Below are 57076 nucleotides of genomic sequence, written 5' to 3'. Positions count from 1 at the left end.
AAGGGGTCGTAATTCGTACCGGCATGGCCACGGAAATGGGCAAGATCGCGGATCTCATTCAAAACACGGATGCGATGGAGACGCCGCTGCAGCATCGTCTGGAGCAGCTCGGTAAAATTCTGATCATCGTCGCTCTGGCATTGACGGTGATGGTCGTCGCAGCGGGCATCCTGCACGGGCAGGAACCGTACGGCATGTTTTTGGCCGGCGTCAGCCTGGCGGTTGCAGCGATTCCAGAAGGCCTGCCGGCCATCGTAACGATCGCTCTGGCTCTCGGCGTACAGCGGATGATTCAGCGCAAAGCGATCGTCCGCAAGCTGCCGTCGGTCGAAACGCTGGGCTGCGCATCGGTGATTTGCTCCGATAAAACGGGAACGTTAACCCAGAACAAAATGGCGGTCACCCACTTATGGGTAGGAGGCCACTGGCTGGAGGTCACCGGGGACGGCTACGACCCTCGCGGGGATATTCTGAGGAACGGAGAGCAGGCGGACATTAAAAAAAATCAAATGCTCCGCCGATTGCTTCAGATATCCGTGCTTTGCAACAATGCTTCTCTGCATGAAGAAACAAGTGACAACAAGAAGAAAAAAGCGGATGCCGAACCGTCCCGCGCTTGGCGTATCAAGGGAGACCCGACAGAGGGGGCGCTTGTTGTCCTGGGGGCGAAAGCGGGCATTACGCAGCGTTCTCTGGATGGGCTGTACCGCCGGGTCAACGAGTTGCCTTTCGATTCAGAGAGAAAACGGATGTCTGTTGTCGTGGAGCACCAGGGAGGGCGGATGGTATGTACGAAGGGGGCGCCCGATGTGCTGGTGCAGCAGTGCTCTTATATATTGTGGGATGATAAAATCATCCCGTTTACTCCCACATTAAAGCAGAAGGTACTCTCCGCCAATGAGGACATGGCCAAAAACGCGCTGCGCGTGCTGGGACTCGCTTATCGGGATCTGAAGCCGGCGGATCGGGACCTTCAGGAAACGCAGCTGGAATACCAGCTTGTGTTTGTAGGCTTGACAGGCATGATCGACCCGCCGAGGCGCGAGGTCAGGGAAGCGATCGTCAAATGCCGTCGTGCGGGGATCAAGACCGTCATGATTACGGGCGACCACCAAACCACGGCGGAGGCGATTGCCTTGCAGCTCGGCATTCTTCCGCAGGACGGGCTGGCCATGAATGGCCGCCAGCTTTCGGTGATGACCGACGACGAGCTGGACAAACGGGTGGATGACGTGTATGTGTACGCCCGCGTTTCTCCGGAGCACAAGCTGAGGATCGTCAAGTCGCTTCAGCGCCGGGGCCATACGGTAGCGATGACCGGAGACGGTGTGAACGACGCGCCGGCCATCAAGGCGGCGGATATCGGCATTGCGATGGGCATCAGCGGTACGGATGTATCTAAAGAAGCGTCTGCGCTAGTGCTCAGCGACGATAATTTCGCCACCATCGTATCCGCTATTGAAGAAGGGCGGGGCATTTATGAGAATATCCGCAAATTTATCCGGTACTTGCTTGCTTCCAATGTCGGAGAAATTATGACGATGTTCCTGGCCATGATGTGCGGGCTGCCGCTGCCGCTGGTGCCGATCCAGATTTTATGGGTCAATCTGGTGACCGACGGCCTGCCGGCGATGGCGCTCGGCGTCGATCAGGCGGAGAAGGATCTTATGCAGCAGAAGCCGCGTTCGGCCAAGGAGAACATTTTTGCGCGGCGTCTGGGATGGAAGATTGTCAGCCGCGGAATCCTGATCGGATTGTGTACGCTGGCGGCTTTCTACATCACCTTGAAGCAGGGAGGAGACAGCCCGAATGCGCTGGTCAAAGCACAGACGGTTGCGTTCGTTACGCTCGTTATGGCGCAGCTTATTCATGTGTTCGACTGCCGGAGCTCGCGCTCGATCTTTCACCGCAATCCGCTGCAAAACGTTTGGCTTGTACTGGCGGTCGTTTCTTCGCTGCTGCTGATGCTGCCCGTACTGTACGTGGAGCAGCTTCAGCCGATTTTCAAGACCGTCCCGCTCGGGGGGCTCGATTGGCTGCTCGTCCTCGTATTTGCTGGTATTCCAAGCTTCCTCATGGGCATTGGCAGCGTGCTGAGCGGTTCCTCCAAGCGCAAGCGCATGACATACGGCGGCGGCCCGAAACCGATCGGACCTGCCGCAAGATAATAGAAACGATAAGGACTCCGGCATCTTGAAAGCGGAGTTCTTTTGTTTGCTTTTTTAAACGGATTGGTATAAAATTTTTCGTCAGCGGGTATGCATTCCGGCGAAATTGCGATATAGTATGAGGAAAATGCTCAAACAGGAGTGCAGACGATGGATTTCACGAAAATGCATGGATTGGGAAATGATTTTATCGTGCTGGCCGGACATGACGAACTGCCTCGGGATGCATCTGAGCTGGCGGTTCGTTTATGCGACCGTCATTTCGGCATCGGTGCGGACGGAATGGTCTATTTGCTGCCTTCACAGAAGGCTGACTATAGGATGCGAATCATCAATTCGGACGGCTCGGAGGCGGAGCAGTGCGGCAACGCCATCCGCTGCGCCGCTAAATATATTTATGATCACGGAATGGTGGACAAAGCGGCAACCGGGCTTACCATTGAAACGATCGGTGCAGGGGTGCAGCCCGTGCAGCTTTCGGTTACGGACGGACGAGTGACGGCGGTTCGCGTTGATATGGGCGCGCCTGTTCTGAACGGGCTTGAGGTGCCTACGGTCATCGATGCGGAACGTATCGTCTCATACCCGGTTTCCGTAGACGGACAGGAATTTCGCTTTACCGCCGTGTCGATGGGGAATCCGCACTGCGTGATTTTTACGGAAGACGCGCTCCAGGTTGACCTTTACAAGTGGGGACCCGAACTGGAGAACCATCCGTTATTTCCCCGCCGCATCAACGTTGAGTTCGCTACGGTGCACAGCCGGGATTATGCCGACATGCGCGTGTGGGAACGCGGAGCAGGGCCAACGCTGGCTTGCGGGACAGGAGCATGCGCCACGTTGGTGGCCGGGGTGCTGAACGGACTGATGGACCGCAAGGCGACCGTGTCGTTAAAAGGCGGCGATCTGCTGATCGAGTGGAGTGAGGCGGACAATCATGTCTATATGACCGGACCGGCGGAAACGGTGTTTAAAGGAACGCTTTAACGTATATGATGGGAAGAGGGGGCGCCGCGATGAAAGCGGATTTGAGAGAAGCGCTCCGGCAGCAGCTCATTGTCGGGGACGGGGCTATGGGGACATATTTGTACCAAATGGGCTTTCCTGTCGGCATTTCATATGAGGAATTGAATTTGCTTAAGCCGGACGTCATTATGGATGTCCACCGCAGATATTATGAGGCCGGCGCACGGTTGATCGAGACGAACACCTTCTCGGCTAACCGTGAAAAACTGTCCAAATATGGATTGGAGCAGGAAGTGGAGGCCATCAACCGCGCGGGTGTCGATTTAGCCAGACGGTCGGTCGGCAGCGATGCTTATGTCGTCGGGGCGATCGGTTCGATCCGCGCGGGCAAACGCAAAAATGTGCGTACGGCCAAGGTCAAGGATGATTTGAAGCAGCAAATTGAAGTGCTGGCGGATACGCCGGTGGACGGGCTGTTGCTGGAGTCGTTCTACGATCTGGAGGAGCTGCTGATTGCATTGAAGCTGATCCGAAAGATCAGCAGCCTGCCTGTCATTTGCCAGTTCGCGACAGAAGGTACCGGATCGACCCACGACGGCATTCCGCTGGATGAGGCGTTTCGGCGGCTTCTGGCAGCAGGGGCGGATGTGGTCGGCTTCAACTGCCACAGCGGTCCGAACGGGCTGATGCGCTCGCTGGAACGCATCGCCGGAATGGAGGCCGCCCCGCCGTTTTCCATATTCCCGAATGCGGGGATAGCCGACTATGTAGACGGACGCTATACGTTTGCGGCGACGCCGTCTTATTTCGGTGAAACGGCGCGGAAGTTTGTCGATCTCGGCGCACGGATTATCGGCGGATGCTGCGGAACGACCCCCGAGCACATCGCTGCGATAGCCTCGTCGCTAAGAGGGTACGTTCCGGATCCGGCTGCGATTCGCAAGCTTACTGAAAACGTCAGGGAGCCTCGACCGGAAAGGATTGCGGAGCCGGTTCAGGTGTCCGATAGGCCGCCGGCCGCACCGCCTGTACAGTCGGAGCCTACGATCGTCGACCTGGTGAAGGAGCGGCCTACGGTAATCGTAGAGCTGGATCCTCCGCGGGATTTGGACATCGAGAAGTTTATGCAGGGGGCGTCCGCGCTTAAGAAAGCCGGAGCTGATGCGCTCACGATGGCGGACAATTCGCTTGCCGTAACGCGAATGAGCAATCTGGCGCTCGGTAGTCTCGTGCAGGAGCGTATAGGCATTCGGCCGCTCATTCATATCGCCTGCCGCGACAGGAACATGATCGGAACGCAGTCGCACATGATGGGACTGCATGCACTGGGCATCGACCACGTGCTTGCGGTAACGGGCGATCCGGCGAAATTCGGAGACCTGCCCGGATCGAGCTCCGTATACGATTTGACTTCGTTCGAAATCATCCGCATGATCAAGCAGCTGAATGAAGGGGTTTCTTTCTCGGGCAAGCCGCTGAAGAAAAAAGCGAACTTCATTGTCGGAGCTGCGTTTAATCCGAACGTCAAATATTTGGATAAAGCGGTGCGGCGGTTGGAACGCAAGATCGAGTCCGGTGCCGATTACATCATGACCCAGCCGGTTTACAATGCCGAGCTGATCGAAAAAATCAGCGAGGCGACCAGGCACCTCAACGTGCCGATCTTCCTGGGCATTATGCCGCTGGCCAGCGGAGGCAATGCGGAATATTTACACAATGAGGTGCCGGGGATTCAACTGTCCGACGAAGTGCGTCAGCGCATGAGCGGTCTCAAAGGCGAGGAAGGACGAGCTATGGGCGTGCAAATCGCCAAGGAACTGCTGGATGTGGCTTTGAGCCATTTTAAAGGCATTTACTTGATGACGCCGTTCCTTGCATATGAGATGACTGTTGAATTGACCAAATACGTGTGGCAGAAAGCGGGAAGACGCGATTTCCACTTGTACCCTCTGGAAAAATGAATTAAAATAGGGTAATGGATGTGAATGCCATGATGACCAGTATGACTGGGTTCGGCCAAGCCGCTCGAAGCCTCGCGGGCTTTCGTTTGCAGATCGACTTGAAATCGGTCAACCATCGTTACTGCGAGGTCGTTGTAAGGATGCCCCGGGAATGGGCCCGTTACGAAGACGCAGTAAAACGTGCGGTGCTTGCACGGGTGAAGCGCGGTCGGGTGGATGCCTTTGTTTCGGTTGAACGGGACGGTAAGGCTCCGCAAACTGTCGAAGTGGACTGGGCATTGGCCATGGGTTACCGGCAAGCGGCCGAGCAGATGCGAGAGAAGCTGTCGCTTTCAGAGGAGCTGTCGCTTCGCGATCTGTTGTCAATACCCGGTATGGTTTCGCTTAAGGACAAGCCGGAGCTGGAGGATGAGGTGCTGGAGCGCGAATTGTTCTCTTGTGCGGATGAGGCTGCCAAGGAACTCGTGACGATGCGCGAGCGTGAAGGCGAGGTACTTCTTGCGGATTTGGAGCAGCGTATTGGGGTCATGGAAAGCTATAGGCTGGAGGCCGTTCAATTAGCTCCGATCATCGTGAAGGAATATGCCGGGAAGCTTAAAAGCCGAATTCAGGAGCTGCTGCAGCATATGCCCTTAGACGAGAACCGGTTGGCGATGGAAGTGGCATTGTTCGCGGACCGTGCTGCGATCGATGAGGAATTGACCCGGCTGAACAGCCATTTCGGCCAGTTCAAGAAGCTGCTCAGGTCCGCCGAACCGGTAGGCCGCAAGCTGGATTTCCTCGTTCAGGAAATAAATCGGGAAGTGAATACGATCGGCTCCAAAGCCAATTATGCGCCGCTTTCCTCCATTGTGGTGGAGATGAAGGCGGAGCTGGAAAAGATGCGGGAGCAGATCCAAAATATCGAATAACATACCTTATTAGTAATATCATTCTTTCTTTTGAAACGGTGTTGGTTGATCAACGACTAAAGAAGAAAACTGTTGCCGTGCGTCGGTTTCCTTCCCGCGAACAACGCCTGATTTCAAAGAAAGAACCAGGGGGAACCTATAGATGGCGATCAAACTTATCAACATCGGTTTCGGGAACATCGTTTCCGCGAATCGAATCATTTCCATTGTAAGTCCTGAATCGGCTCCGATCAAACGGATCATTCAGGAAGCGCGTGACCGCCATATGCTGATTGATGCGACGTATGGCCGCCGTACGCGTGCCGTTATTATTACGGACAGCGACCATGTCATCCTGTCGGCGGTTCAGCCCGAAACGGTAGCGCATCGACTTTCCAATAAGGACGATGATCATGACGAGTAATTTGGGTTACGGCCCTGCAGAAAAAGGAATATTAATCGTGCTTTCAGGACCTTCCGGGGTTGGAAAAGGAACGGTGTGCAAAGAGCTAAGAAGGTGCGCGCCGGACATCGTATACTCCGTGTCGGCAACGACCCGCCCGCCTCGAGCCGGTGAAGTGGACGGAGTGAATTATTTTTTTAAGACGAGGGAACAGTTTCAGCAGCTGATCGACCAAGACCAGATGCTGGAGTGGGCGGAATACGTAGGTAATTATTATGGAACGCCGCGCAAATTTGTGGAAGATACGTTAAACAGCGGCAAAGACATCATTTTGGAAATTGAAGTGCAGGGCGCACTCAAAGTCAAGCAGAAATTTCCGGAGGGCGTCTTTATTTTCCTGCTCCCCCCGTCGCTTAACGAATTGGAGAGCCGCATTGTAGGACGGGGGACGGAATCGGAGGATTCGATCCGCAGCCGATTGTCCGTAGCCTTAGATGAGATTGCTTTGATTGAACATTACGACTATGCGATCATCAATGATCAAGTGGAACTGGCCTGTTCCCGGATTCGCAGTATTCTCACGGCGGAGCACTGCCGTAAAGCGCGCATGGTTTCCAAAATAAAACACTGGATGGCTGAGGTGAAAAAATAAGATGCTGTACCCTTCCATAGATCGGCTTTTGGACAAAGTAGACAGTAAGTACTCTTTGGTGGTCGCCGCCTCCAAACGAGCGCGGATGCTTCGTGACGGAGCGAAGACCGAAGTGCAGAACCAGAAATCGCACAAATACGTAGGTTTGGCTCTTGAGGAAATTTACGAGGGACATATCTCGTATGAGAAGCTGTATAACAAAGAATCCATAAAGTAAAACAACAACCCTCGCGGTTGTTATTTTTTTCGCTATGAAACCAGAAGGGGAGGAAACCGGATGCTGAACGGAAAAACGATCGTGCTCGGCGTAAGCGGCGGGATCGCCGCGTTCAAAGCAGCTGCGCTGTGCAGTAAGCTGACTCAAGCGGGAGCCGAGGTCAGGGTCATCATGACGGAATCCGCGGCCAAATTTGTCGCTCCGCTAACGTTTCAAACATTATCCCGGCATGCCGTTTACATCGATACTTTTGATGAGAAAGATCCGTCGGTCGTGTCCCACATTGATCTTGCCGACCGGGCCGATCTGGTCGTTATCGCTCCAGCGACAGCCAATGTGATCGGCAAGATGGCGTTGGGGCTTGCGGACGACATGCTTTCCACAACGCTGCTTGCGACGACGGCGCCTATTTTTGTTTGCCCTGCAATGAACGTGCATATGCTCGCTCATCCTGCGGTGCAGGCCAACCTGCAAACGCTGGCCGACCGTGGCGTTCGGTTTATCGAACCGGGTACAGGGCAGCTGGCCTGCGGCTATGTCGGCAAAGGCCGCCTGGCCGAGCCGGAAGAGATTCTCGCAGCGATCGAGAGCTTCTTTAACGAGAAAAAGCCGCTCCGCGGCAAGCATGTGCTGGTTACCGCCGGAGCGACCATGGAACGGATTGATCCGGTTCGCTATCTGACGAACGATTCCTCTGGCAAGATGGGCTATGCCATTGCCGAACAGGCTGCAAGAATGGGGGCCGAAGTCACTTTAGTCACGGGTAAGGCAACCGTTGCCGTCCCGAACGGGGTTAAGGTGATTCGCACGGAATCTACAATAGAGATGATGGATGCGGTGCTCTCCGCGATGGATGAGCAGGACGTGATTATCAAAGCCGCGGCGGTATCCGATTACCGTCCGGCAGAGCAAGCGCCGGAGAAGATCAAGAAGACGGAGTCGGAAATGATGCTGAAGCTGGTCAAAAATCCGGATATCCTGCAGGCGGTCGGCGAACGAAAGAAAGCGTCCCAACTGGTTGTCGGCTTTGCGGCGGAAACGCACAACGTAGAAGCTTTTGCTATAGATAAGCTGAAGCGCAAGCGCTGTGACCTGATTGTCGCCAATGACGTCACGGTACCGGGGGCCGGATTCGGCACCGATACGAATGTGGTGAACGTTTATGATGCGAACGGACTCGTGCTGAGGCTGCCGCTGATGGAGAAGAGGGAAGTGGCCGCCCGGCTGCTGGCCTTTATCGCAGACCGTCTGACGAAGGGGGAAATAACCGAAGAATGTACGCCAAAGTAATTGTCGACGTACCGGCCAAACCGACGAACCGCGCTTTCGATTATGTGGTTCCGGAAGCGATGAAGGACCTCGTCACCGTTGGCAGCCGGGTCGGCGTACCGTTTGGCCCGCGCACGGTACAGGGATTCGTTGTGGAACTGCACGAAGGAACCGAGCTGGATCCGGCCAAGCTGAAGCCGATTGCGCAGATCCTCGATTTGATCCCGCCGCTGACGCCGGAATTGGTCAAGCTGGCCCGCTGGATCAGCCGGACGTATTTGTGCCATGAAATCACGGCGCTGCAAGCCATGATCCCAGGCGCATTAAAAGCAAAATACGAACGCCATGTGAAGGTGGACGAACACGGAGGCCGGCGAGGAGGGCATGAGAATGTCCTGATGCTGCCGGTTCCGAAGCAGGAAGAGATCTTAAATTATGTCCGGAAGCAGGAAACGGTCCGGCTGGAAACGCTGTTGGAGAAATTTGCCGGGGACACTTTGCTCGTAAAGCAGCTGCTGGAGGACGGGGTTCTGACGGAGGTTCATATGGTGAAGGACCGGATGTCGGCGAAAAAAGCGCTGACGGTTTTTCCCCCGGAGAACCCGGAACAGCTTGCGGCATGGCAGGAAGAGCTTCCCGCCAGAGCTGCCAAGCAGAAACTGGTGCTGGAGTATCTGCAAAAGCACCCCGAGCCCATCAAGCTGACGGAGCTGCTTTCGAGGCTGCATATTACCGCCGCCGCCGTCAAAGGCTTGGCGGAGCGGGGATGGGTAAGGCTCGAGGAGGTCGAGGTTCAGCGCGATCCGTACGCCTCGCGGACGTTTCGTCCGACCTCGCCGCTGCCGCTTACCCCGGAACAGCAGAAAGTATTTGACTGCATCAAGGACGCGGTTCTTTCCGGCGAGCAGCGGGTGTTTCTGCTGAACGGTGTAACGGGAAGCGGCAAGACGGAAGTGTATCTGCAATCGATTCAAACCTGCCTGGATCAGGGACGGGAGGCGATTGTTCTCGTACCCGAGATTTCGCTTACTCCGCAAATGGTCGAGCGTTTCAAAGGACGCTTCGGCAACCGGGTTGCCGTGCTTCACAGCCGTCTGTCACACGGGGAGCGGTACGATGAGTGGCGCAAAATCGTACGGCGGGAAGTCAGCGTTGTGATCGGGGCCCGTTCGGCCGTATTTGCTCCATTCACGAAAATCGGACTTATTATTATTGATGAAGAACATGAATCGACCTATAAGCAGGAGGAAAGCCCGAAATATCACGCTCGTGACGTCGCCATCGCCAGAGCGTCCGAGCATGGAGCGGCCGTTGTTCTTGGATCCGCTACGCCTTCGTTGGAGAGCATGTACCGGACAGGCCGTGAGGCCGTTCTTTCTGCAACGCCGGACCGTCCGGCGTTCGAACTGCTGACCATGACCTCCCGCGTGGAGGGAAGGCCGCTGCCGCGCGTACATATTGTCGATATGCGGGAAGAGCTGAAAAACGGTAATCGTTCCATGTTCAGCCGCGCCCTGTATAAAGCGATAGAAGAACGGTTACACAAGAAAGAACAAACCGTTTTGCTGCTGAACCGCCGGGGCTACGCGACCTTCGTCATGTGCCGCACCTGCGGCTATGTAGCTAATTGCCCGCACTGCGACATCTCGCTGACGTACCACCAGAGCTCCCGGGCGATCCGATGCCATTATTGCGGCTATGCCGAGCGTGAGCTGACGGCATGTCCGGACTGCGGGAGCGAGCATATCCGTCATTTCGGCACGGGAACGCAGCGTGTGGAGGAGGAGCTTTCCAAGCTGTTCCCGGGGATTCGGGTGATCCGCATGGACGTGGATACAACGACGGAGAAAGGGTCTCATGAAAAATGGCTCACGATATTTAAAAACCGGCAGGCGGATCTGCTGCTCGGTACGCAAATGGTGGCCAAGGGACTCGATTTTCCGCATGTGACGCTTGTTGGCGCGCTGGCTGCCGATTCCGTGCTCAACCTGCCGGACTTTCGGGCGGCGGAACGGACATTTCAGCTGCTGACGCAGGTAGCTGGCAGGGCTGGACGGCATGAGCTTCCTGGCGAAGTGTTCGTGCAAACGTATACTCCGGAGCATTACAGCATTCTCAGTGCAAGCAAACATGACTATCAAGGCTTCATGCTTAAGGAGATGCTGATGCGCAAGCAGCATAATTATCCGCCTTTTCACCGGCTGGTGCTGATTACGCTGTCGCATGAGCAGGTGCAGCTCTTGATTCGCTCGGGTGAAGCGGTTGCCGCCAGGCTGAAGGAACTGGCGAGTCAGATGCAGGCTGAAGGGACGGAGCTGGAGGTGCTTGGACCCGTAGCTTCGCCGATTTCGCGGATCAAGGATAGATATCGGTTCCAATGCATGATAAAATATCGGGGAGAGATGGACATTGCCGGGCTCGTGCAGAAGGCAGTTGCCGTGCTGGACGATGCTGTCAAGCAGAGGAAGCTGACGGTGTCCGTCGACGTCGATCCGCAAATTTTGATGTAAACCGGTCCGGGAAGGCCGGAATATATATAATTACTCAGCGTTTTATTATTAGAAGGATGGTGTTGGTTCGTATGGCTATCAAAATGATCGTGAAAGATCCGGATCCGGTGCTGCGGGAAAAAAGCAAGCCTGTTCCGAAAATTACGCCGAATATCCATAAGCTGCTGAAAGATATGGCCGATACCATGTATGACGCTGAAGGCGTTGGGCTGGCGGCACCGCAAATTGGAATTCTCAAGCGGGTCATTGTGATGGATGTCGGAGATGAGCACGGATTGATCGAACTGATCAACCCTGAGATCATCGAACGGGAAGGCGAGCAGTTCGGACCGGAAGGCTGCCTCAGCATTCCAGGCTTTACGGGCGACGTTAAACGCGCGCAGCGGGTGAAGGTGAAGGGCCTGAACCGGGATGGCGAGGAAATTGTCATTGAAGGGACGGATCTCCTGGCGCGCTGCATTCAGCATGAAGTCGACCATTTGAACGGTGTGCTTTATACCGATTTGGCTGAAAAAGTCTATAAGAACGAGCCGCAGGATCGTGGTGAGGCATGAGAGTGATTTTCATGGGTACGCCGGAGTTTGCCGTACCTTCTTTGCAAACCTTGCTTGAGTATGACGGTGTGGAGGTTGTGGCGGTGGTCACGCAGCCGGATCGTCCGGTCGGTCGCAAGCGCGTACTGACTCCCACCCCGGTCAAGGCGGAAGCGGAGAAGCACGGCATTCCCGTGCTTCAGCCGGAAAGGCTGCGCAGCCCTGAATCGGTCGATGCCCTTTCAGCGCTTCAGCCGGAATTGATCGTGACGGCCGCCTACGGACAAATTTTGCCGAAGTCGGTGCTGGATTTGCCGCGGCTCGGCTGTATCAACATTCATGCCTCGCTGCTTCCCAAATATCGCGGCGGGGCGCCGATTCATTATGCGGTCATGAACGGGGATCCCGTTACGGGCGTTACGATCATGTACATGGCGGAAGGGCTGGATACCGGGGACATGATCAGCCGGATCGAAGTGCCGATCGGAGATCAGGACACTACGGGAACGATGTTCGAAAAATTAAGCATAGCCGGCGCCAAGCTGTTGAAGGAGACGCTGCCGGATCTGCTCTCCGGGCGGGTTCGGGCGGTGCCGCAGAACGATGAAGAAGCGGTGTATTCTCCGAATATCAGCCGGGAGCAGGAGCGGATCGATTGGACCAAGCCGGCCTTGCAGATCTGGAATCTGGTGCGGGCGCTTCATCCGCGGCCGGGTGCGTTCACGCTGTGGAACGGCGATGTGCTCAAAATATGGACATGCGCCAAGCCGGACACCGCAGAATCCGTCCCGGGCAGTACGCTTCCGGGGACCGTACTGGAAGCGGGCGAGCGGGGAATTGCGGTAGCCACCGGACAAGGTGTGCTTCGCATCACGGAGCTGCAGCCCGCAGGTAAAAAAGCAATGGATGCGGCCGCTTTCGCACGCGGCGGGCAGCTGACCCCGGGCACGGTGCTGGGCATATAGGAAACGGGGGCTTAGAATCGAAGTGAGCGAACGAAACAACGACAATACCGGCACCGGCAAGCCGGGCTTGGCCAAAAGTAAAGCGCCGGCGCACCGGCCGTCAAAGCGCCAGCCGGGCAAAGGCGGGCCGCGTGGAGGGGTTAAGGGCTCGGCCCGCGAAGCGGCGCTTGATGTGCTTCTTCGCATCGAACGGGACCGCTCCTACAGCAACCTTCTGCTGAACCGGACATTGCAGCAATATCAACTGGACAGGCCGGATGCGGGGTTGGCCACGGAAATCGTTTATGGCACGATTCAGCGGCAGGGGACGATCGATTATTTCCTTGAAAAGTTCGTAAAAGGCGGACTCGCCAAGCTTCAGCCCTGGGTGAGAAGCCTGCTGCGGCTGAGCTTTTACCAGCTCTATTATTTGGACCGGATTCCGGAGCATGCGGTCGTGAACGAAGCGGTGCAATTGGCGAAGCGGAGAGGACATCAAGGCATCTCCGGCATGGTGAACGGCGTACTGCGTAATGTGCTCCGCCGCAAAGCTGAGCTAGTTCTTCCCGACGGGCTCCCTGACGACCAGCGGATTGCCTTGGCCACCTCGCATCCGGAATGGATGGTGCGCAGATGGATCCGGCAGTTCGGCAAGGAGGCCGCGGAGCGGATCTGCGAGGCGAACAATCGCCCCCCGCGCGTAAGCATCCGCGTGAACCGGCTTCGGCTCGCCCCGGCGGAGCTGGCCGAGCGGCTTCGTCAAGGAGGGCTCGAAGCGGAGCCCTCGGACGTGGCCCCCGCCGGCGTCGTTGTGCGCGGCGGCGGCAACATGGCCTTGACGCGGGAATACGCGGAAGGCCTGTTTACCATCCAGGACGAGAGCTCGATGCTCGTCGCGGAGTGGGTTGACCCGCAGCCGGGCGAGCGGGTGCTGGATTGCTGCGCCGCACCCGGCGGGAAGACGACGCATCTGGCGGAGAAAATGCAGGACCGCGGAGAAATCATTGCCTGCGACGTACATGAGCACAAGGAGCAGCTGATCCGCGAACAGGCGGAGAGGCTCGGGCTCAGGTCCATCCGCACGGTAAGGGCTGATGCGCGAAGACTTGCCGGGCAATTTCCGGCCGGAAGCTTCGACCGCATTCTGCTCGACGCCCCCTGCTCGGGCTTGGGCGTGATCCGCCGCAAGCCGGATATGAAGTGGAGCAGGCAGGAAAGCGAGCTGGAGAGCGTTTGCGAGGTTCAGCAGGAACTGCTGGAATCGATACATTCCTTGCTCAAGCCGGGCGGAGTGTTGGTGTACAGCACCTGTACGGTGGAAAAAGCGGAGAACGAGGACATGGTCCGTGCTTTCCTGGAGCGGCATCCGGAGTTTGAGCCGGACGCACCTCCGTCAGGGCAAACCGGCCGGCTTTCCTTTCCGGCCGGCCAGGCATTCGTGCAAATCATGCCGTATGACTTCGGATCGGACGGGTTTTTTATAGCCAGACTCCGCAAACGAGCATAAAAATGCAAAGTGTGGTAAACTAAATGTGGCTTTTTCGGGCAAATTTGCCCTTAAGGCTTTCACTATAGAATAAACGGGTTGTGATGGATATCGTGAATCTTGAGGAAACCAGGGCTCAGGAAATAAAGCCGTATGTATACGATTATACTCTTGAGGATTGGCAGGAGTGGGTCAAGACGATCGGCGAAGCAGGCTTCAGGGCCGGTCAAATCTTTGACTGGCTGTATGTGAAAAGAGTATCAAGCTTTGAAGAAATGACGAACCTTCCGAAGTCGCTGCGGGAAAAGCTCCGGCAGCAGTTTGATTTTGTCACGCTGACCGAGGTGGCCAATTATAAGTCGCAGGACGGGACCGTCAAATTTTTGTTTGAGCTTACCGACAAGAATGCGATTGAAACCGTGATAATGAAGCATAACTACGGAAACAGCGTATGTGTGACGACACAGGTTGGCTGCCGGATCGGCTGTACGTTTTGCGCTTCGACGCTGGGCGGCTTAAAGCGGAATTTATCCCCCGGTGAAATCATCGCACAGGTGGTCAAGGCGAAGCAGCTGCTTGATGCAACACAAGAGCGGGTCAGCAGCATTGTGATCATGGGGATCGGGGAACCGTTCGAAAACTACGATGCGATGATGAAGTTTCTTAAAGTCATGATTCATCCCAAAGGCCTGAATATCGGCCAGCGGCATATTACGGTATCCACAAGCGGAATTGTGCCCAATATTTACCGGTTTGCTGATGAAGATACGCAAATCAATCTTGCGATCTCTATTCATGCTCCCAATGATGCGCTTCGGTCCAAGCTGATGCCTGTGAACCGCCGTTATCCGTTTGCGGATTTGATAGAGGCGTGCAAGTATTACGTGGCCAAAACCGGCAGGCGCATTACGTTCGAATACGCGCTGATGGGCGGGGTCAATGACCGGCCCGAGCATGCGGAGGAGCTCGCTAAAGTACTGAAGACGTTCCCTATGGCACACGTCAATCTGATCCCGGTCAATTTTGTCTCGGAACGGAATTATGTGCGTACGCCGCGGAATGACATTTTTACATTCCAACGCATTCTGGAGAAAAACAAAATCAATGCCACAATTCGCCGGGAGCAGGGCAGCGACATTGCTGCGGCCTGCGGACAACTGCGTGCGAAGCATATGGAGTCGGGTGCGAGGTGAGACGAACGATGCTGAGATTGGCTTATCAATCCGATATTGGCCGTGTACGGTTGGTAAACGAGGACCGCGCAATTGTGCAAGAGGACTTGAACGGCTGGACTCTTGCCATTGTGGCAGACGGGATGGGCGGCCATCAAGCCGGGGATATCGCAAGCACGATGGCGGTTGAACTGATCCAGGAAGGGCTGCAGTCCGTGGACCCTAACATTTCGGGGGAAGAACGCCAGCGACAGCTGCGCACGGTGATTGAGATTGCCAATGAAAAGATTTTTGAATTCGCTTCTCAAAGGGAGAATTATCACGGGATGGGAACGACGGTTGTCACGGTCTTGGCCAAGGACGACCGCGCGGTTGTAGCACATATCGGCGACAGCCGGGCTTACCGGATTCGCGGAAATCACATCGAACAGCTCACCGAGGATCACTCGCTTGTCAACGAACTGGTCCGCAGCGGCCAAATCAGCCGGGAGGATGCATACCATCATCCGCGCCGCAACGTTCTGACCAGAGCGCTCGGTACGGAGCCGACCATTGAGGTCGATGTACAGGAAATTATGTGGCAGCAGGGCGATCTGCTCCTTCTGTGCAGCGACGGGTTGAGCAGCTTGGTCGAGAAGGATAGGCTGCTGCAAACCGTCACGGGGGAAGGGGAGCTGGAGAGCAAGGTTCAGCAGTTGATACAGGAAGCGCTGGATGCCGGCGGCGACGACAATATCACGGTGGTGTTGCTCGCCAACGTTGCGGATCCGGCAAGCGACAATGTTGGGGAAGCGGGGTGAGGACATCATGATCGGTAGGCAGTTGGGAGGACGTTACGAGATTCTGGGGCGCGTCGGCGGCGGCGGAATGGCCATTGTTTACAAAGGACTAGATATCTTATTGCATCGGCATGTCGCTGTAAAAATACTGCGTCAGCAGTATGTGCACGACGAAGAATTCATCCAGAGATTTCGCCGTGAAGCGCAGGCCGCGGCCTCATTATCACACCCCAACGTGGTCAGCATTTATGACGTAGGCCAAGAGGAAGACGTGCATTACATCGTCATGGAATACATCGAAGGCACGACGCTGAATGAGCTGATCAAAGAAAAAGCCCCCTTGCAGGTAGAGGAAGCCGTTCATATCGCGAGTCAGATTTGTGATGCGCTGGATCATGCGCACCATCATCAAATCATTCACCGCGACATCAAACCTCATAACATTCTGATCGGCAGGAACGGCCGTGTAAAAGTGACCGACTTCGGGATTGCCCGCGCCGTTACCTCCTCCACCATCACACAAACCGGCTCTGTTGTCGGTTCGGTGCATTATTTTTCACCCGAGCATGCCAAAGGCACACCGACAGGGGAGCAGTCCGATCTTTATTCCTTGGGCATCGTCATGTATCAAATGCTGACGGGGCGTCTGCCGTTTCTTGGAGAGAGTCCGATCAGTGTGGCGTTGAAGCACCTGCAGGAGGACGTAGAGGAGCCGCGCAAGGTGAATCCTCTCATTCCGCAAAGCGTGGAGAACATTATTTTACGGGCCATGCGCAAAAGCACTTCGGAACGTTACCGTTCGGCCAAGGATATGATGAATGATTTGGAATCATGCCTGCTTCCGCATCGCCGGGGAGAGCCTAAGGCGAGCTTCCTGGACGAGGATGAGCTGGATGAAGAGCGGACCTTGGTCATTCCGGCCCTGCGCCCCGGTCAATATGAAGCCGTCAGGGATGAAGAAGAGGCCGACGAGGAAGAGGAGCTTACGGTAAAGGAAAAAAAGAAGAAAAGCTGGGGAAAGCCGTTCGCTTGGTTTATCATCCTGACGGCGATGCTCGGCATCATGTGGTATTCGGTAGGCTATGTCAAGGAAATGATCGCGGTTCCCTCCGAGGTGGATGTGCCTGACGTCGTCAATATGACGCTGGATCAGGCGAAGCAGGAGCTTGCGAGCAGACAGCTTGAAGCGCTGGTGGAGTATCTGGAATCGTCGGATGTTCCAAAAGATGTGGTGATCAGGCAGAATCCCTCAGGCATGAAGGTCAGGCCCGGATACAAGGTTACACTGTATGTCAGTGAGGGGCCGGCCAAGCAAAAGATGCCGGAGGTCGTTAAATTGAAGCTGAGCGATGCCAAAGAGCGGCTTACGAAGTGGGGGATTAAACCGGAAAATATCTCTGTCGATCCGCAGTTTATGGACGAGGAGCCGGATACGGTGGTAACCCAGACTCCGGGGCCGGGTGAGGAATTTACCGATCCGTCGGCCGTGATGGTCAAGCTGATCGTAAGCAAAGGCCCGGAGACGTTCAAGATGCCGAATCTGATCGGAAAGACGGAAAACGAAGCGCGGAATATGGTCATGGTCAACAATTTGAAGCTGTCCAACGAAAACGTCAGCTATGAGGCGAGCTATAAGCAAACCAAAGGCCGGGTCATCGAGCAGTTTCCGTATCAACCGGGCGATGAGGTATCGCCGGGAGCGGAGATCAAGCTGATTGTCAGCTCCGGTTTTCCCGAGGAGGCCGGACCTATGTCGGTGCCTGTGACGATCAAGCCGACGAGCGAAGGAAAACCTTCCACGGTTAAAATCATATTAAACGACGCCCAATACGACAACTTTGAATACCAAACGCTGAACAACGTGGTCAAGACGGAAACGCTTGATGTTAAGCTGGTCGTTTCTCCCCAAAAGAACGCGGTCATCCAAGTGAAAGTGGACAACATTATTGCCGAGGTGATCTCCGTCACTTATCAGGATTATTTGGCGCAAAAGAACGGCGCCATACCGGGAACAGGCGCTGTGAAGGATGCCCCGGCGAGTGCGCCTGGATCGATGGGGACCGATAATGACGGTAACGGGGCGGCCGGAGGAAGCTCAAGTACAGGGGGACGACAATCATAATGCCAACGGGATTTATCGTTAAGGCGTTAAGCGGATATTATTATGTGCTGCCGGAAGATTCGCAAAGCGCGGAATCGATTCAATGCCGGGCGCGGGGGATCTTTAAGAAGCGGGGGATTTCTCCTCTCGTAGGAGACCGCGTGATCTACCAACTGACGGAGAACGGGGAGGGAACGGTGGATGAAATTTTGCCTCGCACCTCCGAGCTCGTTCGTCCGCCGATCGCTAACGTAGACCTCGTTGTTTTGGTATTCTCTGTCGATGAGCCCGCGCTCAACCTCCCTCTGCTGGACAAGTTTCTGGTGCACACGGAAAGCGCCGGGCTCGATGCGCTCATCTGCTTGACCAAGAATGACTTGCTTGCCGATTCCCGGGAACACGGCGGTCCATTGGAGCTGGAATCGGTGATCAAGCTGTACGAATCGATCGGATACACGATTTTGGTCACAAGCGCGAAGGAAGGAGTCGGCGTAGATAAGGTTATGGATCAGCTTTCCGGCCGGATCAGCGTGTTCGCCGGACAGTCCGGGGTAGGCAAGTCATCGCTGCTCAATGCCATGGTTCCCGGTCTGCAGCTGGAGACGAATCAAATCAGCATGAAGCTCGGCCGCGGGAAGCATACGACCCGGCATGTCGAGTTGATTCGCCTGCAAAACGGAGGGATTGTGGCGGATACGCCCGGTTTCAGTCAACTGGATTTTCTGCAGGTGGATGCCGAGGGGCTTGGCGGCTGCTTCCGCGAATTCGCGCCCTTTGCCGCAGAATGCCGTTTTCGCGGATGTCTTCATCTCCATGAGCCGGGCTGCAAGGTTCAGGAGGCCGCAGATGCCGGGCTTATCGCGGCTACGCGATACGAAAATTACTTGCAGTTCCTAGGGGAAATTCGGGATAAAAAAAGGAGGTACTGACATGCTGCGGATTGCTCCTTCCATTCTATCCGCTGACTTTTCTATGCTTGGCCAAGAGATTGCCGATGTGGAACGCGGAGGAGCGGATTGGATCCATGTGGATGTCATGGATGGGCATTTTGTTCCGAACATTACGCTTGGTCCGCTGGTAGTGGAAGCCATCCGTCCGAAGACGAGGCTGCCGCTCGACGTGCATCTGATGATCGAAGAACCGGACCGCTACATTCCTGCGTTCGCCAAGGCGGGTGCAGACCTGATCTCGGTACATACGGAAGCCTGCGTCCATCTTCACCGGACGCTTCATTTGATCAAGGAGCAGGGGGTCAAGGCCGGGGTCGTGTTGAATCCGGCTACCCCGCTTTCCGCCTTGGAGCACGTCATGGACGACAAGCTTGATCTGGTCCTTGTGATGACGGTCAATCCGGGGTTCGGCGGACAGCATTTCATCACCGGCATGCTGCCTAAGATTGCAAAGCTGCGGGAAATGCTCAATGACCGGGGGCTTCAAGACGTGGATATCGAGGTGGATGGCGGCATTAATGAGGAAACGGCTAAGCTTGCTGTCGAAGCCGGAGCTAATGTGCTGGTGGCCGGCAGTGCGGTGTTCAATCGGCCTGATCGTGCGGACGCGATTCGCGCGATTCGCGGGCAGGCCTGACGGGTAAGGGAGCTTAAAGCTGAAAATAGACCCTCGGTATGGGAATGGCTTTCGTATTTAATTGAGTTCTTATTTTATTTTATCTATTCGGTATTTCATGCGGTCTGTCTGTCTATCGTACAGCAGCCCGCATAAGCAAAAACAGCATATTTTGCCCGGGCGGGGCATAACATGGTTACAAAAGTAGGGCTTACTTTTGTAGCCTTTTTGTTTTATCGGAAAAATGGGTTGTCAGGCACGTTTTGGCGGAAGCAGTAATATACTGGTTTTGCGAGGCTGAGTTGCCGGGAGGAGGGTACTGAATGAAATTTTATACGATTAAGCTTCCGAAGTTTTTGGGTGGTTTTGTGAAGGCAGTACTTAATACTTTTAGTAAAAACTGAAGGTATGAGAGCTCGTACTTATGAGTTTGCTGTTTGCCGCGCACAGCAAACCAGGGATAAACGGCTGCGCCGTCCTTTTGGGGACGTAAGCGTTTGTCAGGGTGATTCAGAAACAAGTATAGAGCACGCCGGAGTCAATGCTCTGAAGCGCTAAAAAAGCACCTGCATCAGGTGCTTTTTGTCTGCTGGGCAGATTACACGCGAGTAACTTTTCCGGATTTCAACGCCTTTGTGCTTACCCAAACGCGCTTAGGCTTGCCGTCGACCAGAATGCGGACTTTTTGAACGTTGACGCCCCAAGTGCGTCGGGTTTTGTTGTTCGCATGGGATACATGGTTGCCGGTACCCGGTCCTTTACCAGTAATAAAACATTTACGGGACATAGTTACACCTCCTTAAAGCATGTACGCTTCAAAAACATACTTGAATATCATATCACAGCCGAATAAATGCCGTCAACGAATGCGTGCGGTTTTTCTTCCGCTATGGATAAGGAGGTTTGTTTATTTCTTGTGATGATTATAGTACAATGTAACATAGTCCATCCGAATCTGGATTAAAGGAGCTGTTAGAGAGATGGCTGTCGAACTTAACACACAATATGGCAAAATATACGTAACCGATGAAGTGATTGCTGTGCTCGCAGGCTCAGCTGCTTTGGATTGCTATGGACTCGTGGGAATGGCTTCGCGCAATCAATTAAAAGACGGAATCGCAGAACTGCTGCGTCGGGATAATTTGAGCCGGGGTGTGGAGGTTCATCGTGATGAGCAGGGCGTGCTGACCATTGATTTATATATCGTCGTCAGCTACGGCACGAAAATTTCGGTCGTAGCCCACAATGTTCAGACCAAAGTGAAATACATGCTGAACGAAGTGGCAGGACTGCAAGTGGACTATGTTAATATTTTTGTTCAAGGCGTGCGGATCGCGCAATAAGACTGACAGACAGCAGTTGTCGCCGATATAATGAGACGCCGACAGGGTGATAGCGGGGAAGGAGATTGGTCTTTTTGAGTAAGCGCTTAATTCAAATTAACGGACAAGACTTTATCCGGATGGTGGAGGCCGGGGCCAATGCATTGAAATCGAACGTAGACCGGGTCAATGCATTAAACGTTTTTCCGGTGCCGGATGGTGACACGGGAACGAATATGAACCTGACGCTGACGTCCGGTGTGGAGGAACTGCGCCGCAGGCCTTCGGATCATATCGGCAAAGCGGGTGAAGCATTGGCCAAAGGGCTGCTGATGGGTGCGCGCGGTAATTCAGGCGTCATCTTATCGCAGTTGTTCCGCGGCTTTGCGAAGGCGGTGTCGGATTTGGAATCGGTCAATGCTAAGCAGTTTGCCGCGGCGTTCCAAAGCGGTGTTGACATGGCTTATAAAGCGGTGGTCAAACCGGTGGAAGGAACGATACTGACCGTAGCCAAGGAATCGGCCAAGCAAGCCGTGAAAACAGCGGAGCGGCAGTCGGATATCCATATCGTCATGGAGGAGCTGCTTAAGAAATCGCGGGAAGCACTCGCGAAGACGCAGGACATGCTCCCCGTGCTGAAGCAGGTCGGTGTAGTCGATTCCGGCGCCCAAGGCCTTGTTCTCATCTATGAGGGGTTCATGTCCGCATTGGTGTCCGAGATAACGGAAGAGCCCGCGGATATGCCCTATACCGCTTTCGGGGCTGTTCAGCCGCTGGATGAGGTGTTGGAACAGAATGCCCTTACCATCTCCAAACCGCTCGAACATGTGCATGGGGAACTGCACAGCGCTCAGGCGAAGCTGGCGACCGAGGATATCGAATTTGGATACTGTACGGAATTCATGGTGAGGTTGAACGCTGACAAGGTTGCAAGCCGGACCTTCGACGAGCATCGTTTCCGCGAAGAGTTGTCCGCGTTCGGCGACTCTCTGCTCGTTGTGGCCGACGACGATCTCGTGAAGGTGCACATTCATGCGGAATATCCGGGCAGCGTTATGAATCTGGCGCAAAACTACGGAGACCTAAGCCGCATCAAGATTGAGAATATGCGTGACCAGCATACGCATATTTTAATGGAGGAAGCCGGGCAGCGGAACGCAGCGCAATCGGGGATGGCCGTACATTTGTCTGCGGATTCTGAAGATGCCGCTGCCCGGAAGGAAGCCGTACAAGAGCTTAAACGCTACGGATTTGTGGCGGTTTCTGCAGGAGAAGGCATTTCCGGCATCTTTACGAGTCTCGGGGTCGATCGGGTACTGCACGGCGGACAAACGATGAATCCGAGTACGGAGGACATCGTGCGTGCGGTAGCCGGGGTCGATGCCCAGACGGTTTTTGTTCTGCCAAACAACTCCAACATTATTCTCGCAGCGCAGCAAGCGGTAGAACTCGTGGAAGACAAGCAGGTGATCGTGATCCCGAGCAAATCCATTCCTCAAGGGATCGCAGCCGTCATCGCCTTCCAGGAGAATGCGGCTCCGGAGGAGAATGCCGAGGAGATGCAGCAGGCGCTGCAGCATGTACAGGCGGGACAAGTGACCTATGCCGTTCGCGATACACAGATGGATGGGATGGACATCAAGCAAGGGGATTACATCGGCATACACAATGGCCGTATTGTCTCCTCCGAGCCGGATATCTTGGCCTCCTGCCGGAAGCTGATCGACAGTCTTGTCGGAGGCGGTGCCGAAATCGTCACGCTGTATGCGGGGGCGGAAGCCCGGCCGGAACAGACGGAGCAGCTGGCAGATTATATCGAACAAACGTATGCGGATGTGGAAGTGGAAGTCCACGAGGGCGGCCAGCCTCTCTACTACTACATCATTTCTGCGGAATAAAAAAGGTTTAGATAAGGAAGGGGGCAGCTTTTTTGAGTCAAGTTCGAATTGTAACGGACAGTACGGCAGACATACCGGCCGACCTTCGGGAGAAGCTTGGCATCGCTATGGTGCCGTTAAAGGTGTTGTTCGGTCAAGAAGTGCTTCGGGATGCTGTAGATATCGGACCGGAGCAGTTTTATGGCAGGTTGACCGAGTCCAACGATATGCCGACCACCTCCCAGCCGTCTCCTGTGGAATTTCAACAGCTGTATCAAAAGCTGGCGGAGGAGAGCGGCGGTCCGATTATTTCGATTCATTTGTCATCCAGGATGAGCGGGACTTACCAGTCTGCGGTACTGGCCAAATCCATGGTCGAAGGCGATGCGGATATTGAAGTGGTGGACAGCCGTTCAGCTTCTTACGGTATTGGAATGCTTGTCGTAGCAGCTGCCGAGGCGGCGAGGCAGGGAAAGAGCAAGGAAGAAATATTAGAGCTGATTGCAAAGATGCGTCAAACGCAGCGGCTGTATTTCCTGGTCGACACGCTGGAATATTTGCAGAGGGGCGGCCGTATCGGCAAAGCGGCGGCGTTATTCGGATCGCTGCTGAACATTAAGCCCATTTTGTCTATTAACGCGGAAGGGGAAGTGTATTCCGTAGATAAAATACGCGGGCAGAAAAAGGCTATGAACCGGATCGTCGAGCTGCTTCAGCAGGACTTGGGCGGCCAGCCGATTCACTTGATCCTCGCGTATACGACCGGACGGGATACGGCGGAAGAGCTGAAGTCGCTCATTGCGCAGCATTTTACTATAGAGAGCGTGCATTACACACACATTGGCCCCGTGATCGGCACCCATGTCGGGCCTGGAACCGTAGCGGCATTTGCGCTCCCTGTCTGATATGACCATTGATTTATATTCGCTTCCGGTCACGAAGGTGTCCGGCGTCAAAGGCAAGAAGCCTGAGGAGTTGCTCGCGCTTGGGATTACGAGCGTCGGGGAGCTCCTCGATTATTATCCTTTCCGCTACGAGGATTACACGCTTCGGGATTTGACGCAGGTGAAGGATGGCGACAAAATTACGGTGCAGGCAAAGATAGCAGGGGTTCCTCAGGTCCAAATGTATGGCCGGATGAAATCCCGTATGAGCTGTAAAATCGTGGTCGACGGATTGTTCATTACGGCCGTTTGGTTTAACCGGCATTATTTGAAGGACAAGCTGAGCGCGGGCAGCGAAATAATATTGACAGGCAAATGGGATCAAAAAAGGATGAGCCTGACGGTAACGGAAGCGGAATTTCCGGGTCGGGGGACTTCGCAGATCGGCACGCTGCAGCCTGTTTATTCGGTGGGCGGATCGATCACGCAGAAGTGGTTCCGGCAAACGATGAAACAAGCGCTGCTGCAATTCGGTGAGATGATTCCGGAGGTGCTTCCTGCCGAGCTGCTTCGCAAATACGATCTTCTTCCGAGGAAGCAGGCTGTTTCCCTGCTGCATTTGCCCGGATCGATGGAGCAGGGCCAGCGGGCCAGACGCCGCATGGTGTATGAAGAGCTGTTCTTGTTTCAGCTTAAGATGCAGGCTTACCGCGCGCTTCATCATCAACGGGCCGACGGGGTTGCGCATCCTGTCGATTTGCCGGGGGTGCGCAGCTTTGTACGCAGCCTGCCGTTTGCATTGACGGAATCGCAAAAAAACGTGTTGGCTGAAATTCTTCATGACCTGCAGCAAAACTATGCGATGAACCGGCTGCTGCAGGGAGATGTCGGGGCCGGTAAAACCGTGGTGGCGGCGGCCTCCTTGTTTGCCGTTGTAAAAGCAGGCTATCAGGGGGCGCTTATGGCTCCGACGGAAATTTTGGCGGAACAGCACAAACGATCGCTTGATCGCTTGTTCGAACCCTACGGCATTCAAACCGCCCTGCTCACCGGTAGCCTGACGGGCAAGCAGCGTCGTGAGGTGCTTGCCTCCTTGCAAATGGGGCTCACCGATATCATAGTCGGTACCCATGCGCTCATTCAGGAGGACGTGTTCTTCCGGAACCTGGGGCTTGTGGTGACGGATGAACAGCACCGCTTCGGCGTTCAGCAGCGGAGTATTTTGCGCCGCAAGGGTTTAAATCCCGATGTGCTGACGATGACGGCGACCCCGATTCCGCGGACGTTGGCCATCACCGCTTTCGGGGATATGGATGTATCTACGCTCAGGGAGCTGCCGAAGGGGCGTAAGCCGGTCAAGACGTACGCGGTAGGACACAACATGCTGGAGCGGGTGCTCGGTTTCATTCGCCGCGAGGTGGCTGCCGGCAGGCAGGCCTATGTCATTTGCCCGTTGATTGAAGAATCCGAGAAGCTCGACGTGCAAAACGCCATCGATGTGCATGCCCAGCTGCAGTACGCTTTTCCCGAATACAAAGTCGGTTTGCTTCACGGCCGGATGACGCCCGGCGAGAAGGATGAGGTCATGCGCGAATTCAGCGCCGGGCGGGTGCAGGTACTTGTATCCACGACCGTTATTGAGGTTGGCGTCGATGTGCCGAATGCCACTCTGATGGTGGTATACGATGCCGACCGGTTCGGGCTGTCACAGCTTCATCAGCTTCGGGGCCGTGTCGGGCGCGGCGAGCACCAATCCTATTGTGTGCTCATCGCCGATCCGAAGAATGAGGTCGGAAAAGAGCGGATGAAGGTGATGACTCAGACAAACGACGGGTTTGAAATCGCACGGCGGGATTTGGAGCTGCGCGGTCCCGGTGATTTCTTCGGCACCAAACAAAGCGGCGTTCCAGATTTCCGGGTCGCGGATATGGTGATTGACTTTGAAATCATGGAGCAGGCGCGTGATGACGCTGCCGAGATGGTGCGACGACCCGACTTTTGGACCGGGGCCGGTTATGCGTCGCTTCGTGAATATTTGCAGCGCGAGCGCATTTTCGATAATGACCTGATGGACTGATATTCCTCATAAAAAAGCATCCCGGCAGAGCATAAACCTGCCGGGATGCTTTTTTCACGGATAAAGGCTAGCCCTTGCCCTTCCATGGAAGAGAAAGCCACTTTTTTCTTCGTCTATGCCGCTTGGACCTAGGAATAAAAGTACTGGTATTGGGTTCAACAGATGTGAATGATTCCCTAAGGTTTTTGGAATTATGGGATAGCAATAAAGAAAGCTCTTCCTTTGTAACTCCTCCGTTGTCCATTTCTATCCGCCCTTATTCGATAATATTCGACAAGTTCTATATTACCGTATTTGCTTGGAGATGAAAACCTGTTTAAATGGTTAGCCGACTGTCATCGATGTCCTGGTATTAAAATATGCGGCCTTCCAAGGTGTTCAGGGTCACAGCTGCGGCGGGGTGGAACAATAAATAGGTACACATGGCCAAGCCCTTCGTCATAGACTTACTGTGTGTGGTATAGAAGTCCACTCTACTTACGTGAAAGCGGAGGTGCAGCTCAATGAGCTATACAAAGTTCGGTTTTGATCCCGCGCAGGTGGAGCGGATCAAGCTGAAAATGAAAAACCCGGAAACCAAAGAACGTGTCAAAATGATTTTGAAGGGCGTAAACAAGTACGATTTGCAGGACCGGGTGAAGGTGCGCCGCTTTGTCGCGACGTTGACCAAGGTGCTCGGCGAGAAGGTAACGGAGCAGCAGACGGAGCATCTGGTCAATTTTGTGATCTCCCAAAAAATCGATCCGAATAATACGTTTCACTTGATTAAGCTGTGGAGCATGTTCCGCTGAAGCGGAACGTGTTTTTTTTTGCAAGGTTCAAGTGAAGGATGCATTGTCAAGCGGCGCAGCAAAAGTTATAATTTTGAATAGATTGCTAGTTTTTGTCATAGGGGGAGAGAGAATGTCACACTCGGAAAAGCCGGAGCAAGGCAGTAGAGGGTTGACGCGCCGTCAGCTGTTGGCCACGGTCGGTTCGGCCACGGCGATGATGCTGGCATCAGGAGCAGGTACGGGCTGGGGTACGGCGTCGGCTGCTGCACTGCCTGGCGCTGTCCAGCAGGAGTCGCCGATTTGGCATAATGTGAAGGATTACGGGGCAGGCAATCTCGGACGAACCAATGTGGACGATGCACCCGCCATCCAATCCGCCATGAATGCGGCTGTGAGGACAGGGGGCATCGTTTATTTTCCTCCGGGTACCTATTATTTGAATTCGAGCCTTGTGCTTTACTCTAATGTTAAGCTGCTTGGAGCATCCAGCCAGAGGTCGGTGCTCAAGTCGCTTCAGTCTCATTTGATCCTGATGGTTGGCAACGGTGTGAAGCATGCCGAAGTGGAAAGTCTTGGATTCGAGGGGACCGGAAATCTGTATCAGGAAGTATTCGCAGATCCGGAACGGGCGGTTCACCTCAAGGATTGCGAGCATGTTCGGATACGGGATTGCTCGTTCTCCAAGATTACAAACGGCATACGGATCACGGATTGCCGGCATGTTGCAGTGAGCGGCTGCTTGTTCAATTCCTTGCTTTCAGCGGGTAATGATAATGAGGGATACGGTATCGTGGCCGAATCCGGAGAAGGGCTTCGGATTACGGATAACCGGTTTGTGCAGCTGCCCAGACCCTGCATCTATTTGTCGGCAGGATGCTCCTATTCGACCGTATCCGGCAATACGGCGGAGAAATGCAAAGACGCCTTTGTGGTCGTGTCCTCGAAGATCAAGCCCTGCTCGCATAACCGGATTGAAGGAAACACGGCTTCCGGCGCCGGATTGGCCAAGGACGAGACGAGCTGTTCTCGCGGCATCCTGCTGCGCAGCTACAGCACGGACAATCTGATTCAGCACAATGTCATTTCCCGGGCGGCGTTTACGGGCATTATGCTTGAAGGAGAAGGAACGGCGGAGCTGGAGCGTCCGGCGGGCAATCTCATTTCCGGCAATAAGGTCGACGGCGCGCCGGAAGGCATTGCCCTGCTGAACAGCGATGGCAATGCCGTGACAGGCAACGACGTCCGGCGTGTGAAAACCGGCATCCTGCTGAATACCAAGGGCGAAGGGAGCGGGGCCCGGTGCCGCAGCAACCTGGTATCAGGCAATACGCTGTTTAGCTGCTCCTCGGCAGCCATCCGGCTCGGCAGCGCCCGCTGTGAAAGCAATACGGTATACGGCAATTCCGGTACAGGGAATGGCGAAGCCCTTGCGGATCAAGGGACGGATACGGCAAAAAGCGGCTTCTGACGGATACCGTCCGATGCCGGATTAGTGCAGTGATGCCGGCTGTTATATGCCTTCCCGCGCCCGGATCCCCTTCTTTTATGGAAGCGCAAGAAAATATGAAGCGAGGGAATTTCTCCTGCTGCGTAAGAGAGAGTCTGCTCACAGCAGTTCGGCGCCGATCAAGTCGGCTAGCCTTACCCATGTGGAGCCTTCACTGCAGCGTACCTTGATCCGCTGCAGATGCAGATCGGCCTGCAGAATCGTACAGTCGATCGACTTGCGCTCCCCGTTATCATACAGTGTAAGGCGCAGCGCCGCGTCTTCATGGAGCGCGATGCCGAGCGTCTGTCCAAGCTCCTCCAAGCGCTGCTCGTCGAGCGTCGGCTTCTCTTGTCTGCCGAGCTCGCGGCGGTGCCGGAGCAATTGCTCCTTATGCTCGGGCAGCATCATGCGTGAGGACTCCCATAGGATGTTTTTGCCGGGTGTCAATTTGTTGTCTTTCATTTATAATGTCCTCCGATTTTCAATGATCTCTCCACGGCTTGGCCGGCCGCAGTCAGCGAAGAAGCCCGTACAATGGCCGAGCTCCCGTACCGATCCTTTATCAAGTCAGTTGCTTTCTCTAAAGACCTGATTTTTTCTTGATCCTCGAATAAAGTAAGCTGATAATTTTGATCATTCGTCAACTGGCTTAAGGTGACGCCGAGGCGGCGTACTGGCATATGGTCCCAAAAGCGATAAAAAAGCTTCTTCACGGCTTTGAATACCGTATTCGTATGATTCGTAGGGTCCGGCATCTTCATCTGGCGGGAAAATCCGGTCGGTGCTTCGTAGGGGCTGCACATGCAGCTCACCGTCACTACGGAACCCATATATCCTTTACGCCGGCAGTCGCGGCAGACCTCCTCCGTGAGCTCGAGAAGGATCGTGTCCACCTCGGTCGTTTTCGTGTAGTCTCTGGGTAAAGTCATCATGTGTCCGATGGACTTGGGCGGAGTATCAAAGGTTTTGGGAGTAACCACACTTTCATCCAGGCCGTTCGCCGTCCGCCACATCACCTCGGCATGGATATCCGACTGCTTGCCGAAATAGGCACGGAATCGAGCTTTGAGGCGCGGAAGCGGCGTTCTCGCGATATCGCCTATGGTATGCATGCCAAAGCGGGTAAAATGAGCCGTCATACGGGAGCCGACTCCGAACATCTTATTTACGGGCTGAGGCCACAGTAAATCTTCCACTTGTGAAGCGGGTAGGGTAAACACGCCGCTCTCATTCTTTTTGGCCCATATATCGGTTGCGATTTTAGCCAGTATTTTGTTGGAACTGATTCCGATCCTCACCCATACCCCGGTTTGCCTCAGGACCTTCTGTTGAATCGACCGGGCAATCGTTACAGGATCCCCGAAAATGGACAAGCTTGCCGAAACGTCCAGAAATTGCTCGTCGATGCTGAATACTTCAACAAGATCGGTATACTCTTCATAGATTTGTGTAATCATCAGCGAAACATCGATATAATGCTGCATGCGGGGACGTACCACAACCAGATCCGGGCACTTGTTCAATGCTTCGCCAAGCCGTTCGGCGGTGGTTACTCCATAGCTTTTGGCTATAGGACAAGCGGCCAGAATGATTCCGGACCGGCGTGCGGGATCTCCCGCCACAGCAACGGGTTTATTTTTGTATTCCGGGTGATCCGCTTTTTCTACGCTGGCATAAAACGACTGACAGTCCGCCAGCATGATGGTGCGCGCGCTCTTGTTAGAAGTTGAAACGGAAGTCAGCATATGATGTTCACCCTCACTTACAGAACGTATGTTCTTAACATACACAGGATAGCGAACAAATATTCGTATTTCAATAGGAGAGCCTCAGGTAATTTTTTCCGAGACCCGATATTGGGGGAGAAGGCTGGACATAAGCGGCGCCTATGGAAGATAATGGTTAGAAGAGATAAACGTCCCGGATAGGCTTGGGCGTTCGTTTGTTTCCGTTTATGAACTTCTGCGTGCCGTTATTTGGCCTGAGGGTCTATGGTTGGATGGGTCATAACCTGTGAGGAGGATGAGAAACGATGAGCAGTGTTCGAAATCTGCTTCATGCCGTTGAGAGCATGGAAATGATCGATTTAACCCATGTGCTGGAGGAGGATATGCCGGTTTATCCGACGCACTCGCGCTATTTTCATACCAAGTGGGATTCGTTCGAGACAGGAAGTCCGGCGCTTGTGTGCCAACTGCTCATCAATGAACATTGCGGTACGCATGTAGATGCTACGGGACACTTCTTGAAGGAAGGGGAGCCTGCACACCGGTATATGGCGGAAACACCCCTGGAGCATTGTATGGGAAGGGCGTTGACCCTCGATTTCTCCAGCTATGAAGCTTCGGATCTGGTGTCCAGGCAAGAGGTGCTCTCGTGGGAAAGGGAACATTTTTCCATTGAAGAAGGGGATATCGTATTATTCCGGTTTGGCTGGGACCGGTATTGGACGCCGCGATCCGCCGGCCGAACCTACACGGCCAGTTGGCCCGGTCTGAGCGAGGAAGCTGCCGCCTATCTGGCATCCAAAAAATAAAGGCTGTGGGATGCGATACGCTGGCCGTTGACAGTTCGCATTCAGACGGCTATCCGGCACATTATCAGCTTCTCGGGAATGGCATTACCATTTTTGAAAACCTGAAAGGATTGGAGCGGATTGCCGGAGAATCCTTCTTTATCGGTTTTCCGCTCAAGATTAAAGGCGGTTCCGGCTCACCGGTTCGGGCGGTTGCTTGGATTCCGAAGAATGAGGCCAGGAGGTTATCTGTTCATCATGCTGAACATCAATAAAATACATCACGCCGCTATCATTTGCTCCGACTATGCGAAATCCAAAGCTTTTTACACGGAGGTGCTCGGTCTTCCGGTAATCCGCGAAACGTACCGGGCGGAACGAAATTCCTATAAGCTGGACCTGCTGGTAGGGAAGGATCATCAGATCGAACTGTTCTCCTTTCCGGGCGCTCCGCCAAGACCCAGCTACCCGGAAGCGCAGGGGTTGAGGCATCTGGCTTTTGAGGTGGACGATATCGAAGAGGCGGTCCAAAAGCTGCAAAATCAAGGCGTTGCAGTCGAGCCCGTCCGCATCGACGAAACAACGGGAAAGCGGTTCACTTTCTTTTCCGACCCCGATGCGCTTCCGCTCGAGCTGTATGAGAAATAACGAACGCTTGCTTGATCATGACGCACTCGCGCAAAGCCTCGAAGCGCAAAAAGGGGCCGTCCCATAAGTAGTTTTTAACTACGCAGGGACGGCCCTGTTTTCTTAACTTCTCGTTTCCATACAGAAAAAAAGGTCGAGTAAAGGGCTATACTTGCACTCTTACTCGACCTTTTTGGTTCATCGTCGCCCACTTTAATAAATTATGGGCAAAGGAAAGCCACCCGACCTCCAGTTGCCATTTCTTCGATTTCTCTTTGTGGTAGGTGCTGTATTTGACAATGGCCTGAACTTCTTCTTGCTCCAAATAGGCGTAGTTTTCTTCTCCGCCATACCCTGCATCGGCAATGACTGTATCCGGCAGTTTGCCTAGAGCCGCTTTCACTTTCTCCAGATGCGGTTTCAAGCAACGTGTATCCGTTGGACGCTGATGCAGACTGTAACCGACAATAAATTGGTTTTCCGTTCCGATCAGTACGTTGTATCCGGGCTTCAATTACCCATTTCGCATGTGATCCTCCTTCATTCGCATGAACGTTGCGTCCAGATCGGTTTTGCTGCAGCTGTTCCGTTATCCCAGCACTTCCTGATGTCGTTCATACTTTTGTAGCCGGGGCAGCAGGTCCTTCCGCAGCATCCGTACCGCTTTTTTTTAGCGGCTTGTCTTTAGGCTTGTGCTGCAGCTTCTCTTCCAGCTTCTGAACCGCCTTTTCCAGCTTTTCACTTGTGAGGCTGGCAGCTTCGCCGAGCTCCGACAAATCCCGGCCTTGCTCTTCCTGTTCTTCCTGTTGCTCTGCCGCCTCGATGCTCGCAAACAGTGTCTTCACTTTTTCCTGCAGCTTGGCCTTGTGCTTTACCACTGCCTTTCCCCATACAAACGTATACTTATTGGCATTGGCTTCGATCTTGGTTCCGTCAACGAAATAGTGCTCCAGCTTGACGTACTTCTCCTCGACGAGAAAACCTAAAATGGCTGTAAAAACCGTTTCGAGGACATCTTTCATCCGCTCGGAGCGGAAGCGGTTAATGGTGTGGAAATCCGGCCGCTGTCTGGCCGCAAGCCACATGAACATGATATTTTCGCGGACGGCTTTGGCGATCTGACGTGAGAAATAGATCCGCTGGGTGTAGGCGCACACCTTTTGTTTTACAAAAATGAAAAAGGGGTACCCGTCACCTCGGTGACTTATGGGACACCCCCTTGCACTATTTGTTTTGTTTTTTCAAATTTTCCATTTGTTTGAACAGCACTTCCAATTCTTTCTGCAGCACTTCCATATCCTTAAACATTTGGATCATGTCTTTATCTTCCGTAAGCACCTTGATAGCATGCTCAACCATCTTGTTCATCGCGATCCGTCCTTTCGGTATTTGCAATCAGTGTACGGCTGAAAGGAAGAATTCGTGTCCGCGCTTGTACAAGATAAGTGAAATGACGCACCCTTTATTTTTTATTGGAATCTTCATCATCGCCGTCGAAGGCATGTTGTATATTATCCATTGTCTGTTCAACGAAATCATTCAGTAAATCGGTTGCGGCCACATCCTGCTGATCGGGTGGTGTATTGATGCCAGCAGCGGTATTGGATGTATCGTTGAGATAATCCTTTTCATTGTCCATTGTATTCATCGTCCTTCCGGGGATTTTTATCCTTTGTATGGTATACAGAACCGTTTCTTTTTATGTAAATCTTTCACGGCAAAAAAACGCCTCTCCATAAAAATGAGATATGACAACAAGCAGAGCGCTGATTCCGTTTGCTTTTCATCCGGGGGTTTATGATGAAAACCGCTCGATATCACACATATAGAACCTTACTGGCCAATGCCCGTAGACTAACAAAAGGCATGCTTGATTTAAGGCTTATCATAACGGCCCGTCTAGCGACAGAGGCCCTGGGTTAACGCTCAATCATTTCGGATGACTAAATATACGATAAGGCCCATCACTGGAAAAAACAGTAGGCCAAACAGCACGATAATCGCATATTCCTGGCTTTTGCCCCTGCTCAAAGCATCCCGATAAGCCCAAATGCTTAAAATGATATGTAATACGGAAAGCAAAAGGCCAAATACGAAAACAAAAATGATCATACCGCTAAACATAAAGCCTGGTTCCACAACCATTCTCTCACCTCGAATTGTATTCTATTCCTGATTATAACGAAAATTTGGAAGTTTCAATATAAAAAAATCCGCTCTTTTGAGCCGGGTGTATCGGCTGGTATGATTACGGTGCTGCAGAGCAGCAATGCAACCGGCTGGCTCATGGGCCTCGAAAAGTACCAGAATAAGGTGGGGCATGATGCCCCACCAGTGAAAGGAGTAGAATCCATCCGCCCTTCAGATTATAGTTAAATCAGTCAGTAATAGCGGTGACTTCTACTCTTCTTGTTTTTTGAGCAGAGTTGGAATGTTCATCCCTCTGCGTTCGATCTCCTTCTCAAGCATTTTTATAAAGTCCCTGTCTAAATCAAGTTCAATGGCTAGCTTGTACGCATGGATTAGTGCAACGTCAGATATCCTTCGCACTCAAATGTCTCCTTTGATAGCGAATGGATCCTATCCCTTCACCGTGTACAGAATATCCGGAAATGGAATCAATAGAAATATCAAATTCGTTTACCTATATAACCCGTACACTATAGTTCAAAATGCCGATCCGGCGAATGAATACAAAAAGTAATATTAATGGAAAAAAGAGGATTTTGGGTATATGGTTATCATCGAGGCTTGATCGAGGGGGATCATAATAATTCAGGGCCCCGTCTCGCGACGAGGCCCTTTCATGGGAGAGGAGAAACCGGACGAAGAGCTTATGGGGAACGTAAGTCTTCTCCGCGGTTGTCTACGACATTTTCGGATGTCGATGATATAAGGATGACCCGATCGGAACCAAGATATACATCGGCCGGAAAAATTTTTTTAGATTTTTTGTGCAAAAGAATTTGTTTATGGTACGATAGCATTACTACGCAGGTAAAGGAAGGCTGTAAGATGAGAGTCATATCGGGCAGTGCCAAAGGGCGGCCGCTCAAAGCGGTGCCGGGTATGGGGACGAGGCCCACAACGGATAAGGTGAAAGAAGCGGTGTTCAGCATGATCGGACCTTATTTCGACGGCGGACAAGTGCTGGATTTGTTCGCCGGGACAGGCGGGCTCAGTATTGAAGCGCTCAGCCGCGGAATGGACCGGGCCGTGCTGACGGATATGGACAAGAAAGCGATCGACACGATCCGTCACAATCTTCAGAACACCGGCTTTTCGGACCGGGCTGAGATTTACCGCAATGACGCCTTTCGCGCCATCAAAGCGCTTTCAAAACGGGAGGCGCGGTTTGATCTGGTTTTTGTGGATCCGCCATACAAGTTAAAGATCATCGGGGAGCTGCTGGAGCAATTGCAGCAGAGCGGCTTGCTGGCCGGTGAAGCTCGTGTCGTCGTCGAGCATGATGCGCAGGACCGGCATGAGGAATCCTATGGAATGTTGGAACAGGTACGCCGGGCGGAATACGGGGATACGGCGATAACGATTTATCAAAACCGTACAAGGGTATAGAAACATCAAAGGGCAATGTTATAGGGGGCTGACCATACAAATGGACGTAAAAGAGCAGGGAACCAATCAAAGACTCCAAGTGGCGGTTTATCCAGGAAGTTTTGATCCTGTGACGAACGGGCATCTGGACATTATTCGCCGGGCTGCCAAGGTGTTCGATAAGCTGGTGGTGGCGGTGCTGAACAATACGAGCAAAAATCCGCTGTTTACGCTGGAGGAGCGAATGGAACTGCTGCGCAGGGTGACGGCCGATCTGCCGAATGTAGAAATCGACGGGTTTCGCGATTTGCTTATCAATTATATGCAGAAAAAAAACGCGAATCTTATCGTCAGAGGCCTGCGCGCGGTTTCGGATTTCGAATATGAGATGCAGCTGGCGTCGACAAATCGAAAGCTGAAAGATGATATTGAGACGTTCTTTATGACGTCCACGCCCAAATACTCGTACTTAAGCTCCAGTATCGTCAAAGAGGTTGCCCGGTTCCACGGGCCGGTGGTCGATTTGGTGCCTCCCGAGGTAGAAAAGGCGCTGAAGGGCAAATATGGAACCGGGGTAAAGGCTTAGGCCGCGTAGAAAAAACGCCCTGTTCTTTAATACTCCTGCATCGCCGGGTTACTGCAGATTCCTTTACAGCGGACCGTTCCTTTGGCGTCCCCGGTAAAAGAGAAAGGCTGCGAACACCGAAAGCACTAGAAGGATCAAGATGACGGTTCCGAACTGGAGCATCATCGGGCTAATGAACGGCCAGAGACTGTCGCGTCCGGCATCCCAATCGGAGCCGTAGATGCCATAGTTGGCGAGAACGGGCTGTTCTTGGCTCATCCAGCTCATCAGCGGCTTCCAGGAGACCAGCGTCAGCACAAAGGCGATGCTTCCATGGTGGATGCGCGACCGTACAAAATGCAAATACCGCAGATCCGTCGAGACGGTCAGGCTTTTGACTTGTGCATGGGTGGACAGGCCGCCCCAAGCCAGCAGCATGCTGAGAAGCGCATAAAAGAACGAACTTTGGGATGCGCCGGCCGCCTGCGCCATCGCGTAAGCGCCCAGGTGCGGTTCGAATAAACCGGTCAATAGTGCGGAGATCAGCGAAAGCGCGTCGCCTGGATTTGCTCCGAGCAGGGAAACGGCGGAAGCCAGCGCCTCCGGCAGGCCGGTAAGGGACAGGGCATGGACCAGTACGGAGAACATCATGATGTACCCGCCAATAATGAAAAGCTGCTGCACACCGGAAGAGACGGCATCACCCAGCAGCTTGCCGAACGTCCGGCCGTCGCGGACCCTCGCTTCATAAAACGCTTGAAAGCTGTGAGAGATCCAGCCTTTTCCGGCGTATTTTTTCACGGGAGCGTACCTTCCGGAACCGAACCGGTGAAAGACGGCCATGAACAGGGCCGCGGCATAATGGATAATGGCGAGCGCGAGTCCGGCGGCAGGGCTGCCGAGGAAACCGACGCCGACGACGCCGATCATAAATACGGGACTGGACATATGGGAAACGGCCAACAGCCGTTCGCCTTCTTCCCGTGTAAGCAGCCCGTCCTTGCGAAGTGCGCTAACACCTGCGGCTCCGGCGGGCATACCTGCCGTGAAGCCGAGGGAGATTACCCAGCCTCCGGCGCCGGGGAGCCGAAGGAGTGCGCGCAGCAAAGGCTCCATCAATGCGCCGAGGCCGTGCAGGACTCCCATGCCGCGCAGCAGCTCGGTAATGATCAGGAACGGCAGCAGCGCCGGGAACACAAGCTTCCACCAGAGGCTCAAGCCTTGAAGGGAGGCTTGAAAGGCTTGGTCGGGGAACAAGATGATGCTGATCACCAAAGCAAGCGCCGCAGCGCCTAAGTACAACGTAGTCAAGCGTGGGGAGAGAAGGGCCTGCAACGCTTTCATCCGAATCACTCCAGCTTTTTAAATCAGATTGGTACATGTTTACGCTTTGTCCGCATGGATTAGACCATGCCGACGCACCATACAGAGAGATGGTTATCATAAGGAACGGGTGGGGAAACGCTCTATGGGAGAGGCTCGACATATGAAACGGGCGTCACGCATCGTTTTTTCGGTTTTCACTGCCATAGCTTTGTTGTATCTCATTTATTTCATGCCGCTGCCGCTGTATATTTTCAAACCCGGCACGGCCGATGTTATACAGCCTATGGTTCAAGTGGAGCAGGCTGCGTCCGAAGAAGAGAAAGGGCAGTTTATGCTGACGACGGTCGCGGTAAGCGATGCAACGGTGTACGGGTACCTGATGTCGTTTATAAGCCCTTATCAGGAGCTGCGTTTAAAGGAGGACCTGCTGCGCAAGGGAGAGTCCGAATCGGAATATACCCAGCGGCAAGCGGTCGTCATGATGACATCGCAAGCGGATGCGATTCAGGCTGTCTATAACAAGTTGAACATTCCATATCGGATCAGCCATGACGGGGTCGTCGTCGAGCATATTTATCCCGATTATCCGGCTCATGAGATTCTTCGGGCCGGGGATTATATCGTCAAGGTGGATGATAAGCCCATTACAACGGCGGATGAATTAAGGGCGTCGTTAGCGAATAAAAAAGCCGGGGATACGGCGGCCATAAGCTATAAGCGGGGAAACGTCATCCGGACGGGCAACATCGCTTTGGCGGTTCTGCCAAGCGAGGACGCCACTGCTCCGGCAGGTGCCCAAAGGCAAAGAGCCGGACTGGGCATCGTTCCTGCAGAGGTTCACAGCGTTAAGGCGGAAGACGAAAGCAAACAAGTGTCGATTAAGGCTGGGAACATCGGCGGCCCCTCCGCCGGGCTGATGTTTGCGCTTGAGATTTATAACCGTTTTGTACCGGAAGATATTACGAAAGGGTATAAAATCGCAGGCACCGGTGAGATTGACCCGGAAGGCAATGTTGGGGTGATCGGGGGCATTCAACATAAGGTTGTCGCAGCCGACCGGGCGGGAGCCGACATTTTCTTCAGCCCCAAGGATTACCGTATGCCGGACGGTCGAACGATCCCCAACTATACGGATGCAAAGAAGCGGGCTGAAGAAATCGGTACGGACATGACCGTCGTTCCCGTAGGAACGTTGGATGAGGCTTTGCAGTACTTGGCCGGTTTGCCGGTCAAGCCAAGCAGTTAGACCGGATACGAATGGGCGCTTCGTAATAATCCCTGAACCAATCGTCCGGTGTCGGCGACGCATAGCCCAAGGCATAGACGGATGTTGCGCGGATATCCAGCTCCAGGAGCGGCGAGGCTGCTGTGGTCACTTTGGTGACGATAGGCACCTTCGCCGTTTTTTTCATCCGTTTGAGCAGCTCCTGTCCTTTCGGGCTGAAGCCCAGCACCCGCAAATACGGAACGCCCTGCCGCAGCGTTTCGGGGGATAGGTCCTGCTTGCTATGGTTCAGCAGGATACGCAGCAGGGTCCGCTGCAGCTTGGTTCGCGTGTACCGCTTCGTTTTGAGCTTGTCGATCAGCGTCTCCACCAAAGCTTGTGCTGCGTCCCCGTCGGTATCCGGACGAAGGTCCGCCAGCGCCTTGCGGATACGGTGCTCAAGCCCCTCGGTCACCTCATGAAAGGACGTAAGCTGCTCTGGGCTGTGATGCATCAGCTGCAGCAGCAGCGGCTTCGCAAAGCGCTCCCAATCGACCGGTCCGCGGCCGGCCTTCCATTCGCGGGTCATGATCTCCAGTGTTGCGGCGGGCACGAAAGGTCGGATGCCCGTAAGCGACCGGTCCGTCATCAGGATCCGTCGGATGGCCGTAGCGCTGGCAATCCGGTTATCGGTGATATTCGCCTGGTTAAATTCCGCTTTCGTTCTTGTGATCGCGAACGGTTCAATCCGGCTTTGAAGACGGCGCAGCGCGATCACATAATGAAGCCCGAGCGTATTGTTCGGCTTTGCCAATTCTTCTTCCTTGGCCCCGGGCAGAAGATGAGATACCGCTTTGCTGTAGGCCGCCGGATACGGCATGCCTTTTTTCAGCTCGAGCTGCAGCAACCGTGCCAGCTCTTCGGGCTCCTCGTGCAGCTTGTCCGCCGCCGCCTTCAGCCAATCGATGCTGCTGCTCTCGCAGCCGAAGCACAGGCTGTCTACGATCCCGGTAGCGTCCAAAGCGGACACCGCTCCGTAAGCAAACCATTCCGCAGGCTGGGCGGAGAAGGCGACAGGCAGCTCCAGCACGAGGTCGGCGCCCATGCGCAGCGCCATCTCGGCGCGCGCCCATTTATTGACGACGGCCGGCTCGCCCCGTTGAAGGAAATGACCGCTCATGATACAAATCGCACTGTCCGCTCCTGTAACCTTTTTCGATTGTTGGTAATGATAGTAGTGACCGTTATGCAGCGGATTATATTCGACAATTAAACCGACCGTTCGCATAGGGAATGTCCTCCGTTCATGCTGCACAGTGCATTTTCACAACATAGACACATGATTATTCACTATAGCACGAACTGAAAATGTTGACAAAATGTAACGGTTGTCGATATAATAATCTTTGTTTGTTTGGGGTGATCTCGTGTTTATACATTTAAAGGATTTGGCTGCAAAAGGCACGATCCGGCTGGAAGGCACCGAGGATTTGACCGGGTTTCTTCCGAAATCGGGAAGCTTGCTGGATTATGGTCCCCTGCACGTCCGACTGGAGGCGCAGGATCAAGCCGGTGCTGCGGAAGTTTCCGGAGAGCTGGAAATCGATGTGGAACAAGCCTGTTCCCGATGCCTTGCTCCGGTAGCTCAACATTTGACGATTCCGTTTCACGAAACGTTCGTCAAAAGCGAAGAAAAGCTGCTGGATGCATCCGATGACGAAGAAGAGAACGAGGAAGACGTGCTTTACGTCTCAGAGGATCGAATAGAGCTGAAGCCTTATCTGGTCGAGAGCGTGATGCTTGCCGTGCCGTTCATTCCGCTGTGCAGTGAAGATTGCAAGGGGCTGTGTCCCGTTTGCGGAACCAACAGAAACGAACAGGCTTGCGGCTGCCACCAGGACAAGGTGGATCCGCGTCTGGCCGGACTGGCGGATTTCTTTAAAGATCAATCGTAGGCGGGCGGCAATGAATTCGTTGAAGGAGGTGGGAATATGGCAGTACCTCAAAGGAGAACATCCAAAACGCGCCGTGACAAGCGCCGTACTCACTTTAAATTAGAAGTTCCGGGCATGATTAAATGTGACAATTGCGGAGAGTTGAAAATGGCTCACCGTGTATGCAAAGTTTGCGGTCATTACAAAAAAAGAGAGATCGTGAACCAGTAATCGCATACGGTTCGAGAAAATAGTGCTTCCCTCTGGGGTGAGGCGCTATTTTTTTTGCCGGCCAACTTCCATTTTAAACAGGAATCCTTTATACTTTTCTTTATGACTTGGTCATAAGATGAAGTATTCAGTGGGAGGAGTGAAAAGAAAAGCTCCTGCTTACACGCCAATAGCTTGATGTAAAAGGGTTTGAATGAGAAGTTTTTCGTACATATGTGAACAAAGGTGGTGCTCGTCATCGAACGCATACCGAAACGACAGCGCCAGCAGCAGTTGGCCAAAGCGATAGAAGAGAACCCTTTTATTACGGATGAAGAATTAACACGATTGTTCCAGGTAAGTATACAAACCATCCGGCTGGATCGGCTGGAACTCGGTATCCCCGAGCTGCGCGAGCGGATGAAGATGATGGCCGAGCAGTCTTATGACCAGGTGCGGTCTCTTCCCCTTCACGAAGTCATTGGGGATGTGATCGATCTTCAGCTTGACAAAAGCGGGATTTCCATCTTTGAAATCAAAGAGGAGCATGTGTTCTCCCGTACGAAAATCGCACGGGGTCATCATATTTTCTCCCAGGCGAATTCGCTTGCCGTAGCGCTGATCAACGATCAGGTCGCCCTCACGGCGGCGGCGGACATCCGCTTTGTGCGGCAGGTCCGTTTGGGGGAAAAGTGCATCGCGAAGGCGTATGTCCGTTCCATTTCCAAAGGAAAAGCGAAGGTGGAGGTATTTACCTACGTCGGAGACGAGGTAGTGTTTCAAGGAAATTTCATTATTTATCATTCGAAAAAAGACCGCTCCGAAGGAGGTGAAGCTCATGCGGATCGCGATTGATGCGATGGGTGGAGACCACGCGCCGCAAGCGGCGGTAGAAGGGGCTGTCTCTGCGGCTAAAGAGTGGGCGGATATTACCGTCATTCTGGTGGGGGACACCGACCGGCTCCAGCCGCTTCTTCAAGGAAACGAGCCGGCCAATCTCGAGCTTCGGCATGCCTCCGAAACGATTGAAGCCGATGACGAGCCCGTCAAGGCGGTTAGGCGCAAAAAAGACGCTTCCATGGTAGTTGCGGGCCGGATGGTGAAGGAGAAGGAAGCCGATGCGATGATTTCGGCGGGCAATACAGGTGCGCTCATGACGACGGGGCTGCTTGTGGTCGGCCGGATTCCGGGCATCGAGAGGCCGGCTTTGGCTCCGATGCTGCCGACGACGGACGGGGAAGGCATACTGGCGCTTGATTTGGGAGCCAACATGGATGCCACTGCAAATCAATTGGTGCAGTACGCGATCATGGGTAGCCTGTATCGAAGTAAGGTGCACGGTCTTCATGAGCCGCGTGTCGGTCTTCTTAACGTAGGTACGGAAGCCATGAAGGGCAATGAAGTGGCCAAAGCGGCCTTCCCGCTGCTGGAACAAGCGCCGATACGGTTTGTCGGCAACGTGGAGTCCAGGGATGTGCTGCGGAAGCCCTGTGACGTTGTCGTGTGCGACGGCTTTGCGGGCAACATCATGCTGAAGTCGATGGAAGGTACGGCATCCGTTATTTTCTCGGCGTTGAAAGAGGAGTTTACGCGTACCTGGTACACCAAGCTTGCCGCTGCGATCGTGAAAAAGGGGCTGGGCCAATTCCGCAAAAAGCTGGATTACACGGAACATGGCGCCGCTCCGCTGCTCGGCATCGACGGCTTGGTGCTGAAAAGCCATGGTTCTTCCAATGCCCTGGCGTTCAAAAATGCGGTGCGGCAAGCCCGGCTGGCCTTGATGAACGATTTGGTCGGAAGTATATCGACAGAAATCCGTAATGGAAGCGAGTTGTAAACCAATGAACTTATTGCCTGTTGGTATTATAGGGACGGGAAAATATGTGCCCGAGCGGGTGCTGACGAATCAAGATCTGGAAAAAATGGTGGACACAAACGACGAGTGGATCGTTACCCGTACCGGGATTCGTGAACGCCGGATGGCTTCTCCCGAGCAAGCCTCGTCCGATTTGGCTTATGAGGCCGCTTTGCAGGCGCTGAAAAATGCGGGAATTACGGCGGAACAGCTCGATCTGATCGTTGTGGCGACGGTTACGCCGGATATGGCCTTCCCTTCGACGGCCTGCATTTTGCAGGAAAAGCTGGGGGCGAAGAAAGCGGCGGCTTTCGACTTGTCCGCAGCCTGCACCGGATTTATTTACGGTCTGGCCAATGCGTCAAATTTTATTGCGACCGGAACGTATAAATATGCGCTTGTGGTCGGAGCGGAATGCCTGTCCAGGATCACGGATTACACCGACCGGAACACCTGCATTTTGTTCGGCGACGGGGCGGGTGCCGCAGTCCTTGGCGTCGTGCCGGAAGGCCGCGGTTTCCAATCGTTCGAGCTTGGCGCCGACGGCACCGGGGGACAGCTCCTGAAAGTTCCGGCCGGGGGCTCCCGTTATCCCGCCTCTCCGCAAAGCCTGGAAGGCAAGCAGCATTTTATTTTTATGGCCGGATCGGAAGTGTTCAAATTTGCCGTGCGCGTCATGGGCAGTGCCGCGGAAGAGGCGCTTCGCAAAGCGGGAATGGATAAATCCGAAATCGATCTGCTCGTGCCCCATCAGGCGAATATCCGCATTATCCAATCGGCGTTGAACCGACTGGAGCTAAGTCAAGAGAAATGCATGATCAATCTGGACAAGTACGGCAACGTCTCGGCGGCTTCGATCCCGATCGCCCTTGCGGAAGCGGTGGAAGCGGGCAAAGTGGAGGAAGGCAGCCGTCTGCTGCTCGTCGGCTTCGGCGGCGGCCTGACCTGGGGAGCTTCCGTACTGGTATGGTAATAAAATACCTGCAGACCAAGCGGGATGGAAAGGAGCTGTCTTGACATGGGGAAAATCGCATTCGTGTTCCCGGGGCAAGGGGCCCAGGCCGTAGGCATGGGCAAAGATATCTATGAAGCCGAAGCGGCGGCACGGTCAATCTTTGATTCGGCCGACAAGGCGCTGGGTTTCAGCTTGACGAAACTGATCTTTGAGGGACCCGAGAATGAGCTGAAATTGACTTATAATACGCAACCGGCGCTGCTGGCGACGAGCATGGCTTACCTGGAGCTTTTCCGCTCCCGTCACGGCTTGCAGCCGGATTATTTGGCAGGACACAGTTTGGGCGAATACAGCGCCCTTGTGGCGGCCGGTGTGCTCGGTTTCGAGGACGCGGTTCGCACCGTCCGGGCGCGCGGCGAGTTTATGGACGCAGCCGTACCTGCCGGGCAGGGAGCGATGGCTGCCGTGCTCGGAGCGGAGCGCGAGGCTTTGCAAACCCTCTGTGCCGAGATCAGCGGCAGCGGAGCGGTGGTGGAGCTTGCCAATCTGAATTGTCCGGGACAGATCGTCATTTCCGGCAGCAAGGAAGGCGTGCAGGCGATTGTTGAACGCGGCAAGGAGGCGGGAGCCAAGCGCGTCATTCCGCTCGAGGTAAGCGGACCGTTCCATTCCTCTCTGATGAAGCCGGCCTCGGAACGTTTATCCGGCGTTTTGTCCGGCTTGAAGATGAACCGGGCGAGCATCCCGGTCGTAGCCAACGTAACGGCCAAGCCGGCGGGAGAACCCGACGAGATCCGGCAGCTGCTGGTCGATCAGGTTCATTCGTCCGTGCTTTGGGAGGATAGTGTATCGTGGCTGATCCGGCAGGGTGTGGATACGTTTGTGGAAATCGGAAGCGGAACCGTGCTGGCCGGACTGCTCAAGAAAATCGACCGCAGCGTAAAAGTGTATTCCGTGAACAGTCTGGAAGCGATCGAGAAGTTCCGGCTGGAATCTAACGTATAACCTGTATGGGAGGGATGGAAGGATATGCTTACGGGTAAAGTAGCGCTGGTGACCGGTGCTTCACGCGGCATAGGCCGGGCGATCGCTTTGTCGCTTGCGGAGGCAGGCGCGGATGTAGCTGTCAACTATGCAGGAAGCGAAGCGGCTGCGGCGGAAACGGTGCAGCAAATCGAAGCGATGGGACGCAAAGCGATCAAGGTAAAGGCGAATGTAGGTGCGGTTCAAGAGGTTGAGGATATGTTTAAACAGATCCTGGAAACGTTCGGCCGGATCGATATCCTGGTCAACAACGCGGGCATTACGCGAGACAATTTGATCATGCGTATGAAAGAGGAAGAATTCGATCAGGTGATCGAAACGAATCTTAAGGGCGTGTTTAACTGCCTCAAGGCGGCAAGCCGTCCGATGATGAAGCAGCGTTCCGGACGGATCATCAATATTTCGTCTGTGGTCGGAGCGCTTGGCAATGCCGGTCAAACCAACTATGTAGCAGCCAAGGCAGGGGTTATCGGCATGACGAAAGCAGCGGCCAAAGAGCTTGCCTCCCGCGGAATTACAGTAAACTGCGTGGCTCCCGGATTTATCGAAACCGATATGACCGACAAGCTGTCGGGCGAGATGAGAGATCAGCTGCTTCAGCAAATCCCTCTTGCCCGGCTGGGTCAGCCGGAGGATATCGCCAAGGCGGTTCGTTTCCTGGCTTCCGAGGATTCCTCGTACATGACCGGTCAAACGATTCACGTCGACGGCGGCATGTATATGTAACCCTTCCCGGGGCAACTACTAGACAGTGCGACCTGTGAAATTTCGGGTGGGTTGAACCCGGTTGAAGGCGGGAAAAGGCGTGAAATTGTTTTTTTTCGTGTCCCCAATGCTGACTATGGCAATTTGTCCATAAGTTAAGTATAATACCAAAGAGGAGGTGAACCGGATGTCCGATGTATTGGATCGTGTAAAACGTATCGTCGTTGACCGTCTTGGTGTGGATGAGGCGGAAGTGACGCTTGAAGCATCTTTTAAAGATGATTTGGGTGCCGATTCTCTCGATGTCGTAGAATTGGTTATGGAATTGGAAGATGAGTTTGATATGGAAATCTCTGATGAGGATGCAGAGAAAATTACTACTGTAGGTCAAGTAGTTGAGTACATAAAATCTCATACTTAATCATTCTAAGTCCCGTTTCTTTATGTGACGGGACTTATCTCCATTCCGAACCCCGGGAAGCTTCTCTTTACGCTTTTTTATAAAGAAATAAATAACGAAAGTTATTTTAAAATAGAGGTGGGTTAAAGTGAAACAAAGAGTCGTAATTACGGGTCTCGGCGTGATGTCCTCGCTCGGGCGCGATCTTGAAACGTTTTGGGCAAGCCTGCTCGCCGGCAAGTCCGGAATAAGCCAGATTGAGTCCTTCGATGCATCCGAATATCCTACTCGAATTGCTGCGGAAATCAAAGACTTTAATCCTGAGGAATACTTCGACAAGAAGGAAGCCCGCCGAATGGACCGATTTGTGCAGTTTGCCGTGGCGGCCACTCTGATGGCATTGAAAGACTCGGGACTGAATATTAAGGAAGATACCAATCCCGAACGTGTAGGCGTTTATGTAGGATCGGGCATCGGCGGTCTGTCCACTTGGGAGGAGCAGCATAAAATCCTGCTTGAAAAAGGACCGAAACGCGTGAGTCCTTTCTTCATTCCGATGATGATCGCGAATATGGCTTCGGGTCAAATCTCCATGATTACGGGAGCCAAAGGGCCCAACAGCACGGCAGTCACCGCCTGTGCCACAGGTACGCACTCCATTGGCGACGCATTCAAGAAGATTCAGTACGGCGATGCGGATGTCATGATTTGCGGAGGTGCGGAAGCTACGATCAGCCCGACCGGGGTCGCCGGCTTTTGCGCGCTGCGCGCGATGTCGACACGCAATGACGAGCCCGAGAAGGCGAGCCGCCCTTTTGATACCGGACGCGACGGCTTCGTTATGGGCGAAGGCGCAGGCATCCTCATTCTTGAATCGCTTGAGCATGCTTTGAAGCGCGGCGCCCGGATTTACGGCGAGGTTATCGGTTACGGCATGAGCGGCGACGCTTACCATATGACAGATCCCGATCCGAACGGCGCAGCCCGCTGCATGGCAGCAGCGGTGAAAGACGCAGGCATTTCGTTTGAAGCGATCGATTACATTAATGCGCACGGCACCTCGACACCGGTCGGCGATAAATCTGAAACCACTGCGATCAAGACAGCTTTTGGCGATCACGCTTATAAGCTGGCTGTCAGCTCCACCAAGTCGATGACAGGCCATCTTCTTGGCGCTGCGGGCGGAGTGGAGGCGCTGATCTGCGCGCTTGCATTGAAGCACGGAACGATCCCGCCGACGATCAATCTGGACGATCAGGATCCGGAATGCGATTTGGATTATGTTCCGAATGTGGCGCGTCAAGCGGATCTTCATGTCGTGATGTCCAACTCGTTCGGCTTTGGAGGCCATAACGCCACCGTCATTCTCAAGAAATTCGAAGCATAAAATGTTCTCGTGGTTGTCTATACTAAAATATTGTTTCGTGGAACCACGGTTCCACGAAGCCATCCGCCCACACGAAGGTGATAAGATATGCATCGCAACCTGAAGCAGCTCCAGTCGGAATTGCGCTTGCCCTTTAATAATCCTGATCTTCTTCGACAGGCATTTACGCATTCCTCTTATGTGAACGAACACCGCGTAGGTCATTACAAGGATAACGAACGGTTGGAGTTTTTAGGGGATGCTGTCCTGGAACTGACGGTATCGGAGTACTTGTTTGAGAAGTATCCTGACCGTCCGGAAGGAGAACTGACCAAATTAAGAGCTTCGATCGTCTGCGAGCCCTCGCTTGTCGGCTTTGCCGAACAGCTCGATTTCGGATCTTATGTGCTGCTCGGCAAAGGAGAAGAGCTGACCGGAGGAAGAACCCGTCCGGCCCTGCTCGCAGATGTGTTCGAATCGTTTATCGGCGCCTTGTATTTGGATCAGGGGTTGGAAACGGTAAGGACGTTTTTGCAAAAGCATATGTTTCCTCATCTGCCTCAGCAGGGGCGTTTGCTTACGGCTGATTTTAAAACGTTTTTGCAGGAGCATACGCAGCAGCGTAATCTGGGTCCGCTGGAATATAAGATCGTAGACGAACGGGGTCCGGCGCATGAGCGGGAATTTGTTGCGGAGGTTTATCTTCACGATCAACTGCTGGGTCAAGGGACCGGGCGTTCCAAAAAGGAAGCGGAGCAGCAAGCGGCGGCAGAAGCATTAGACACACTGCAGGTAAAGGTTCAGAAGCCATAACGGAAATGGGAGTGGAAGTGGCGGCCGGTGTAACAGGTCGTCGCTTTTTTTATGCGTTAAAGGCAACTGTATCTACTAAGTCTAGGGAATATGTTACAATAGCCGTAAGAGGTGAGCGAATTGTTTTTGAAACGTATCGAGCTTTCGGGCTTTAAATCGTTTGCGGACCGCACCGAACTGGAGTTTGTTCAGGGGATTACCGCGGTGGTCGGACCCAACGGCAGCGGGAAAAGCAATATTTCCGACGGCATTCGCTGGGTGCTGGGGGAGCAGAGCGCCAGGTCGCTGCGCGGAGGCAAGATGGAAGACATCATTTTTGCCGGCAGCGACGCCCGCAAAGCGGTTAACTACGGGGAAGTGTCGCTGACGCTGGATAATACCAGCCAATCGCTGCCGCTCGATTATAATGAAGTGACGGTGACCCGCAGAGTTCACCGAAGCGGCGAGAGCGAATACCTCATCAATAAGCAGCCTTGCCGGCTGAAAGATATTACCGAGCTGTTTATGGATACGGGGATCGGGAAGGAAGCCTACTCGATCATCGGCCAAGGGCGAATCGAGGAAATTTTGAGCACGAAGTCGGAGGATCGCCGGGGGATATTTGAGGAAGCTTCGGGGATTGTGAAATATAAATCGCGCAAGAAAGAAACGGAAAAAAAGTTGCAGGAAACCGAACAAAATCTGCTGCGGATACACGATCTCGTGACGGAGCTGGAGGACCAATTGGAACCGCTGCGAATTCAATCGGAGAAGGCTGTTCGATTCAAAGAATTGAAAGAGCAGCTGAAATCGAGCGAAATCGCAATGTATGTATACCAGATTGAGCAGATCCACGCAACATGGTCTGAAACCAATGCCAAGCTCGAAGAGCTGCGTCAGGCCCAGCTGGAGTTGTCGGGCTTTGTAAGCGTGCACGATGCCCAGCTTGAAACCGACCGTCTGGAAATGAGAAAGCTGGAGGAGAATATCGAGCAGCTTCAGCAGCAGCTGCTGAAGCTCAGCGAGGACTTCGAGAAGTGCGAAGGTCACGGAGAAGTATTAAAGGAGCGGAAAAAGAACTACGCCGCCAACCGGAATCAGCTTGAGCTGACCATAAGGCAGCAAGAACAGCGTCTTCTCGAAAAAGAAGCGGAAATTACTGCGCTGCGGGACAAGCTTGGGGAGATTGCCAGCCGTCTGTCCGAAACGGAGGCGCTCCTGAAGGCGGAGGAAGACCGTCTGCTGGGCGTTGCTGGCGGAACCAGCAGCGCCGAGGAGGACAGGCTCAAAAGCGAGCTGCTGGAGGTGTTGAACGCTTCGGCCAACGCGCGCAACGAAGCGAGGTATGCCGAGCAGCAGCTTGAGGCACTGACCCGCCGGATGGACCGGCTGGGCGACGAGCATAGGAAGTGGGCCGAACAGCAGGAGAGCATTGCCGAGCGCAAGGCGAAGCTGGAGCACAGATTGCAGCAGGTCGTCGATGGAATTGCCGAAGTGCGCAACCGGTATTTAGATTTGAGCCAAGGTCTGAAAGAAAAGCAGACGTTGTTGGAAGAGGCTCTGGCGACCGTGCGCAAATGGGAGCAAAAGCTGGACGCCATGGTGTCCCGGCGCGATACGATGCGTGAGATGGCAAACGATTACGACGGCTTTATGCACGGCGTTAAAGAGGTGCTGAAAGCAAAGAAACGCGGTGATTTGCGCGGTATTCACGGCGCTGTCGCCGAGCTGGTGAAGGTGCCTGCACATGTGGAGCTTGCCATGGAGACGGCGCTGGGCGGCGCGCTTCAGCATATCGTCGTGGATAACGAGGCGAACGGGCGGGAGGCGATTGCTTTTCTGAAGCGCCGGCAGCTTGGCCGTGCTACATTCCTGCCTCTGGATGTCATCCGGGGACGGTCGATTCCGGACAGCGAGCAGCGACAGGTGCAGGGAATGGAAGGGTTTGTCGGGATTGCCGTCGATCTGGTGCAGTTCGACGAGTCTTATCGCCAAATTGCCTCAAGCTTGCTGGGCAATGTTATTATCGCGCAGACGCTGGAAATGGCTAACCGGATTGCGGCCAGGGTGCAATACCGCTATCGCGTTGTCACGCTGGAGGGCGATGTGGTCAATCCCGGAGGGTCGATGTCTGGAGGAAGCCAGCAAAAGAAAACGGCCAGCTTGCTTAGCCGGCAGCGTCAGATTGAGGAAATGGACAAAGAAATCGCTCAATCCGAATCCCAGCTTCGCAGTCTGCGTGCAAAAGCGGAACAGATGCGGCGCGAGATCGGGGAAGCGTCGAAAGAATTGGACGAGCTGCGGGCGCTTGGCGAAAACCGGCGGATTGAAGAGCAGCAGATCCGGGCATCGCTGGAACCGCTGGAAAATGAGGCAAAGCAGGTCGCTCAGCAGCTTGAGCTCTATGGAGCAGACGGGCAGTCGCTTGCGGAAGAGCGGGCTGAGCTGGAGAAGCGCCGGATCAGCGCGCTTGAGGCTTTAGAGCGCCTGCAAGGCGAAGAGACGGCCCTGCAGGGAGCGATTCGCGAGGCGGAAATCCGCCGTAAAGCGAGCGAAATGGCCAAGGAGGAGCTGCAAACCCAGCTGACCGATCTGAAGGTAACCGCAGCCTCCCAGTCGCAGGAAAAGCAGTCGCTGCAGGAGCAGGATCGCCGCTTGCGGGCAGAGTTCGACGCGCTGAAGGCAGAGTTGGAGGCCAATCGGGAGCTGCAGCGGCAGCAGGAGTCGGATATGGCGAACCACGAGCAGGAAAGCGTGCTGCAAATCGAGCAGCTCAACGATTTGAAGCTGAGGAAGCAGCAGTGCGCCGAGCAGTTGGATATGAAGCGCGCTAAACGCTCGGAATGGATCGCGAAGCTGGAAGCGGAAGAAAGCAAAACAAAGGATCAGCGGACGAAGCTTCGCCAAGTGGAGGAACAGCTGCACCAGACGGAAGTGCGCGTAAACCGCTTGGACGTGGAACTGGAGAATCTGCTCAAGAAGTTGTGGGATGACTACGAGCTTAGCTACGAGCTGGCGAAGGTGCGCTATCCCGTTCCTGAGGATGTGCTGGGTACGCAGAACAAAGTCCGCGAGCTCAAACGCGAAATCGCTATTCTCGGCGAGGTGAACCTCGGCGCGATCGATGAATATCAGCGCGTCAATGAGCGTTATCAATTTTTATCCGAGCAAAAGAATGACCTTGTGGAGGCGAAGACCGCGCTGTATGCTGTGATCCGCGAGATGGACGAGGAGATGGGAAGACGGTTCCGCTCGACCTTCGATGCGATTCGTTCACACTTTGTTGTTGTCTTTGCAAAGCTGTTCGGCGGCGGCCGGGCGGATCTCATCCTGTCCGAACCGGATCGTCTGCTTGACACGGGCATTGAGATTGTGGCGCAGCCTCCGGGCAAAAAGCTGCAAAATCTCCAGCTGCTTTCCGGCGGCGAACGGGCGCTTACAGCCATCGCGCTGTTGTTCTCGATCATTCGCGTCAAGCCGGTGCCGTTCTGCGTGCTCGATGAAGTGGAAGCGGCGCTGGATGAGGCCAATGTAGCCCGCTTTGCCGAGTACTTGCGCGAATTCTCGCAGCAAACGCAGTTTATCGTCGTGACGCACCGCAAAGGGACGATGGAGGAAGCGGATGTCCTGTACGGCGTAACGATGGAGGAAGGCGGCGTATCCAAGCTCGTCTCCGTTCGCTTGGAGGAAGACGAGGCGATCATGGAGGCCGGTTGACCGGCGGCGGCTGTGCCGCAATACATTCGGGCTCACGTATAGTTATATTGATCATAAAGGCAGGTGCTCAGCAGTGAGCTTTTTCAAACGTCTGAAGGAAACGATCTCGACCAAGACCGAATCGGTAACCAATAAGTTTAAAGAAGGCTTGGCGAAAACAAGAGATGTGTTCGTCGAGCGGGTGGAGGACTTGTTCTCGCGCCGCAAAAAAATCGACGAGGATTTTTATGAGGAGCTTGAGGAAATTTTAATCGGCGCCGATGTTGGCGTGAATACGGTTTTGAAGCTGATCGACGACCTCCGAAGCGAAGTTCGCAAACGCAAAATCGAAAATCCGGGCGAGCTCCAGCCGATTTTGTCTGAAATGCTGATTGCGCTGCTCAAGGCCAGCGAGCAGGCGGAGCTCAAGATGGCGGAGAACGGACTGACGGTCATCTTGTTCGTCGGCGTGAACGGGGTAGGCAAAACGACCACGATCGGCAAAATGGCGCATAGGTTGAAGTCGCAGGGCAAAAAGGTGCTGCTTGCGGCTGGCGATACCTTCCGGGCAGGCGCGATTGAGCAGCTGGAGGAATGGGGACGCCGCGTCGGTGTGGACGTCATCAAACAGCAGGCCGGCTCCGATCCGGCGGCTGTGATGTACGATGCGCTGCAGGCGGCCAAATCGCGGGGGGTTGACGTGCTGCTGTGCGATACGGCCGGGCGGCTGCAGAACAAAGTGAACCTGATGGAGGAGCTAAACAAAATTTATCGCGTCATTCGCCGCGAAGTGCCGGAAGCGCCGCATGAGGTGCTGCTCGTACTGGATGCGACGACGGGACAGAATGCGATGACCCAGGCCAAGCTGTTCGACGAGAAATCGGGGCTGACCGGCCTTGTTTTAACGAAGCTGGACGGAACGGCCAAAGGTGGCATCGTCGTGGCCATCCGTCAAGAACTGAAGCTGCCGGTCAAATTCGTCGGTCTTGGGGAAAAGATGGACGATCTGCAGCCCTTCGATTCGGATCAGTTTGTACATGCCCTGTTCAGCAAATGGATTGCGGAATCGGATAAGGACCAGGAGCAGGCGGAGAGCTGACGCTAGGCTTACCGGTAAGGCAAAGGCTCTCTGGATCCCGTTCTGACAGGCATTTATGCTGACAAGGAGAAAATCTTGACAACGATCTGCGAATTCAGTATGATAGGTGATGTTGCTTGCTGTAAAGTGTTTTACCTTAACGGAGGTGAGGCACGAATGACGGAGGAAACCGTCCTTTCGAAGACGACCCGGATCAATTTGCTGTTCGATTTCTACGAACGGCTGCTGACGGAGAAGCAGCAGATTTTTTTGAAGCATTATTTTCATGACGATTATTCGCTTGGGGAGATTGCGGCCGAATTCGGCATCAGCCGCCAAGCGGTATACGAACATATTAAACGGGCCGAATCCGTGCTGGAGGATTATGAATCGAAGCTGCAACTGCTCGCCAAACATGAAGAGCGGCGGAAGCTCCTTCAGCAGCTTGAGCTTGTAGTCCGGGACTTGCCCGCAGCAAAACAAGCGGAAGTCAGGGCTATAACGGAACACCTGTATGAACTTGACTAATATTCCCTTCGCAAGGTGGTGAAGCCCTTATGGCATTCGAAGGATTATCCAGCCGACTGCAAAGCGTATTCAGCAAGCTTAGAGGAAAAGGAAAACTTACGGAGGACGATGTCAACGAGGCGCTGCGCGAGGTGCGCCTTGCTCTGCTGGAAGCGGACGTGAACTTCAAGGTCGTCAAAGAATTTGTCGCGAAGGTGAAGGAACGGGCGATCGGGCAGGAAGTGATGCAAAGCTTCACGCCGGGCATGGTCGTAGTCGACATCGTAAACAAGGAGCTCACCGCCTTGATGGGCGGCACACAGAGCAAGCTGGTTCGTGCAAGCAAGCCGCCGACGGTCATTATGATGGCGGGTCTGCAGGGGGCGGGAAAAACGACGACCTCCGGCAAGCTGGCCAAGCTGCTGCTGCAGCAAAATCACAGACCGCTGCTTGCGGCGGCGGATATTTACCGTCCGGCAGCGATCAAGCAGCTGCAGGTGCTTGGGGAGCAGCTCAAAATCCCGGTATTCTCGCTCGGCGATAAAGTAAGTCCGGTGGAGATCGCCAAGCAGGCGCTACAGCATGCGAAGGATCATAACAACGATTATTTGATCATCGATACTGCGGGTCGCTTGCATATTGACGAAAGCTTGATGGACGAGTTGAAGCAAATCGCGGAAGCGGTGAATCCAAACGAAATTTTGCTTGTCGTCGACGCGATGACCGGACAGGACGCCGTCAATGTAGCGGAAAGCTTCCATAAACAGCTTGAGCTTACCGGTGTTGTTCTGACAAAGCTGGACGGCGATACGCGTGGCGGGGCTGCGCTGTCGGTTAAAGCGGTCACAGGCTGCCCGATTAAGTTCGCTGCGATGGGCGAAAAGATGGATGCGCTGGAGCCGTTCCATCCGGAACGGATGGCTTCAAGGATTCTCGGCATGGGCGATATGCTGACCTTGATCGAGAAAGCACAGGCGACCATTGACGCCGATAAAGCCAAGGAGATGGAGCGCAAGCTGCGCACGGCCGAGTTTACGTTCGATGATTTTCTTGATCAGATGGAGCAGGTCAAAAAGCTCGGTCCGCTTGATCAGCTGCTCGACATGCTGCCCGGCGCAGGCAAGATGAAGGGGATGAAGGACCTCAAGGTGGACGACAAGCAAATGTCGCGGGTCGCTGCAATCGTCAAATCGATGACGAAGGAAGAAAGGCAAAACCCGGATCTGCTGAATCCGAGCCGGCGCAAGCGTCTGGCGGCGGGCAGCGGCAATTCCATCCAGGACGTCAACCGTTTCATCAAGCAGTTTGAAGACATGCGCAAAATGATGAAGCAATTCTCCGGCATGATGGGCCCCAAAGGGGCCAAGCAGTTGAAGCAGCTCAAGAAGCTCGGCCGCGGGATGAAGTTCCCGTTTTAAAGATTTTTGATTCTATTGGGGAGGTGATATGCATGGCAACTCGCATTCGTCTGAAGCGTATGGGTGCTCACAAGGCTCCTTTTTACCGCGTAGTGGTTTCGGATTCCCGTTCTCCGCGCGACGGTCGCTTTATCGAAGAGATTGGCACATACAATCCGGTGGCTCAACCGGCCATTGTCAATATTGACGAGGAAAAAGCACTGAAATGGCTTCAAACTGGTGCTCAAGCTTCCGATACTGTTCGCAGCTTGTTCAGCAAAGCCGGAATTATGACTAAGTTTCACGAATCCAAACTGCAGAAGAAGTAATCTGTAAGATTCGGAGGGTACGATGAAGGATCTTATTACCGTTATCGCTAAGGCGTTGGTGGATCATCCCGAAGAAGTACGCGTGAATACGGTGGAAGATGAACGCACCATTACGTTCGAGCTGTCCGTTCACCCGGACGATGTCGGGAAAGTGATCGGCAAGCAGGGACGTATTGCCAAAGCGCTTCGCACCGTAGTCACATCTGCTGCAGTGAAGGAACCCAAACGGGTTTCGGTTGAAATCGTATCGTAATGGAAAAGATGAGGGTTAGGAGCTGCTCCTAACTCTTTTCTTCTATATAAAGCAGGCTCCGGAGGTAACGATGAGCGAAAAGTTATACACGGTCGGCAAAATTGTAAATACGCACGGCATTCGCGGCGAGCTCAAGATCGTGCCGCAGACCGATTTTTTGGAAGAGAGGTTTGCCAAGGGCAGCAAGCTCGTGTTTTTTAATCCTGAGAACGGTGACACCCTTCCCGTTATCGTTGAATCGTCGCGGGATCACAAAAATATGATCATTGTCCGGTTCCAGGGCTACAACAATATCAATGAAGTGGAGAAGTACAAAGGGTGGCTGCTGAAGGTCGAAGAACAGTACTTGTCCGAGCTGGGGAATGATGAATTTTATTACCATGAAATCATCGGCTGCCGCGTCTTTACCGAAGAGGGGGAGGAGCTTGGGACCATCAGCGAAATATTATCCCCCGGCGCCAACGATGTGTGGGTGGTGGAGCGCTCTGCAGGCAAACCGCTGCTGCTTCCTTACATCGATGAGGTTGTTTTGAAAGTGGACGTGGAACAAAAAAGAGTGACGGTGCATCTGATGGAAGGTCTGTTGGAGCTATGAAAATCGACGTACTGACCCTATTCCCGGAGATGTTTGAGGGAGTGTTTTCCTCCAGCATATTAGGGAAGGCACAAGAGAAAGGGCTGTTGCAGCTCGGCACGGTGAATTTCCGGGATTATGCAAACAACAAGCATAACACCGTCGATGATTACCCCTATGGCGGGGGCGGCGGCATGGTGCTCAAGCCCGAACCGATTTTCACAGCGGTGGAGGAGTTGACCTCCGTCCTGGAGCAGCGTCCCCGGATCATTCTGATGTGTCCCCAGGGCGAACCCTTTACGCAAAGGAAAGCGGAAGAGCTTTCACGCGAGAAGCATCTCATTTTTATTTGCGGTCATTATGAAGGCTACGACGAACGGATCCGGGAGCATCTGGTGACGGACGAGCTCTCCATAGGCGATTACGTGCTTACCGGGGGCGAGCTTCCTGCTATGGTGGTCATCGACAGTGTGGCACGCCTGATTCCGGGTGTCCTTGGCAACGAAACGTCGGCTGTTACCGATTCGTTCAGTACGGGACTTCTCGAATATCCGCACTATACGCGTCCGGCCAAATTCCGTGACTGGGAGGTACCGGACATCCTGATATCCGGACATCACGGCAACATTAAGGATTGGCGGCGAAAACAATCGCTGCTGCGAACGTGGAAAAAGCGACCGGATCTGCTGGAGCATGCAGTGCTGACGGAAGAAGAGCGACGCTGGCTGGAGGAACAAAAGGCGAAAGAAGCTGTCCGGCAGCGCTCTGAAGGTCATGAGTGACTCTCTGATCAAGCGTATGGTTGCGAACAAAAATTTTCCTAATATTTGCATTTTTAATAGAAATATGATAAGATCTAACCAACAAAAGAAACGTGCGGAAGAACCGCCTTATGTCATGCTAGTTTTGCATGCATAAGGCGGTTTTTGCGTTTAGGGTTGGCTCATTCCATTCCGGAACCCGTACGTTGACAGGATACAGAAAGGAGGGGCATGCGTGTTCCGCACAAAATGGAGAAGAAAAGTGTTCCACTGGCTGAAGGAGCTGCGAATTCCGATAAGGAGGCACACATGTCAAAGATCATAGTAGCGGTGCTCATGGCCGTTCTGCTCTCGGGAGCCGCGCTCTATGTTCTTGGAGCACAGATTGTTCCGGCCGCGGGTTCGGCGGGAAACCAGACGAAAGCACAAATCCATGACGCATTTCAATGAGGAGAGAGTGGACCTATGGGGAAATTAGAGATTGCCTGCCTTATTGCCGTACGGCTTGAAGGGGCGGCCATGTTTTTATCGGGGGCCCGGACGGAACCGTCGCAAGCACGAAGGGCATCCAATCTGAATGCCGGCATCACAGCGGCTGCGGCTCGATAAGACGATGAGCAAGCTGATCATTACTTGCTTGAGTGTCGTTCTGATCTTTGGTATTTGCGTCTATATTTTTCGTCCGGCAGGCGGACAAGGGATGGGAGAGCAAATAAAAGACGGCCATAGGAGGATCACAGAGAATGTCCGCGGTTTTGATTACATCACCGACTGACAGGAGGGCATGATGGCAAGACGGGTTTCTATCTTGCGGGACGAGGAAGGGATGGCCAATGTCCTTGTTACCATATTCATTATACCGGTCATGCTGTTCTTATGCTTTGCGGTCGTCCCTTTTTTTGTTTATGTGATGAAAGCAAACCATTTGAATACAATCGCCAATCATGGATTAAAAGAAGCCGAAGCGGTAGGGTATGTAAGCCCGCTTATAGAAGCGAACATGAACGCCAGATTAGCGGCGCTGGGGATGGGCCCGGTGGTGGTGGACAGTACCGCTTACCCGACTTATGAAGGAAGCACCAGAACGAAGGTATATCGGGATGCGGCGGACCCTACGATTACTTTGGTGCTGAAATATCCGGCTCCCGGTTTATCCAGAATGCTGGGTGCATTGGGAGGTGGAAGCGGAGGTACGGCGGCGCATGACGGATTTTACTATTTGGTTTTATACGGCAAAAGCGAAGCTTATGAATAAGTCTGCAGTATCATTTTGCTATTGCGGGAAATCCTATTCTGTCAATATGCTGTGAAAATGTCACCATAACTCATCTGTAAAAATGTCACTTTGTTAATTTGGGCAGCCGCCCGTTCAAGTGACTTGGACGACTG

60 protein-coding genes and 1 pseudogene (1 of these 61 cut by a window edge) are annotated in these 57076 nt (G+C 53.9%); 51 read left to right on the top strand and 10 right to left on the bottom strand.

Annotation, left to right across the window (positions count from 1 at the left end; all coding sequences use genetic code 11):
• The 18 genes from BLT35_RS12145 to spoVM all read left to right on the top strand — a co-directional run.
• On the top strand, window positions 1-2168 hold the 3' portion of the coding sequence (locus BLT35_RS12145) for a calcium-translocating P-type ATPase, SERCA-type (protein WP_062407862.1). The gene continues 622 nt to the left of window position 1, outside the view; only the last 2168 of its 2790 coding nucleotides appear in the window; its start codon lies beyond the left edge, outside the window; it ends in the stop codon at window positions 2166-2168.
• Between the two features lie 150 nt (window positions 2169-2318).
• A complete protein-coding gene (dapF, locus tag BLT35_RS12140) occupies window positions 2319-3155 on the top strand; it encodes a diaminopimelate epimerase (protein WP_171005855.1) in 837 nt (278 codons plus the stop codon).
• Window positions 3156-3184: 29 nt separating this feature from the next.
• The gene (locus BLT35_RS12135; RefSeq protein WP_074728160.1) at window positions 3185-5095 is read left to right on the top strand and encodes a bifunctional homocysteine S-methyltransferase/methylenetetrahydrofolate reductase; all 1911 of its coding nucleotides are present in this window, start codon (window positions 3185-3187) and stop codon (window positions 5093-5095) included.
• Between the two features lie 29 nt (window positions 5096-5124).
• On the top strand, window positions 5125-6006 hold the full coding sequence (locus BLT35_RS12130) for a YicC/YloC family endoribonuclease (RefSeq protein ID WP_054818055.1): 882 nt from the start codon (window positions 5125-5127) through the stop codon (window positions 6004-6006).
• Window positions 6007-6148: 142 nt separating this feature from the next.
• Entirely contained in the window at window positions 6149-6409 is a 261-nt protein-coding gene (gene remA, locus BLT35_RS12125; protein WP_009672664.1) for an extracellular matrix/biofilm regulator RemA, read from the top strand.
• Window positions 6399-7040, top strand: coding sequence for a guanylate kinase (gmk, locus tag BLT35_RS12120; protein ID WP_062407867.1), 642 nt, complete (start codon window positions 6399-6401; stop codon window positions 7038-7040). The genes remA and gmk overlap by 11 nt, the downstream gene beginning before the upstream one ends.
• Window position 7041: 1 nt before the next feature.
• The gene (gene rpoZ / locus BLT35_RS12115; protein WP_054818057.1) at window positions 7042-7257 is read left to right on the top strand and encodes a DNA-directed RNA polymerase subunit omega; all 216 of its coding nucleotides are present in this window, start codon (window positions 7042-7044) and stop codon (window positions 7255-7257) included.
• Window positions 7258-7317: 60 nt separating this feature from the next.
• A complete protein-coding gene (gene coaBC, locus BLT35_RS12110; RefSeq protein WP_074728158.1) occupies window positions 7318-8547 on the top strand; it encodes a bifunctional phosphopantothenoylcysteine decarboxylase/phosphopantothenate--cysteine ligase CoaBC in 1230 nt (409 codons plus the stop codon).
• A complete protein-coding gene (gene priA, locus BLT35_RS12105) occupies window positions 8532-11036 on the top strand; it encodes a primosomal protein N' (protein WP_074728155.1) in 2505 nt (834 codons plus the stop codon). The genes coaBC and priA overlap by 16 nt, the downstream gene beginning before the upstream one ends.
• Window positions 11037-11107: 71 nt before the next feature.
• A complete protein-coding gene (gene def, locus BLT35_RS12100; protein WP_062407874.1) occupies window positions 11108-11590 on the top strand; it encodes a peptide deformylase in 483 nt (160 codons plus the stop codon).
• On the top strand, window positions 11587-12534 hold the full coding sequence (fmt, locus tag BLT35_RS12095) for a methionyl-tRNA formyltransferase (protein WP_074728153.1): 948 nt from the start codon (window positions 11587-11589) through the stop codon (window positions 12532-12534). Before def ends, fmt begins: the two co-directional genes overlap by 4 nt.
• A 22-nt stretch (window positions 12535-12556) precedes the next feature.
• A complete protein-coding gene (rsmB, locus tag BLT35_RS12090; RefSeq protein ID WP_082660697.1) occupies window positions 12557-14020 on the top strand; it encodes a 16S rRNA (cytosine(967)-C(5))-methyltransferase RsmB in 1464 nt (487 codons plus the stop codon).
• A gap of 83 nt (window positions 14021-14103) precedes the next feature.
• Window positions 14104-15192, top strand: a complete 1089-nt coding sequence (rlmN, locus tag BLT35_RS12085; protein WP_074728151.1) for a dual-specificity RNA methyltransferase RlmN — start codon at window positions 14104-14106, stop codon at window positions 15190-15192.
• A gap of 8 nt (window positions 15193-15200) precedes the next feature.
• A complete protein-coding gene (locus BLT35_RS12080) occupies window positions 15201-15971 on the top strand; it encodes a Stp1/IreP family PP2C-type Ser/Thr phosphatase (RefSeq protein WP_062407878.1) in 771 nt (256 codons plus the stop codon).
• Window positions 15972-15978: 7 nt separating this feature from the next.
• Window positions 15979-18072, top strand: a complete 2094-nt coding sequence (gene pknB, locus BLT35_RS12075; RefSeq protein ID WP_082660699.1) for a Stk1 family PASTA domain-containing Ser/Thr kinase — start codon at window positions 15979-15981, stop codon at window positions 18070-18072.
• Window positions 18072-18980, top strand: coding sequence for a ribosome small subunit-dependent GTPase A (rsgA, locus tag BLT35_RS12070; protein ID WP_074728148.1), 909 nt, complete (start codon window positions 18072-18074; stop codon window positions 18978-18980). Before pknB ends, rsgA begins: the two co-directional genes overlap by 1 nt.
• A gap of 1 nt (window position 18981) precedes the next feature.
• Window positions 18982-19638 (top strand): ribulose-phosphate 3-epimerase, encoded by a 657-nt coding sequence (gene rpe / locus BLT35_RS12065; RefSeq protein ID WP_054818940.1) that lies wholly within the window; start codon window positions 18982-18984, stop codon window positions 19636-19638.
• A gap of 302 nt (window positions 19639-19940) precedes the next feature.
• Window positions 19941-20021: a stage V sporulation protein SpoVM gene (gene spoVM / locus BLT35_RS12060; protein WP_014652194.1), complete on the top strand. Its 81-nt coding sequence runs from the start codon at window positions 19941-19943 to the stop codon at window positions 20019-20021.
• Between the two features lie 194 nt (window positions 20022-20215).
• On the opposite strand, the gene rpmB is transcribed toward spoVM, so the two are convergent.
• Window positions 20216-20404: a 50S ribosomal protein L28 gene (gene rpmB, locus BLT35_RS12055; protein ID WP_054818941.1), complete on the bottom strand. Its 189-nt coding sequence runs from the start codon at window positions 20402-20404 to the stop codon at window positions 20216-20218.
• Between the two features lie 193 nt (window positions 20405-20597).
• On the opposite strand from rpmB, the gene BLT35_RS12050 reads away from it, so the two are divergent.
• The 6 genes from BLT35_RS12050 to BLT35_RS12025 all read left to right on the top strand — a co-directional run bounded on the left by BLT35_RS12050 (window position 20598) and on the right by BLT35_RS12025 (window position 28018).
• On the top strand, window positions 20598-20960 hold the full coding sequence (locus BLT35_RS12050) for an Asp23/Gls24 family envelope stress response protein (RefSeq protein WP_054818942.1): 363 nt from the start codon (window positions 20598-20600) through the stop codon (window positions 20958-20960).
• 74 nt (window positions 20961-21034) lie between these two features.
• Window positions 21035-22837 (top strand): DAK2 domain-containing protein, encoded by a 1803-nt coding sequence (locus BLT35_RS12045; RefSeq protein ID WP_062407882.1) that lies wholly within the window; start codon window positions 21035-21037, stop codon window positions 22835-22837.
• 32 nt (window positions 22838-22869) lie between these two features.
• Window positions 22870-23721, top strand: a complete 852-nt coding sequence (locus tag BLT35_RS12040; protein ID WP_054818943.1) for a DegV family protein — start codon at window positions 22870-22872, stop codon at window positions 23719-23721.
• A 1-nt stretch (window position 23722) separates the two neighbouring features.
• Window positions 23723-25777: an ATP-dependent DNA helicase RecG gene (recG, locus tag BLT35_RS12035; RefSeq protein ID WP_074728146.1), complete on the top strand. Its 2055-nt coding sequence runs from the start codon at window positions 23723-23725 to the stop codon at window positions 25775-25777.
• Between the two features lie 503 nt (window positions 25778-26280).
• A complete protein-coding gene (locus tag BLT35_RS12030; protein ID WP_054818944.1) occupies window positions 26281-26568 on the top strand; it encodes a stage VI sporulation protein F in 288 nt (95 codons plus the stop codon).
• A gap of 112 nt (window positions 26569-26680) precedes the next feature.
• Window positions 26681-28018, top strand: a complete 1338-nt coding sequence (locus BLT35_RS12025) for a right-handed parallel beta-helix repeat-containing protein (RefSeq protein ID WP_062407886.1) — start codon at window positions 26681-26683, stop codon at window positions 28016-28018.
• A gap of 138 nt (window positions 28019-28156) precedes the next feature.
• On the opposite strand, the gene BLT35_RS12020 is transcribed toward BLT35_RS12025, so the two are convergent.
• Both BLT35_RS12020 and BLT35_RS12015 read right to left on the bottom strand, forming a co-directional pair.
• The gene (locus BLT35_RS12020) at window positions 28157-28501 is read right to left on the bottom strand and encodes a YolD-like family protein (RefSeq protein WP_062407888.1); all 345 of its coding nucleotides are present in this window, start codon (window positions 28499-28501) and stop codon (window positions 28157-28159) included.
• Complete coding sequence (locus BLT35_RS12015) at window positions 28498-29784, bottom strand: DNA polymerase IV (protein ID WP_062407890.1); 1287 nt, start codon at window positions 29782-29784, stop codon at window positions 28498-28500. Before BLT35_RS12015 ends, BLT35_RS12020 begins: the two co-directional genes overlap by 4 nt.
• 287 nt (window positions 29785-30071) lie before the next feature.
• On the opposite strand from BLT35_RS12015, the gene BLT35_RS12005 reads away from it, so the two are divergent.
• Together BLT35_RS12005 and gloA2 are read left to right on the top strand one after the other, a co-directional pair.
• Window positions 30072-30575, top strand: a complete 504-nt coding sequence (locus BLT35_RS12005) for a cyclase family protein (protein ID WP_083351281.1) — start codon at window positions 30072-30074, stop codon at window positions 30573-30575.
• Window positions 30576-30815: 240 nt separating this feature from the next.
• Window positions 30816-31202 (top strand): SMU1112c/YaeR family gloxylase I-like metalloprotein, encoded by a 387-nt coding sequence (gloA2, locus tag BLT35_RS12000; RefSeq protein WP_201023621.1) that lies wholly within the window; start codon window positions 30816-30818, stop codon window positions 31200-31202.
• 220 nt (window positions 31203-31422) lie between these two features.
• On the opposite strand, the pseudogene BLT35_RS28055 reads toward gloA2, so the two are convergent.
• From BLT35_RS28055 to sda, 5 genes and pseudogenes are all read right to left on the bottom strand, one after another.
• A pseudogene (locus tag BLT35_RS28055) lies at window positions 31423-32338 on the bottom strand (transposase); the annotation flags it as partial.
• A 67-nt stretch (window positions 32339-32405) separates the two neighbouring features.
• Window positions 32406-32549: a hypothetical protein gene (locus BLT35_RS26935; RefSeq protein ID WP_160327348.1), complete on the bottom strand. Its 144-nt coding sequence runs from the start codon at window positions 32547-32549 to the stop codon at window positions 32406-32408.
• A 94-nt stretch (window positions 32550-32643) separates the two neighbouring features.
• A complete protein-coding gene (locus BLT35_RS11990; RefSeq protein ID WP_235594263.1) occupies window positions 32644-32820 on the bottom strand; it encodes a hypothetical protein in 177 nt (58 codons plus the stop codon).
• A gap of 287 nt (window positions 32821-33107) precedes the next feature.
• Window positions 33108-33293, bottom strand: a complete 186-nt coding sequence (locus BLT35_RS11985; RefSeq protein ID WP_306277193.1) for a PLDc N-terminal domain-containing protein — start codon at window positions 33291-33293, stop codon at window positions 33108-33110.
• A gap of 288 nt (window positions 33294-33581) precedes the next feature.
• Window positions 33582-33731, bottom strand: coding sequence for a sporulation histidine kinase inhibitor Sda (gene sda / locus BLT35_RS11980; RefSeq protein ID WP_082660703.1), 150 nt, complete (start codon window positions 33729-33731; stop codon window positions 33582-33584).
• Between the two features lie 465 nt (window positions 33732-34196).
• Here sda and rsmD point away from each other — a divergent pair, with 465 nt between their 5' ends.
• Together rsmD and coaD are read left to right on the top strand one after the other, a co-directional pair.
• Entirely contained in the window at window positions 34197-34757 is a 561-nt protein-coding gene (gene rsmD, locus BLT35_RS11975) for a 16S rRNA (guanine(966)-N(2))-methyltransferase RsmD (RefSeq protein ID WP_054818950.1), read from the top strand.
• A 40-nt stretch (window positions 34758-34797) separates the two neighbouring features.
• Window positions 34798-35322: a pantetheine-phosphate adenylyltransferase gene (gene coaD, locus BLT35_RS11970; RefSeq protein WP_054818951.1), complete on the top strand. Its 525-nt coding sequence runs from the start codon at window positions 34798-34800 to the stop codon at window positions 35320-35322.
• 63 nt (window positions 35323-35385) lie between these two features.
• Here the strand turns inward: coaD and BLT35_RS11965 are convergent, their stop codons facing one another.
• Entirely contained in the window at window positions 35386-36645 is a 1260-nt protein-coding gene (locus BLT35_RS11965) for a nucleoside recognition domain-containing protein (RefSeq protein WP_074728139.1), read from the bottom strand.
• A 142-nt stretch (window positions 36646-36787) separates the two neighbouring features.
• On the opposite strand from BLT35_RS11965, the gene BLT35_RS11960 reads away from it, so the two are divergent.
• Window positions 36788-37873 (top strand): SepM family pheromone-processing serine protease, encoded by a 1086-nt coding sequence (locus BLT35_RS11960; protein WP_254777547.1) that lies wholly within the window; start codon window positions 36788-36790, stop codon window positions 37871-37873.
• Here the strand turns inward: BLT35_RS11960 and BLT35_RS11955 are convergent.
• A complete protein-coding gene (locus BLT35_RS11955; RefSeq protein WP_074728134.1) occupies window positions 37857-39119 on the bottom strand; it encodes a nucleotidyltransferase in 1263 nt (420 codons plus the stop codon). The genes BLT35_RS11960 and BLT35_RS11955 overlap by 17 nt on opposite strands.
• A gap of 139 nt (window positions 39120-39258) precedes the next feature.
• Between BLT35_RS11955 and BLT35_RS11950 the strand changes: the two genes are divergently transcribed.
• The 22 genes from BLT35_RS11950 to BLT35_RS11855 all read left to right on the top strand — a co-directional run bounded on the left by BLT35_RS11950 (window position 39259) and on the right by BLT35_RS11855 (window position 56942).
• Window positions 39259-39786: a YceD family protein gene (locus BLT35_RS11950; RefSeq protein ID WP_054818952.1), complete on the top strand. Its 528-nt coding sequence runs from the start codon at window positions 39259-39261 to the stop codon at window positions 39784-39786.
• A gap of 36 nt (window positions 39787-39822) precedes the next feature.
• Window positions 39823-39996 carry a 50S ribosomal protein L32 gene (gene rpmF, locus BLT35_RS11945; protein ID WP_062407904.1) on the top strand — a complete coding sequence of 58 codons (174 nt, stop codon included), beginning with the start codon at window positions 39823-39825 and terminating at the stop codon, window positions 39994-39996.
• Window positions 39997-40221: 225 nt separating this feature from the next.
• On the top strand, window positions 40222-40830 hold the full coding sequence (gene fapR, locus BLT35_RS11940) for a transcription factor FapR (protein WP_074728132.1): 609 nt from the start codon (window positions 40222-40224) through the stop codon (window positions 40828-40830).
• Window positions 40814-41812 carry a phosphate acyltransferase PlsX gene (plsX, locus tag BLT35_RS11935; protein ID WP_074728130.1) on the top strand — a complete coding sequence of 333 codons (999 nt, stop codon included), beginning with the start codon at window positions 40814-40816 and terminating at the stop codon, window positions 41810-41812. Before fapR ends, plsX begins: the two co-directional genes overlap by 17 nt.
• Window positions 41813-41816: 4 nt before the next feature.
• On the top strand, window positions 41817-42803 hold the full coding sequence (locus tag BLT35_RS11930; protein ID WP_054818953.1) for a beta-ketoacyl-ACP synthase III: 987 nt from the start codon (window positions 41817-41819) through the stop codon (window positions 42801-42803).
• 45 nt (window positions 42804-42848) lie between these two features.
• A complete protein-coding gene (gene fabD / locus BLT35_RS11925) occupies window positions 42849-43790 on the top strand; it encodes an ACP S-malonyltransferase (RefSeq protein ID WP_054818954.1) in 942 nt (313 codons plus the stop codon).
• Between the two features lie 24 nt (window positions 43791-43814).
• The gene (fabG, locus tag BLT35_RS11920) at window positions 43815-44555 is read left to right on the top strand and encodes a 3-oxoacyl-[acyl-carrier-protein] reductase (protein WP_054818955.1); all 741 of its coding nucleotides are present in this window, start codon (window positions 43815-43817) and stop codon (window positions 44553-44555) included.
• Window positions 44556-44721: 166 nt separating this feature from the next.
• Window positions 44722-44955, top strand: coding sequence for an acyl carrier protein (acpP, locus tag BLT35_RS11915; RefSeq protein WP_010501107.1), 234 nt, complete (start codon window positions 44722-44724; stop codon window positions 44953-44955).
• Between the two features lie 127 nt (window positions 44956-45082).
• On the top strand, window positions 45083-46321 hold the full coding sequence (gene fabF, locus BLT35_RS11910) for a beta-ketoacyl-ACP synthase II (RefSeq protein ID WP_074728128.1): 1239 nt from the start codon (window positions 45083-45085) through the stop codon (window positions 46319-46321).
• Window positions 46322-46408: 87 nt separating this feature from the next.
• The gene (gene rnc, locus BLT35_RS11905) at window positions 46409-47113 is read left to right on the top strand and encodes a ribonuclease III (protein ID WP_054818956.1); all 705 of its coding nucleotides are present in this window, start codon (window positions 46409-46411) and stop codon (window positions 47111-47113) included.
• Window positions 47114-47233: 120 nt separating this feature from the next.
• Window positions 47234-50809, top strand: a complete 3576-nt coding sequence (gene smc, locus BLT35_RS11900) for a chromosome segregation protein SMC (RefSeq protein ID WP_062407913.1) — start codon at window positions 47234-47236, stop codon at window positions 50807-50809.
• Between the two features lie 73 nt (window positions 50810-50882).
• Window positions 50883-51887, top strand: a complete 1005-nt coding sequence (gene ftsY / locus BLT35_RS11895) for a signal recognition particle-docking protein FtsY (RefSeq protein ID WP_062407914.1) — start codon at window positions 50883-50885, stop codon at window positions 51885-51887.
• Window positions 51888-52043: 156 nt separating this feature from the next.
• Window positions 52044-52394 carry a putative DNA-binding protein gene (locus BLT35_RS11890; protein WP_062407917.1) on the top strand — a complete coding sequence of 117 codons (351 nt, stop codon included), beginning with the start codon at window positions 52044-52046 and terminating at the stop codon, window positions 52392-52394.
• A gap of 29 nt (window positions 52395-52423) precedes the next feature.
• Window positions 52424-53791 (top strand): signal recognition particle protein, encoded by a 1368-nt coding sequence (gene ffh, locus BLT35_RS11885; protein WP_054818957.1) that lies wholly within the window; start codon window positions 52424-52426, stop codon window positions 53789-53791.
• Window positions 53792-53823: 32 nt separating this feature from the next.
• On the top strand, window positions 53824-54099 hold the full coding sequence (rpsP, locus tag BLT35_RS11880; RefSeq protein ID WP_054818958.1) for a 30S ribosomal protein S16: 276 nt from the start codon (window positions 53824-53826) through the stop codon (window positions 54097-54099).
• Between the two features lie 22 nt (window positions 54100-54121).
• Window positions 54122-54352, top strand: a complete 231-nt coding sequence (locus BLT35_RS11875) for a KH domain-containing protein (RefSeq protein WP_062407918.1) — start codon at window positions 54122-54124, stop codon at window positions 54350-54352.
• Between the two features lie 70 nt (window positions 54353-54422).
• On the top strand, window positions 54423-54947 hold the full coding sequence (gene rimM / locus BLT35_RS11870; protein ID WP_054818959.1) for a ribosome maturation factor RimM: 525 nt from the start codon (window positions 54423-54425) through the stop codon (window positions 54945-54947).
• Window positions 54944-55708, top strand: a complete 765-nt coding sequence (gene trmD / locus BLT35_RS11865; protein WP_054818960.1) for a tRNA (guanosine(37)-N1)-methyltransferase TrmD — start codon at window positions 54944-54946, stop codon at window positions 55706-55708. Before rimM ends, trmD begins: the two co-directional genes overlap by 4 nt.
• A 288-nt stretch (window positions 55709-55996) precedes the next feature.
• A complete protein-coding gene (locus BLT35_RS26930; RefSeq protein WP_171005856.1) occupies window positions 55997-56137 on the top strand; it encodes a hypothetical protein in 141 nt (46 codons plus the stop codon).
• A 15-nt stretch (window positions 56138-56152) separates the two neighbouring features.
• Window positions 56153-56296: a hypothetical protein gene (locus BLT35_RS26925; RefSeq protein WP_171005857.1), complete on the top strand. Its 144-nt coding sequence runs from the start codon at window positions 56153-56155 to the stop codon at window positions 56294-56296.
• Window positions 56265-56462: a hypothetical protein gene (locus BLT35_RS26485; protein ID WP_054818962.1), complete on the top strand. Its 198-nt coding sequence runs from the start codon at window positions 56265-56267 to the stop codon at window positions 56460-56462. The genes BLT35_RS26925 and BLT35_RS26485 overlap by 32 nt, the downstream gene beginning before the upstream one ends.
• Window positions 56463-56471: 9 nt before the next feature.
• Window positions 56472-56942, top strand: a complete 471-nt coding sequence (locus BLT35_RS11855; RefSeq protein WP_175471979.1) for a hypothetical protein — start codon at window positions 56472-56474, stop codon at window positions 56940-56942.
• Window positions 56943-57076: the final 134 nt, after the last annotated feature.

The organism is Paenibacillus naphthalenovorans (assembly GCF_900099895.1).
Classification (GTDB): Bacteria; Bacillota; Bacilli; order Paenibacillales; family NBRC-103111; genus Paenibacillus_G; species Paenibacillus_G naphthalenovorans.
The sequence above is the reverse complement of the archived record's forward strand: the minus strand, read 5'-3'. Positions and strand labels throughout refer to the sequence as shown.

Excerpts from the sequence above, each read along its gene's own strand:
- BLT35_RS12030 (WP_054818944.1), top strand. The coding sequence starts at position 26,281 with ATGAGCTATACAAAGTTCGGTTTTGATCCCGCGCAGGTGGAGCGGATC.
- BLT35_RS11990 (WP_235594263.1), bottom strand. The coding sequence starts at position 32,820 with ATGGACAATGAAAAGGATTATCTCAACGATACATCCAATACCGCTGCT.
- acpP (WP_010501107.1), top strand. The coding sequence starts at position 44,722 with ATGTCCGATGTATTGGATCGTGTAAAACGTATCGTCGTTGACCGTCTT.
- fabD (WP_054818954.1), top strand. The coding sequence starts at position 42,849 with ATGGGGAAAATCGCATTCGTGTTCCCGGGGCAAGGGGCCCAGGCCGTA.
- BLT35_RS12050 (WP_054818942.1), top strand. The coding sequence starts at position 20,598 with ATGGCTGTCGAACTTAACACACAATATGGCAAAATATACGTAACCGAT.
- priA (WP_074728155.1), top strand. The coding sequence starts at position 8,532 with ATGTACGCCAAAGTAATTGTCGACGTACCGGCCAAACCGACGAACCGC.
- fabG (WP_054818955.1), top strand. The coding sequence starts at position 43,815 with ATGCTTACGGGTAAAGTAGCGCTGGTGACCGGTGCTTCACGCGGCATA.
- remA (WP_009672664.1), top strand. The coding sequence starts at position 6,149 with ATGGCGATCAAACTTATCAACATCGGTTTCGGGAACATCGTTTCCGCG.
- BLT35_RS12020 (WP_062407888.1), bottom strand. The coding sequence starts at position 28,501 with ATGAAAGACAACAAATTGACACCCGGCAAAAACATCCTATGGGAGTCC.
- BLT35_RS12005 (WP_083351281.1), top strand. The coding sequence starts at position 30,072 with ATGAGCAGTGTTCGAAATCTGCTTCATGCCGTTGAGAGCATGGAAATG.
- BLT35_RS26935 (WP_160327348.1), bottom strand. The coding sequence starts at position 32,549 with ATGAACAAGATGGTTGAGCATGCTATCAAGGTGCTTACGGAAGATAAA.
- ffh (WP_054818957.1), top strand. The coding sequence starts at position 52,424 with ATGGCATTCGAAGGATTATCCAGCCGACTGCAAAGCGTATTCAGCAAG.
- BLT35_RS12135 (WP_074728160.1), top strand. The coding sequence starts at position 3,185 with ATGAAAGCGGATTTGAGAGAAGCGCTCCGGCAGCAGCTCATTGTCGGG.
- spoVM (WP_014652194.1), top strand. The coding sequence starts at position 19,941 with ATGAAATTTTATACGATTAAGCTTCCGAAGTTTTTGGGTGGTTTTGTG.
- BLT35_RS12130 (WP_054818055.1), top strand. The coding sequence starts at position 5,125 with ATGATGACCAGTATGACTGGGTTCGGCCAAGCCGCTCGAAGCCTCGCG.
- BLT35_RS12080 (WP_062407878.1), top strand. The coding sequence starts at position 15,201 with ATGCTGAGATTGGCTTATCAATCCGATATTGGCCGTGTACGGTTGGTA.
- coaBC (WP_074728158.1), top strand. The coding sequence starts at position 7,318 with ATGCTGAACGGAAAAACGATCGTGCTCGGCGTAAGCGGCGGGATCGCC.
- BLT35_RS11960 (WP_254777547.1), top strand. The coding sequence starts at position 36,788 with ATGAAACGGGCGTCACGCATCGTTTTTTCGGTTTTCACTGCCATAGCT.
- BLT35_RS11890 (WP_062407917.1), top strand. The coding sequence starts at position 52,044 with ATGACGGAGGAAACCGTCCTTTCGAAGACGACCCGGATCAATTTGCTG.
- BLT35_RS11985 (WP_306277193.1), bottom strand. The coding sequence starts at position 33,293 with ATGATCATTTTTGTTTTCGTATTTGGCCTTTTGCTTTCCGTATTACAT.
- plsX (WP_074728130.1), top strand. The coding sequence starts at position 40,814 with ATGCGGATCGCGATTGATGCGATGGGTGGAGACCACGCGCCGCAAGCG.
- BLT35_RS26925 (WP_171005857.1), top strand. The coding sequence starts at position 56,153 with ATGGGGAAATTAGAGATTGCCTGCCTTATTGCCGTACGGCTTGAAGGG.
- gmk (WP_062407867.1), top strand. The coding sequence starts at position 6,399 with ATGACGAGTAATTTGGGTTACGGCCCTGCAGAAAAAGGAATATTAATC.
- rlmN (WP_074728151.1), top strand. The coding sequence starts at position 14,104 with ATGGATATCGTGAATCTTGAGGAAACCAGGGCTCAGGAAATAAAGCCG.
- coaD (WP_054818951.1), top strand. The coding sequence starts at position 34,798 with ATGGACGTAAAAGAGCAGGGAACCAATCAAAGACTCCAAGTGGCGGTT.
- BLT35_RS12015 (WP_062407890.1), bottom strand. The coding sequence starts at position 29,784 with ATGCTGACTTCCGTTTCAACTTCTAACAAGAGCGCGCGCACCATCATG.
- recG (WP_074728146.1), top strand. The coding sequence starts at position 23,723 with ATGACCATTGATTTATATTCGCTTCCGGTCACGAAGGTGTCCGGCGTC.
- BLT35_RS11965 (WP_074728139.1), bottom strand. The coding sequence starts at position 36,645 with ATGAAAGCGTTGCAGGCCCTTCTCTCCCCACGCTTGACTACGTTGTAC.
- BLT35_RS11855 (WP_175471979.1), top strand. The coding sequence starts at position 56,472 with ATGATGGCAAGACGGGTTTCTATCTTGCGGGACGAGGAAGGGATGGCC.
- BLT35_RS11930 (WP_054818953.1), top strand. The coding sequence starts at position 41,817 with ATGAACTTATTGCCTGTTGGTATTATAGGGACGGGAAAATATGTGCCC.
- BLT35_RS11875 (WP_062407918.1), top strand. The coding sequence starts at position 54,122 with ATGAAGGATCTTATTACCGTTATCGCTAAGGCGTTGGTGGATCATCCC.
- rpmB (WP_054818941.1), bottom strand. The coding sequence starts at position 20,404 with ATGTCCCGTAAATGTTTTATTACTGGTAAAGGACCGGGTACCGGCAAC.
- pknB (WP_082660699.1), top strand. The coding sequence starts at position 15,979 with ATGATCGGTAGGCAGTTGGGAGGACGTTACGAGATTCTGGGGCGCGTC.
- def (WP_062407874.1), top strand. The coding sequence starts at position 11,108 with ATGGCTATCAAAATGATCGTGAAAGATCCGGATCCGGTGCTGCGGGAA.
- rsmD (WP_054818950.1), top strand. The coding sequence starts at position 34,197 with ATGAGAGTCATATCGGGCAGTGCCAAAGGGCGGCCGCTCAAAGCGGTG.
- fmt (WP_074728153.1), top strand. The coding sequence starts at position 11,587 with ATGAGAGTGATTTTCATGGGTACGCCGGAGTTTGCCGTACCTTCTTTG.
- BLT35_RS11955 (WP_074728134.1), bottom strand. The coding sequence starts at position 39,119 with ATGCGAACGGTCGGTTTAATTGTCGAATATAATCCGCTGCATAACGGT.
- rpoZ (WP_054818057.1), top strand. The coding sequence starts at position 7,042 with ATGCTGTACCCTTCCATAGATCGGCTTTTGGACAAAGTAGACAGTAAG.
- BLT35_RS12025 (WP_062407886.1), top strand. The coding sequence starts at position 26,681 with ATGTCACACTCGGAAAAGCCGGAGCAAGGCAGTAGAGGGTTGACGCGC.
- dapF (WP_171005855.1), top strand. The coding sequence starts at position 2,319 with ATGGATTTCACGAAAATGCATGGATTGGGAAATGATTTTATCGTGCTG.
- rimM (WP_054818959.1), top strand. The coding sequence starts at position 54,423 with ATGAGCGAAAAGTTATACACGGTCGGCAAAATTGTAAATACGCACGGC.
- BLT35_RS26485 (WP_054818962.1), top strand. The coding sequence starts at position 56,265 with ATGCCGGCATCACAGCGGCTGCGGCTCGATAAGACGATGAGCAAGCTG.
- BLT35_RS26930 (WP_171005856.1), top strand. The coding sequence starts at position 55,997 with ATGTCAAAGATCATAGTAGCGGTGCTCATGGCCGTTCTGCTCTCGGGA.
- rpe (WP_054818940.1), top strand. The coding sequence starts at position 18,982 with ATGCTGCGGATTGCTCCTTCCATTCTATCCGCTGACTTTTCTATGCTT.
- rnc (WP_054818956.1), top strand. The coding sequence starts at position 46,409 with ATGCATCGCAACCTGAAGCAGCTCCAGTCGGAATTGCGCTTGCCCTTT.
- rpmF (WP_062407904.1), top strand. The coding sequence starts at position 39,823 with ATGGCAGTACCTCAAAGGAGAACATCCAAAACGCGCCGTGACAAGCGC.
- trmD (WP_054818960.1), top strand. The coding sequence starts at position 54,944 with ATGAAAATCGACGTACTGACCCTATTCCCGGAGATGTTTGAGGGAGTG.
- rpsP (WP_054818958.1), top strand. The coding sequence starts at position 53,824 with ATGGCAACTCGCATTCGTCTGAAGCGTATGGGTGCTCACAAGGCTCCT.
- rsgA (WP_074728148.1), top strand. The coding sequence starts at position 18,072 with ATGCCAACGGGATTTATCGTTAAGGCGTTAAGCGGATATTATTATGTG.